Origin of the sequence: Dactylosporangium sp. McL0621, from assembly GCF_049995355.1 — a bacterium.
In the GTDB taxonomy this organism is placed as follows: Bacteria; Actinomycetota; Actinomycetes; order Mycobacteriales; family Micromonosporaceae; genus Dactylosporangium.
This window is the reverse complement of record NZ_CP188259.1, coordinates 12,636,364-12,693,432: the sequence shown is the minus strand read 5'-3', so window position 1 is coordinate 12,693,432 and position 57,069 is coordinate 12,636,364. Positions and strand designations below refer to the sequence as shown.

General features: G+C 71.6%; 50 protein-coding genes and 1 pseudogene (2 of these 51 cut by a window edge). 25 read left to right on the top strand and 26 right to left on the bottom strand.

The window, feature by feature from the left end:
* Positions 1-97 carry the 3' end of a hypothetical protein gene (locus ACPPVO_RS60285; RefSeq protein ID WP_426508991.1) on the top strand. It extends 689 nt beyond the left edge of the window, so 97 of the gene's 786 nt are visible here — the last part of the coding sequence; the start codon falls outside the window, past its left edge; it ends in the stop codon at positions 95-97.
* 374 nt (positions 98-471) lie between these two features.
* Entirely contained in the window at positions 472-1,152 is a 681-nt protein-coding gene (locus tag ACPPVO_RS60280) for a GNAT family N-acetyltransferase (protein WP_360368115.1), read from the top strand.
* A 36-nt stretch (positions 1,153-1,188) separates the two neighbouring features.
* Here the strand turns inward: ACPPVO_RS60280 and ACPPVO_RS60275 are convergent, their stop codons facing one another.
* From ACPPVO_RS60275 to murJ, 7 genes are all read right to left on the bottom strand, one after another.
* Entirely contained in the window at positions 1,189-2,367 is a 1,179-nt protein-coding gene (locus ACPPVO_RS60275) for an N-acetylmuramoyl-L-alanine amidase (RefSeq protein WP_426508989.1), read from the bottom strand.
* A gap of 265 nt (positions 2,368-2,632) precedes the next feature.
* Positions 2,633-2,968, bottom strand: coding sequence for a thioredoxin (trxA, locus tag ACPPVO_RS60270; protein WP_360368121.1), 336 nt, complete (start codon positions 2,966-2,968; stop codon positions 2,633-2,635).
* A 31-nt stretch (positions 2,969-2,999) separates the two neighbouring features.
* Positions 3,000-3,926, bottom strand: coding sequence for a thioredoxin-disulfide reductase (gene trxB / locus ACPPVO_RS60265; protein ID WP_426508987.1), 927 nt, complete (start codon positions 3,924-3,926; stop codon positions 3,000-3,002).
* Positions 3,927-4,018: 92 nt separating this feature from the next.
* Positions 4,019-4,927: a hypothetical protein gene (locus ACPPVO_RS60260; protein ID WP_426508985.1), complete on the bottom strand. Its 909-nt coding sequence runs from the start codon at positions 4,925-4,927 to the stop codon at positions 4,019-4,021.
* Positions 4,924-5,520: an RNA polymerase sigma factor SigM gene (gene sigM, locus ACPPVO_RS60255; protein ID WP_426514923.1), complete on the bottom strand. Its 597-nt coding sequence runs from the start codon at positions 5,518-5,520 to the stop codon at positions 4,924-4,926. Before sigM ends, ACPPVO_RS60260 begins: the two co-directional genes overlap by 4 nt.
* 66 nt (positions 5,521-5,586) lie before the next feature.
* Entirely contained in the window at positions 5,587-7,104 is a 1,518-nt protein-coding gene (locus ACPPVO_RS60250; RefSeq protein ID WP_426508984.1) for a protein kinase family protein, read from the bottom strand.
* 494 nt (positions 7,105-7,598) lie between these two features.
* Positions 7,599-9,578, bottom strand: a complete 1,980-nt coding sequence (gene murJ, locus ACPPVO_RS60245) for a murein biosynthesis integral membrane protein MurJ (protein ID WP_426508983.1) — start codon at positions 9,576-9,578, stop codon at positions 7,599-7,601.
* 562 nt (positions 9,579-10,140) lie between these two features.
* Here murJ and ACPPVO_RS60240 point away from each other — a divergent pair.
* Positions 10,141-11,592 (top strand): CCA tRNA nucleotidyltransferase, encoded by a 1,452-nt coding sequence (locus ACPPVO_RS60240; RefSeq protein ID WP_426508981.1) that lies wholly within the window; start codon positions 10,141-10,143, stop codon positions 11,590-11,592.
* Here the strand turns inward: ACPPVO_RS60240 and ACPPVO_RS60235 are convergent.
* A complete protein-coding gene (locus tag ACPPVO_RS60235) occupies positions 11,570-11,752 on the bottom strand; it encodes a peptidylprolyl isomerase (protein WP_426508979.1) in 183 nt (60 codons plus the stop codon). The genes ACPPVO_RS60240 and ACPPVO_RS60235 overlap by 23 nt on opposite strands.
* A 61-nt stretch (positions 11,753-11,813) precedes the next feature.
* Positions 11,814-12,029 (bottom strand): annotated as a pseudogene (locus ACPPVO_RS60230) (peptidylprolyl isomerase); the annotation flags it as partial.
* 350 nt (positions 12,030-12,379) lie between these two features.
* Here ACPPVO_RS60230 and ACPPVO_RS60225 point away from each other — a divergent pair.
* Complete coding sequence (locus ACPPVO_RS60225) at positions 12,380-13,246, top strand: hypothetical protein (RefSeq protein WP_426508977.1); 867 nt, start codon at positions 12,380-12,382, stop codon at positions 13,244-13,246.
* On the opposite strand, the gene ACPPVO_RS60220 is transcribed toward ACPPVO_RS60225, so the two are convergent.
* From ACPPVO_RS60220 to ACPPVO_RS60210, 3 genes are all read right to left on the bottom strand, one after another.
* On the bottom strand, positions 13,240-14,607 hold the full coding sequence (locus ACPPVO_RS60220) for an MFS transporter (RefSeq protein ID WP_426508975.1): 1,368 nt from the start codon (positions 14,605-14,607) through the stop codon (positions 13,240-13,242). The two genes, ACPPVO_RS60225 and ACPPVO_RS60220, sit on opposite strands and share 7 nt — an antisense overlap.
* Positions 14,608-14,701: 94 nt before the next feature.
* Positions 14,702-16,228 carry a flotillin family protein gene (locus ACPPVO_RS60215; RefSeq protein WP_426508973.1) on the bottom strand — a complete coding sequence of 509 codons (1,527 nt, stop codon included), beginning with the start codon at positions 16,226-16,228 and terminating at the stop codon, positions 14,702-14,704.
* A 23-nt stretch (positions 16,229-16,251) separates the two neighbouring features.
* Positions 16,252-16,752 (bottom strand): NfeD family protein, encoded by a 501-nt coding sequence (locus ACPPVO_RS60210; protein WP_426508972.1) that lies wholly within the window; start codon positions 16,750-16,752, stop codon positions 16,252-16,254.
* Positions 16,753-16,835: 83 nt separating this feature from the next.
* Between ACPPVO_RS60210 and ACPPVO_RS60205 the strand changes: the two genes are divergently transcribed.
* Positions 16,836-17,321, top strand: a complete 486-nt coding sequence (locus ACPPVO_RS60205; protein WP_426508970.1) for a methylated-DNA--[protein]-cysteine S-methyltransferase — start codon at positions 16,836-16,838, stop codon at positions 17,319-17,321.
* A 46-nt stretch (positions 17,322-17,367) separates the two neighbouring features.
* Here the strand turns inward: ACPPVO_RS60205 and ACPPVO_RS60200 are convergent, their stop codons facing one another.
* Complete coding sequence (locus ACPPVO_RS60200; RefSeq protein ID WP_426514922.1) at positions 17,368-18,447, bottom strand: inositol-3-phosphate synthase; 1,080 nt, start codon at positions 18,445-18,447, stop codon at positions 17,368-17,370.
* A gap of 23 nt (positions 18,448-18,470) precedes the next feature.
* The gene (locus ACPPVO_RS60195; protein ID WP_426508968.1) at positions 18,471-19,073 is read right to left on the bottom strand and encodes a PadR family transcriptional regulator; all 603 of its coding nucleotides are present in this window, start codon (positions 19,071-19,073) and stop codon (positions 18,471-18,473) included.
* A gap of 184 nt (positions 19,074-19,257) precedes the next feature.
* Between ACPPVO_RS60195 and ACPPVO_RS60190 the strand changes: the two genes are divergently transcribed.
* From ACPPVO_RS60190 to ACPPVO_RS60175, 4 genes are all read left to right on the top strand, one after another.
* Complete coding sequence (locus ACPPVO_RS60190; protein ID WP_426508966.1) at positions 19,258-19,677, top strand: DUF5318 domain-containing protein; 420 nt, start codon at positions 19,258-19,260, stop codon at positions 19,675-19,677.
* A gap of 133 nt (positions 19,678-19,810) precedes the next feature.
* Entirely contained in the window at positions 19,811-22,612 is a 2,802-nt protein-coding gene (locus tag ACPPVO_RS60185; protein WP_426508964.1) for a transglycosylase domain-containing protein, read from the top strand.
* Positions 22,613-22,730: 118 nt separating this feature from the next.
* Positions 22,731-23,903 carry a glycosyltransferase 87 family protein gene (locus tag ACPPVO_RS60180; RefSeq protein ID WP_426508962.1) on the top strand — a complete coding sequence of 391 codons (1,173 nt, stop codon included), beginning with the start codon at positions 22,731-22,733 and terminating at the stop codon, positions 23,901-23,903.
* A gap of 4 nt (positions 23,904-23,907) precedes the next feature.
* Positions 23,908-25,392 (top strand): glycosyltransferase family 87 protein, encoded by a 1,485-nt coding sequence (locus ACPPVO_RS60175; protein WP_426508960.1) that lies wholly within the window; start codon positions 23,908-23,910, stop codon positions 25,390-25,392.
* Between the two features lie 117 nt (positions 25,393-25,509).
* Here the strand turns inward: ACPPVO_RS60175 and ACPPVO_RS60170 are convergent, their stop codons facing one another.
* The gene (locus tag ACPPVO_RS60170) at positions 25,510-26,973 is read right to left on the bottom strand and encodes an MFS transporter (RefSeq protein ID WP_426508958.1); all 1,464 of its coding nucleotides are present in this window, start codon (positions 26,971-26,973) and stop codon (positions 25,510-25,512) included.
* A 61-nt stretch (positions 26,974-27,034) separates the two neighbouring features.
* Here ACPPVO_RS60170 and ACPPVO_RS60165 point away from each other — a divergent pair, with 61 nt between their 5' ends.
* On the top strand, positions 27,035-27,724 hold the full coding sequence (locus ACPPVO_RS60165; protein WP_426508957.1) for a TetR family transcriptional regulator: 690 nt from the start codon (positions 27,035-27,037) through the stop codon (positions 27,722-27,724).
* Between the two features lie 243 nt (positions 27,725-27,967).
* On the opposite strand, the gene ACPPVO_RS60160 is transcribed toward ACPPVO_RS60165, so the two are convergent.
* Complete coding sequence (locus tag ACPPVO_RS60160) at positions 27,968-30,100, bottom strand: hypothetical protein (protein WP_426508955.1); 2,133 nt, start codon at positions 30,098-30,100, stop codon at positions 27,968-27,970.
* A 23-nt stretch (positions 30,101-30,123) separates the two neighbouring features.
* Positions 30,124-30,897 carry a deoxyribonuclease IV gene (locus tag ACPPVO_RS60155; protein ID WP_426508953.1) on the bottom strand — a complete coding sequence of 258 codons (774 nt, stop codon included), beginning with the start codon at positions 30,895-30,897 and terminating at the stop codon, positions 30,124-30,126.
* A 202-nt stretch (positions 30,898-31,099) separates the two neighbouring features.
* Between ACPPVO_RS60155 and ACPPVO_RS60150 the strand changes: the two genes are divergently transcribed.
* The 5 genes from ACPPVO_RS60150 (at position 31,100) to rplI (ending at position 33,852) form a co-directional block, all read left to right on the top strand.
* A complete protein-coding gene (locus tag ACPPVO_RS60150) occupies positions 31,100-31,954 on the top strand; it encodes a hypothetical protein (RefSeq protein ID WP_426508951.1) in 855 nt (284 codons plus the stop codon).
* A 228-nt stretch (positions 31,955-32,182) separates the two neighbouring features.
* Positions 32,183-32,473 carry a 30S ribosomal protein S6 gene (gene rpsF, locus ACPPVO_RS60145; RefSeq protein WP_426508949.1) on the top strand — a complete coding sequence of 97 codons (291 nt, stop codon included), beginning with the start codon at positions 32,183-32,185 and terminating at the stop codon, positions 32,471-32,473.
* Between the two features lie 119 nt (positions 32,474-32,592).
* On the top strand, positions 32,593-33,129 hold the full coding sequence (locus tag ACPPVO_RS60140) for a single-stranded DNA-binding protein (RefSeq protein ID WP_360368180.1): 537 nt from the start codon (positions 32,593-32,595) through the stop codon (positions 33,127-33,129).
* Between the two features lie 20 nt (positions 33,130-33,149).
* Positions 33,150-33,389: a 30S ribosomal protein S18 gene (gene rpsR / locus ACPPVO_RS60135; RefSeq protein WP_223100246.1), complete on the top strand. Its 240-nt coding sequence runs from the start codon at positions 33,150-33,152 to the stop codon at positions 33,387-33,389.
* Positions 33,390-33,402: 13 nt separating this feature from the next.
* Positions 33,403-33,852: a 50S ribosomal protein L9 gene (gene rplI, locus ACPPVO_RS60130; protein WP_360368183.1), complete on the top strand. Its 450-nt coding sequence runs from the start codon at positions 33,403-33,405 to the stop codon at positions 33,850-33,852.
* Between the two features lie 52 nt (positions 33,853-33,904).
* Here rplI and ACPPVO_RS60125 read toward each other — a convergent pair whose 3' ends face one another.
* Together ACPPVO_RS60125 and ACPPVO_RS60120 are read right to left on the bottom strand one after the other, a co-directional pair.
* On the bottom strand, positions 33,905-35,458 hold the full coding sequence (locus tag ACPPVO_RS60125) for a YfbK domain-containing protein (RefSeq protein WP_426508947.1): 1,554 nt from the start codon (positions 35,456-35,458) through the stop codon (positions 33,905-33,907).
* 99 nt (positions 35,459-35,557) lie between these two features.
* Complete coding sequence (locus ACPPVO_RS60120) at positions 35,558-36,214, bottom strand: hypothetical protein (protein WP_426508945.1); 657 nt, start codon at positions 36,212-36,214, stop codon at positions 35,558-35,560.
* 334 nt (positions 36,215-36,548) lie between these two features.
* Between ACPPVO_RS60120 and dnaB the strand changes: the two genes are divergently transcribed.
* Positions 36,549-37,979 (top strand): replicative DNA helicase, encoded by a 1,431-nt coding sequence (dnaB, locus tag ACPPVO_RS60115; RefSeq protein WP_360368191.1) that lies wholly within the window; start codon positions 36,549-36,551, stop codon positions 37,977-37,979.
* Here the strand turns inward: dnaB and ACPPVO_RS60110 are convergent.
* The 3 genes from ACPPVO_RS60110 to ACPPVO_RS60100 are packed head-to-tail and all read right to left on the bottom strand — an operon-like array spanning position 37,976 to position 42,342.
* A complete protein-coding gene (locus tag ACPPVO_RS60110) occupies positions 37,976-38,608 on the bottom strand; it encodes a phosphoribosyltransferase (RefSeq protein WP_426508944.1) in 633 nt (210 codons plus the stop codon). The two genes, dnaB and ACPPVO_RS60110, sit on opposite strands and share 4 nt — an antisense overlap.
* A gap of 9 nt (positions 38,609-38,617) precedes the next feature.
* The gene (locus ACPPVO_RS60105; protein WP_426508943.1) at positions 38,618-39,799 is read right to left on the bottom strand and encodes a glycosyltransferase 87 family protein; all 1,182 of its coding nucleotides are present in this window, start codon (positions 39,797-39,799) and stop codon (positions 38,618-38,620) included.
* A gap of 11 nt (positions 39,800-39,810) precedes the next feature.
* Complete coding sequence (locus ACPPVO_RS60100; RefSeq protein WP_426508941.1) at positions 39,811-42,342, bottom strand: putative bifunctional diguanylate cyclase/phosphodiesterase; 2,532 nt, start codon at positions 42,340-42,342, stop codon at positions 39,811-39,813.
* A gap of 398 nt (positions 42,343-42,740) precedes the next feature.
* Between ACPPVO_RS60100 and moaC the strand changes: the two genes are divergently transcribed.
* Genes moaC through ACPPVO_RS60080 form a run of 4 tightly spaced genes read left to right on the top strand, consistent with a single transcriptional unit; the run spans position 42,741 to position 45,285 of the window.
* Complete coding sequence (gene moaC / locus ACPPVO_RS60095; RefSeq protein ID WP_426514921.1) at positions 42,741-43,172, top strand: cyclic pyranopterin monophosphate synthase MoaC; 432 nt, start codon at positions 42,741-42,743, stop codon at positions 43,170-43,172.
* Entirely contained in the window at positions 43,169-43,636 is a 468-nt protein-coding gene (locus ACPPVO_RS60090) for a MogA/MoaB family molybdenum cofactor biosynthesis protein (protein WP_360368202.1), read from the top strand. The genes moaC and ACPPVO_RS60090 overlap by 4 nt, the downstream gene beginning before the upstream one ends.
* Before the next feature lie 51 nt (positions 43,637-43,687).
* Positions 43,688-44,875 carry a molybdopterin molybdotransferase MoeA gene (locus tag ACPPVO_RS60085; RefSeq protein ID WP_426508939.1) on the top strand — a complete coding sequence of 396 codons (1,188 nt, stop codon included), beginning with the start codon at positions 43,688-43,690 and terminating at the stop codon, positions 44,873-44,875.
* Entirely contained in the window at positions 44,872-45,285 is a 414-nt protein-coding gene (locus tag ACPPVO_RS60080) for a molybdenum cofactor biosynthesis protein MoaE (RefSeq protein ID WP_360368208.1), read from the top strand. The genes ACPPVO_RS60085 and ACPPVO_RS60080 overlap by 4 nt, the downstream gene beginning before the upstream one ends.
* Here ACPPVO_RS60080 and ACPPVO_RS60075 read toward each other — a convergent pair.
* Complete coding sequence (locus tag ACPPVO_RS60075; protein ID WP_426508937.1) at positions 45,248-45,757, bottom strand: DoxX family protein; 510 nt, start codon at positions 45,755-45,757, stop codon at positions 45,248-45,250. The two genes, ACPPVO_RS60080 and ACPPVO_RS60075, sit on opposite strands and share 38 nt — an antisense overlap.
* Before the next feature lie 54 nt (positions 45,758-45,811).
* On the opposite strand from ACPPVO_RS60075, the gene ACPPVO_RS60070 reads away from it, so the two are divergent.
* From ACPPVO_RS60070 to ACPPVO_RS60050, 5 genes are read left to right on the top strand one after another with little or no spacing between them, the layout of a single operon-like run.
* Positions 45,812-47,164: an SWIM zinc finger family protein gene (locus tag ACPPVO_RS60070; protein WP_426508935.1), complete on the top strand. Its 1,353-nt coding sequence runs from the start codon at positions 45,812-45,814 to the stop codon at positions 47,162-47,164.
* Positions 47,161-48,708, top strand: coding sequence for a DUF5691 domain-containing protein (locus ACPPVO_RS60065; RefSeq protein ID WP_426508934.1), 1,548 nt, complete (start codon positions 47,161-47,163; stop codon positions 48,706-48,708). Before ACPPVO_RS60070 ends, ACPPVO_RS60065 begins: the two co-directional genes overlap by 4 nt.
* A gap of 35 nt (positions 48,709-48,743) precedes the next feature.
* The gene (locus ACPPVO_RS60060; protein ID WP_426508932.1) at positions 48,744-49,874 is read left to right on the top strand and encodes an ATP-binding protein; all 1,131 of its coding nucleotides are present in this window, start codon (positions 48,744-48,746) and stop codon (positions 49,872-49,874) included.
* Positions 49,864-52,086: a DUF5682 family protein gene (locus tag ACPPVO_RS60055; RefSeq protein WP_426508930.1), complete on the top strand. Its 2,223-nt coding sequence runs from the start codon at positions 49,864-49,866 to the stop codon at positions 52,084-52,086. The genes ACPPVO_RS60060 and ACPPVO_RS60055 overlap by 11 nt, the downstream gene beginning before the upstream one ends.
* Positions 52,079-53,266 (top strand): VWA domain-containing protein, encoded by a 1,188-nt coding sequence (locus ACPPVO_RS60050; RefSeq protein WP_426508928.1) that lies wholly within the window; start codon positions 52,079-52,081, stop codon positions 53,264-53,266. Before ACPPVO_RS60055 ends, ACPPVO_RS60050 begins: the two co-directional genes overlap by 8 nt.
* Before the next feature lie 15 nt (positions 53,267-53,281).
* Here the strand turns inward: ACPPVO_RS60050 and ACPPVO_RS60045 are convergent, their stop codons facing one another.
* The 3 genes from ACPPVO_RS60045 to ACPPVO_RS60035 form a co-directional block, all read right to left on the bottom strand.
* A complete protein-coding gene (locus tag ACPPVO_RS60045; RefSeq protein ID WP_426508926.1) occupies positions 53,282-54,490 on the bottom strand; it encodes an ATP-binding protein in 1,209 nt (402 codons plus the stop codon).
* A gap of 258 nt (positions 54,491-54,748) precedes the next feature.
* On the bottom strand, positions 54,749-55,675 hold the full coding sequence (locus ACPPVO_RS60040) for an LppU/SCO3897 family protein (RefSeq protein WP_426508924.1): 927 nt from the start codon (positions 55,673-55,675) through the stop codon (positions 54,749-54,751).
* Positions 55,676-55,791: 116 nt separating this feature from the next.
* A protein-coding gene (locus tag ACPPVO_RS60035) for a UvrD-helicase domain-containing protein (RefSeq protein ID WP_426508922.1) crosses the window boundary here: on the bottom strand, positions 55,792-57,069 show its end. The gene runs 1,932 nt beyond the window's last position; only the last 1,278 of its 3,210 coding nucleotides appear in the window; its start codon lies beyond the right edge, outside the window; the stop codon is at positions 55,792-55,794.

Sequence of the window (57,069 nt, the reverse complement as noted above, 5' to 3'; positions counted from 1 at the left end):
CGTACCCGAGCCGGCTGAAGGCAACGGCGACGCACCCGACGACGAGCCGAGTGCCGCCGGGCAGAAGGAGACCGAGCCCCCGACGCGCGCCAACTGAGGGGCACAGGTCCGAGGCGGCACCGACACGGCACAGGACCGCGGGGGACAAGACCGCGGACGAGAAACAGGACCGCGGGACGAGGGACAAGACCGTGGCGGCGGCGGGCTCGGGTGACCGCCCGGGCGGCCGCCGAACTCGGCCACCCGGGCGGTCAGCGCTGTTGACTACCCCGGACGTCGGGTCATCGAACCCGGCCCGCCCGTGAACCTGAGGTCATCGAACCCCGGGGCCAGGGGGTAACCACCCGACCGGGTGGAATGAGGTCCGGCGCAGCGGGCCGGGCGAGGAACTGTCCTCGGATGGGTCCCGCGGCGTGTCGCGAGTGCGTACCATCATGACCGAGCTAATCCCGGGTGCGTGGAGATGGGCCAATGTCGCGACGTCTCGTCAGTTTGACGCTGGACACCCTCGAGGATCTTCCTCGATCGTGCCGTGACTGCGTGTTCTGGGAACTCGATCCCGTGGCCGCCGATCGGGCCTGCGCCAACGGCGATCCGGGGCTCGAGAAGGAAGCCTGGGTCTCGCAGACGCTGCTCGAGTGGGGCTCCTGCGGGAAGCTGGTGTACGTCGACGGGATGCCGGCCGGGTTCGTGATGTTCGCGCCGCCCGCGTATGTGCCCCGGAGCATGGCGTTCCCGACCTCGCCGGTGTCGGCCGACGCGGTGCTGCTCATGACCGCGCACGTCGTACAGCCGTTCGCCGACGGCGGGCTCGGGCGCATGCTCGTCCAGGGCGTCGCGCGCGATCTGACCAAGCGCGGCGTCAAGGCGATCGAGGCGTTCGGCGACGCGAAGTTCGGCGAGGTGGACGAGGCCGGGCGCAACGAGCGCGGCTGCCTGGCGCCGGCGGACTTCTTCCTGTCGATCGGCTTCAAGACGGTACGACCGCATCCGCGCTATCCCCGTCTGCGTCTCGAGCTGCGGACCGCGCTGTCCTGGAAGTCGGACGTCGAGTACGCGCTGGAGAAGCTCCTCGGGTCGATGAGCCCGGAGTCGCTACTACGTCCGGTGCTCCCGGTCCGCCCGGCGACCCGGGAGATGACCTCCGGCTGAGAATCCGGCCATAAGGTAGCCGATCCGGACAAAGGCCTACGCGGTCGGAGCGCTCGTTCCCGTCAGCGCGCGCAGCAGGCTCACGTCGATCGAGCCCGTCGGGACGTCGGACTCGACGGGCAGGTACATGCGCTGGACCGCGGCCATGATGGCCTCCACGACACGATCGCGGAACGCGGGGTCGATGAGCTGCCGGCGGTCCCCCGGCGACGTCAGGTAGCCCACGTCGACCCGGACGGCGGGCATCTTGGTGAGCCGGAGCAGCTCCCACGTCTTCGGGTGGGTGTGGCAGTCGCGCAGCCCGGTGCGGACCACGATCTCGCGCTGCACGAGGCCGGCCAGCCGCTCCCCCACGACCGAGGTGGGGCCGGAGGCGGAGCCGTAGTGGTAGGTGGCCACGCCGTCGGCGAGGGGCGTCGGGTGCCCGTCGAGGTGGATCGAGATGAGGAGGTCGGCGCCGAGCTCGTTGGCGAGGTGGACCCGGTCACGATCGCTCAGGACGCCCGTCGGCTGCGGACCCCTGGTGAGGTTCACCCGCATTCCCGCGGCCGCCAGACGGCCCTCCAGGCGGGCCGCAAGGTCATACACGAGGTCCGCCTCCACCCACCGCAGCGGCCCGTCGGGCACCACGTGCCCCGTGTCGGGGCCGCCGTGGCCGGGGTCGATCACGATGCGCTTGCCGAGCAGGGTCGGGCCCGACTCGCGGAACGCCTCGGCCTCGCGCAGGAGCTGGGGCCGGCCGCCGATGACCTTGCGGCCGAGGCGGCGCAGGGAGCCGACCGTGGCGGGGCCGCACTCGCCGTCGGGGCGCAGGCCGACCTCGCGCTGGAACTGGGCGACGGCGTGGGCGGTGAGCCCGCCGTAGATGCCGTCGGCGCGGCCCGGGTTGTACCCCATCTCGAGCAGCCGCTCCTGCAGCTGGCGTACGTCATCGCCGACATACGGGTCGCCGACGGTGTGGAACAGTGCGCGCTGGCCGAGCCGCCAGCGGGCCGCGTCCAGGGCGCGCCAGGTCTCGTCGCCGACCTCGCCGTCGACGGTCAGGCCGCGGCTCTGCTGGAACGCGCGCACGGCGTGCTCGACGTCGGCGTCGTACTCGGGATCGTCCCGCGACGGATCCGACGGCAGCAGGTCCTCCAGCAGCTCCAGCACGACCAGAATGCCGCGGATCTCGGCGACCGCCGCGCCCCGCGCCCCGCGCCGGATAGCCCGCATATATTCCTCCTGAAGTGCCTGTACCCCGCGTCGGAATCGTACGTGCCCACCAGAGCGCGCCGTTATGGGGCGATTTACCCGCGCGGTGCCGCATCCGCGAGGCAGCGTACTCCCACCGCCCCGGTGCCGCTCTCTACCCGGCGCCGCATCACGAAGAAAGCACCCTGCGCCACGAACTAAGCGTCGCGGGCCGGTGCGGTGTTACAGAGAGGCCCCGCCTCCGCGAAGCACGGAGACGGGGCATCGGAATGCCGGGAGAGCCCGATCAGGCCGGGTCGAGCGCCGACTCGATCAGCCGGACCAGCGCACTCTTCGGGTTCGCGCCCACGACCGACCGGAACGGCTCGCCGTCCTTGAACACGGTCAGCGTCGGCACCGAGAGGACCTGGTAGGCCCGCGCGGTCTCGGGGTTGCTGTCGATGTCGACCTTCACGATCTTGACCTTGTCGGCGAGCTCGCCCACGGCGATCTCGTTCAGCATGGTCTCGATCTTGCGGCACGGCTGGCACCATTCCGCCCAGAAGTCCACCAGAACCGGAATATCCGATTTGAGGACGTCGACCTCGAAGGTCTTGTCGCTGACGGGCTGGATGGCTCCCATGCGCTCTCCTTCTCTCAAAGCTCTTCTGGCTCTACAGGGCCGCGATGTACCGCTCGGCGTCGAGGGCCGCGGCGCAGCCGGTGCCGGAGGCGGTGATGGCCTGCCGGTAGGTGTGGTCGACGACGTCGCCGGCGGCGAACACGCCCTCGATGTTGGTGCGGGTGCTCGGCGCGGCCACCTTCACGTAGCCCTCGTCGTCGAGGTCGACCTGGCCGCGGAACAGCTCGCTGCGCGGGTCGTGGCCGATCGCGACGAACACGCCGGCCACCGGCAGGTCCCGCTCCTCGCCGCTGGAGGTGTTCTTGATGCGCACGGCGCTGACGCGGCCGCCGCCGTCCAGGACCTCCGTCACGACGCTGTTCCAGAGGACCTCGATCTTCTCGTTGGCCAGGGCCCGCTCCGCCATGATCTTGCTGGCGCGGAACGAGTCGCGGCGGTGGATGATCGTGACCTTGGTGGCGAAGCGGGTGAGGAAGGTCGCCTCCTCCATCGCGGAGTCACCGCCGCCCACGACGACGATGTTCTCGTTGCGGAAGAAGAACCCGTCACAGGTGGCACAGGACGACACGCCGCGGCCGAGCAGCTCCTGCTCGCCCGGGACGTTCAGCGGGCGCCAGGCGGAGCCGGTGGCCAGGATGATGGCCTTGGCCTGGTACTCCGTCTCACCGACCCACACACTCTTCACCGGGCCGTCCAGGGCTACCCGGGTGGCGTCGTCGGTGATGAACTCGGCCCCGAAGTGCTCGGCCTGCTTGCGCATGTTGTCCATGAGCTCGGGCCCGTTGATGCCGTCCGGGAAGCCCGGGAAGTTCTCTACCTCGGTGGTGGTCACCAGCGCGCCGCCGGACGTGACCCCCTCGATCACCAGCGGCTTGAGGTTGGCCCGGGCCGCATAGACGGCAGCCGTGTACCCGGCGGGACCGGACCCCACGATGATCAGGTTGCGGACCTCATCCACGGTCGACTCCTCGATTTCAGCCTGTGCCAGCAAAACGCCATCCTACGAACCGGCCATTCCCGGTGGAGGGTGACTCGTGTGCCACATCACCGCTACGGGGCGGTGGCACGGTACCGTTCGTCGGCGATCGCGCCGCCGATGCCGCAGTTGGGCCCGACGACGATCACGAGCCGCTTGCCCACCGCGGTCCGCGAACCCTCGACCACCACGACCAGCGCCGGCTGTCCCTCGAACGAGGCGTAGTCGACCAGCGCCACCTGACCACCGTATTCCCTCGTGATGGCGGCGAGGCACGCGGCCCGGGCGGCCGGCTCGGCGAGCCGTGCGAGGGGTCCGGGCACGTTCGCGGGCGCCTTGGCGCCGTTGTCGGCCGTGCTCGCCCCGCCGTCGCCCTGCAGGGCGTTGCGGGACTGCGTCTTGGTCACGGTGCCGGTGACGTCGCCCAGCGTCCCCGGCGCGTAGTCGCGGCCGCTGGAGATGATCGGCGAGTCGCCGGACGCCCCGGCGGCCGAGTCGCCGGCGGCGGTGGCGGTGCTGCGCTCGGGGCCGCCCGCGGCGACGTTGGGCACGGCGGACGAGGGCCGGTCCTCCCGGTCGGCGCTGTTCTGCCGGAGGACCTGCGCGCCAACGCCGGCGCACACGATCATGGCGGCGGCCGCGGCGAGCCCGGCGGTCCAGCGCATCCGGCGCCGCTTGCGCGCCTCGCGTGCGCGGGCCAGGTCGACCACGGAGGCGTCCGCCGGGGGTGCGGCCACGGCCGACGCCAGTGCGGCATCCAGGCGTTGCTGCACATTCAGCGGTACCGGCAGAGCCTCCGCCCCCAGCGCGTGCAGCTCGTCACGCATGGCGGCGTCGGCCGACACGAGCATCGTGTAGGCCTCGGCCCAGCTCGCCTCCGTCGTCACCAGGTGGCGCACGTCGTCCGCCTCCGGGGTGCCGTCCAGCGCCCCGCCGACGAAGTCGGCGAGCCGGTCGAGATCGGCTTCGGAGAAGGCCGTCACGCGCCACTCTCCTTTCCGGACGCGGATGGGACGTCTGATGCCACCTCGGATGGGACGCGGCCACCGTCGACGGGGTTCCGCAGGTGGCCGAGGAGCAGCGCGAGCCGGGCCCGGCCGCGCGCGCACCTGCTCTTGATGGTGCCCTCCGCGACGCCGAGGATCACGGCGGCCTCGGCGACGGGGTAGCCCTGCACGTCCACGAGCACGAGCGCGGCCCGCTGCTCGGCGGGCAGCTGCTGCAGCGCCTGGCGCACGTCCATGGCGGTGTCGCGGTCGCTGGCCGGGGCCGGTGTGACGTCCGTCTCGGGCAGCGGCACAGTCGGGCGGGCCTGGCGGCGGCGGACCCGGTCGAGGCAGGCGTTCACCACGATCCGGTGCAGCCAGGTGGTGACGGCCGAGTCGCCGCGGAAGTTGCCGGCCGCGCGGAACGCCGAGAGCAGCGCGTCCTGGAGCGCGTCGGCGGCCTCCTCGCGGTCGCCCAGGGTGCGCAGCGCGACCGCCCAGAGACGGTCGCGGTGGCGCCGGACGAGCTCGCTGAACGCGTTGGGGTCGCCAGCGGAGTGGGCGCGCAGCAGCGACGCATCGTCGCGCATCTCGCGCGCGCCCGGCTCCGCAGCGTCCACGGGTGGCACCCTATCGACCGCGGACGGTTCGTGGGGTCACTGCACCCGGACGGTTATCTCTCCGATAGCCACGCGGTACCCACTGTTGCTCTCCTTGGGCAGCTTCGTGATCCACACCATCAGGTAGCGGGTCTTCTGCTCGGGCCCGTTGAAGATCGTCGTGCTGCCCATGTTCTGGCGGGGCGTGCCGGCCACGGTGGCGTACTGCTGCATCGTCGCCTGGTCCTGCGCCTGGCCGCTGCCGAGGTCCTGGCTGCCGGCCCGCAGCTCGCCGTCGGCGCCGGGGGTCTGGAACACGACCTGCACGGAGGAGACCTGCTTCTCCTCGCCGAGGTCGATCCACACGCCCATGCCGGGCTTCTTGCCGCCGAACTCGGCCTTGTTGTACCGCTCGGTCTTCCACACCGTGTTGGGGTCGCCGTCGACGGTCTTGTCGGCGTCCTTGACCTCGGAGCGGGTGCCCGCCGGGTCGATGATGCGGACCTTCGAGGAGTCGATCTTGAACACGACCGGCTGCCCGGCCGGCTTGGCCTGCTGCGACGCGCTCGTGCCGGGCGGCGCGCTGCCGGGCGTGGCGTCGGGCGTGGCCGGGTCGCCGAGCACGCGGGCCGCGGCCAGCGTGCCGGCCAGGGCCAGCACCAGCAGACCGACGACGCCGACGGCGAGCTTGCGCCCGGCGGGCCGTGGCGGGGCGGTGGACTGCGCGGCGGAGTCGAACGCGGCGAAGTCGACGCGCCCGCCGTCCTCGGCCGCCAGGTCCTCCTCGTCGAGGCCGCCGAACGAGGCGAGCTCGCCGGCGAGCGACTCGGCCGAGGGCAGCGGGAGGTCGGGGTTGAGCAGGTCGGCGACGAGCGAGTCGAGGGCGGCGGGGACGCCGGCGCGCACCTGGCGCGGGGTCTGCAGCGCGCCGCTGGAGTCGCGAACGCCGTCGGGCACGGAGTAGGTGCCGGCCTCGGCGTGCGGCCAGTAGCCGGTCAGTGCGCAGTAGAGGATGGCGCCGATCGAGCGGATGTCCGTCTCGGGGGTGGCGCCGTCGTCGGCCCGCGCGTCCGTGAGCACCACGCGGCCGTCGTGGGCCACGAGGACGGTGCCGGGGTGCACGTTGCCGTGCGCCATCCCGGTGCCGTGCAGCGCCGCGACGGCGTCGGTGACGGCCCAGGCGATCGCGACCGAGCGGCCGGCGTCGAGCGGGCCCTGCGCCACGATGTCGCGCAGAGCGATGCCGTCCACCCACTCGCGCACCACGTAGGCGCGCTCGCCCTCGTCGATTGCGTCGTAGACGCCGACGAGGTGCGGGTGCACGATCCGGCTCATGGCCACGGCCGCGGCCAGCATCTCCTTCGCGCTGTCCCCGCCGGGGTAGCGCGTGACCACCGCGACGGGGCGGCGCAGGATGACGTCGATGCCGCGGTACAGCTGGCGGCCCAGCGAGTCGTTGCCGATGTGCTCTTCGAGCTGGTAGCGCTCGGCAAGGATTTCACCGACGGATGGGGTGCCGAAGGTCAGGACCTGGGGAACGCCCCCAGCCTCCAGCCCTTCGTCGAGCTCAGCCACCCGTCCTCCCTTCCGATCCGTGTGCCGACCTGTGGCGTCTGACGTAACGCGAGTCGCAGTCACTAAGCCTAAGCGCTTCGGCGGGGCGCCGGGGTTGACCTTACCTGTCGGCTCTTCGGTCGCCGACACGTCATCATCTCTGGACCACCCCGTGCGAGGCCAATTGATCACCCATGTCAGGACACGGCCGTCATTTCCCCTTCACCCACTTTTCACCGAATCGTCCCAGGCGGTCACGCGGGGCGGAGTGGGCCGCACCCGGGACGGTCCGGACGGCATTCGACAAATGTCACAAATTGCCGCGCCGCCCGCGTGTCGCGGCCGAGCCGGCGCACGCGTCACGCCCACCACATCGGTGTCACGTATTCGGACCCCGTTCGGTTCAACCGCACCGGCAAGTGAGACGCCGATCTCCGATCATTTGTCGGCGTGCAACCTGCCGAATCGCTACCAGGCACCCGCGACCGTCAATCTTCGCAATCCGCGCGAATGAATCAGCGGCCGAGGCGGCGGCGGATCATCGAGGCGAACTGGTTGACCTCGGGGACCTTCAGGAAGACGGCGCCGGCCGCGTACACGGCCAGCAGCACCGCGCTGCCGAAGATCAGCTGCACGACGCCCTGCAGCTTGCCCGGGTCGATGACCATGCCGATCAGCCAGGTCACGCCGAGGGCCAGCAGGCCGCCCGCGACCGCCGCGGCGGTCAGGCGGATGAGCGTGTCCAGCAGCTTACGCAGGCCCAGGCGGCCCAGGCGCTTGCGCAGCAGCACGTAACCGACGATCAGGGCCACGATGTAGGAGAGCGCGGTGCCCACCATCAGCGAGGTCGTGACCACCGCGACCGGCAGGACGAGGTAGAAGCCCACGTCGAGCACCAGGCGCACGGCGACGCCGCCGATGTTGACCAGCGCCGGGGTCTTGGTGTCGCGCATGGCGTAGAAGACGCTCGTCTGCATCTGACTCAGCGCGAACGGGACCAGGCCGAGGCCGGCCGCGGCGACGACCGAGCCGGTGGCGAGGGACTGGTTGTAGTCGTAGCTGCCCCAGTTGAACAGCGTGACCGCGAGCGGGCGGCCGAGCACGAGGTAGACGGCCGCGGCCGGGATCAGGATCACCGAGGCCAGGCGGCTGCCCTGGGCGAGCTGCTCGGTCACGTCGGAGAAGCGGCCGTCGGCGGCGGCGGCCGAGATGCGCGGCATGATCGCCGTGATGACGGAGACGGCGACGATGCCGTGGGCCATCATGAAGATCAGGAAGGCGTTGTTGAACACGGCCGGCCCCTCGCCGCCGCGGAGCTGGTTGTTCTTGGCCAGCGCCATGACGACGGTGATGCCCAGCTGGTAGACGCCGACGTACAACAGCATCCACGCGCCAAGCTTCGCCAGCTCGCGCAGGTGCAGCTTGCGGAAGTCGAAGCGCCACTTCCAGCGGAACCCGGTCTTGCGCATCGCGGGCCACAGCCCGGCCGCCTGCACGATGATGCCCAGCGTGGTGCCGATGCCGAGGACGAGCACCTGGGTGAGCGTGATCGTGTCGGGGGTCGGCAGCCCGCCGCCGCGGACCAGCATGAACACGCCGGCCGTGACGATGATGACGACGTTGTTGAGGATCGGCGTCCACATCGGCGCCGCGAAGTGCCCGCGCACGTTGAGGATCGCGGCCGAGATGCCGGCGAGGCCATAGAAGAAGATCTCGGGCAGCAGCAGGTACGCGAGCAGCGTGATCAGGTCGCGGTCGTGCTGGGTGACCTTGTCGTTGCCCAGCGTGTAGATGGCCGTGATGAGCGGCGCGGCGACGACCACGATCAGCGTGGCGATGCCGAGCGCGACGGCGGCCAGGGTCAGCAGGCGCTGGGCGTGCGCCTCGCCGCGGTCGGGCTCCTCCTTGCGGGCCCGCACCAGCGTGGGGATGAGCACGCTGGCCAGGACGCCGCCGAGCAGCAGCTCGTACACCTGGTTGGGCAGGTTGTTCGCCAGCGTGTAGTCGTCGCCGACCACGGCGCCGCCGATGGCCGCCGCGATGGCCGCGGCCCGGATGAAGCCGGTGGCCCGGCTGACCAGGCTCAGGATGGCCATCGTGCCGCTGTTGCGCACGACGGTGCCGGTGCTGTCGTCGTCGGCCGCGCTCGGCGGGGCGGACTCCTCCACGACCGGCGCGTCGGCCACGACCTGCGGCCGCGGGGTGATCAGGGGCAGGGCGACGGTCGGCGCGTTGGCGGGGTCGACGGGCATGCCATCGGGACGCCGCCCGACGTGGAGCCGGACGGTCTGGCCGGGGTCGACGGGCCCCGGCGGCGGCCGCAGCACCTGCGTCGGGCCGGAGAGGAACTCGTTTCCGCCAGTCGGCTGGGCCGGCGGCGGCACGATCTGGATCGGCTCAGCGGGTGGCGTGGCACTCCAGCCGGGCGGTGCCACCGGCGGCGCGATCTGGGTCGGCCCCGCGGGAGGCGTGGCACTCCAGCCGGGCGGTGCCACCGGCGGCACGATCTGCGTCGGCCCCGCGGGAGGCGTGGCACTCCAGCCGGGCGGTGCCACCGGCGGCACGATCTGCGTCGGCCCGCCGTCCCCGCTGCCCTCTCCCCAGGCCTGCGGGGACGGCGGCAGAACCTCGGTGGCCCCGGCCGGCGAGGCCTCCGCCCAAACCGGAGGAGCGGACGAAGGCGGCAAAGGCGGCAAAGGCGACACCGGTGGCGTCGGTGGCACGATCTGGGTCGGCTCCTCGGGCGCCCGGTGCGCGCCCCGGCGGCGAGGCGCCTCCGAGGCGGGGTCCGGCCAACCCTCGTCATCCGCGGACGGCGCGTCCGAGCCCGGCCGCATGGAAACGGTCGGGTCACTGCTCCAGCGCCCGCGCTGTGCCGGGTCCTGCCCCGGATCCATTCGCCACATCCCAACTCGGCCGTACGTTCACGCTCGCCGCACCGACCATAGTGGCACCCCCCGACACTTCCGAGGGGCTGCCGATTATCGGGCGACCGGACGCACACACGGCGGCTACCCTCGGTGCCTGCTTTCCCCGTCGCGATAGGCTGACCGACCGATGCCCGAGACCACACGCGCCCTCAACGAGGCCCAGCGCCGCGCCGTGCACGAGCTGCTGCGCGTCTCCCCCGTCGCCGACGAGCTCGGCCGCCGTTTCGCCCAGGCGGGCCGCGAGCTGCACCTGGTGGGCGGCTCCGTCCGCGACGCGCTGCTCGGGCGCCTCGGCGACGACCTCGACTTCACCACCGACGCGCGGCCCGAGGAGACGCTGCGGCTGATCGACGGCTGGGCGGAGGCCGTGTGGACCACCGGCCAGGAGTTCGGCACGATCGGCCTGGCCCGGCGCGGGCTGCGCATCGAGATCACCACCTTCCGCGCGGACGCGTACGACCGTGTGAGCCGCAACCCGATCGTCCGCTACGGCGACAACCTCGCCGACGACCTGCGCCGGCGCGACTTCACCGTCAACGCGATGGCGGTCTCGGTGCCCGGGCACGAGTTCACCGACCCGTACGGCGGCCTCAACGACCTGGCCGAGGGCGTCCTGCGCACCCCGGGCCGGCCGGAGGAGTCCTTCGCCGACGACCCGCTGCGCATGCTGCGGGCCGCGCGGTTCGTGAGCAAGCTCGGCTTCGCGGTCGCGCCCGAGGTGCTGGCCGCGGTGATCGCGATGGCGCCCGACCTGGCGCGCATCACGGCCGAGCGGATCCGCGACGAGTTCGTGAAGCTGATGTGCGGCGAAGACCCCATCGCCGGCCTGCGGCTGCTGGTCGACACCGGCCTGGCCGAGCAGTTCCTGCCGGAGCTGGCCGGGCTCAAGCTGGAGATCGACGAGCACGCCCAGCACAAGGACGTCTACGAGCACACGCTGATCGTCGTGCGCAACGCGATCACCCACGAGCGCGAGGGCGCCGACTTCACGCTGCGCATGGCGGCGCTGATGCACGACATCGGCAAGCCGGCCACGAAGGCGGTCGGCCCCGACGGCGGGGTGAGCTTCCACCACCACGAGATCGTCGGGGCCCGGCTGACCAAGCAGCGGATGCGGGCGCTGAAGTTCCCGAAGGACGTGATCTCCGACGTCGCCGAGCTGGTGGCGCTGCACCTGCGCTTCTACGGGTACGGCCGCGGCGAGTGGACCGACTCGGCCGTGCGCCGCTACGTGACCGACGCGGGCCCGCTGCTGTCCCGGCTGCACGCGCTGACCCGCTCGGACGTGACCACCCGCAACAAGCGCAAGGCGGCGCAGCTCGCGGCCGACTACGACGCGCTGGAGGAGCGGATCACGCGCATCGCCGCCGAGGAGGACCTGGCCCGCGTCCGGCCCGACCTCGACGGCAACGCGATCATGGAGCTGCTCGGGGTGCCCCCGGGCCCCCTCGTGGGCCGCGCCTGGCGCCACCTCAAGGAGCTGCGCCTCGAGCGCGGGCCGCTCGAGCACGACGAGGCGATCGCCGAGCTGCACAAGTGGGCCGAGGCCGAGGGCATCACGCCACCCGGATCTCGGTGATCTGCACGGCGAGCTTGGGCGGGCCGTCCGGCTCGCCCGTCGTGGTCCCGGCGGCGGCGATCCGGTCGAGCAGGTCCATCCCGCTGGTCACGGTGCCGAAGACGGTGTAATCGGGCGGGATGTCGCTGTCCTTGTACGCCACGAAGAACTGCGACCCCATTGGTCCCCGGCCCCGCGTTGGCCATGGCGATCGTGCCCCGCGGGTACGGGGGCACGGTCGTGGGCAGGTTCTCCTCGCCGTACTGGTATCCCGGCGTCCCGGTCCCGGTACCGCTCGGATCGCCGCACTGCAGGACGTACAACCCCTCCGTGGTGAGCCGGTGGCACGGTGTGTCGCTGTAGAAGTCGTCCCGCGCGAGGTGCACGAAGGAGTTCACGGTGCAGGGGGCGCGGTCGGCGTACAGCTGGATCCCGATCGGTCCCAGGTTGATCTGCATCGTCGCGGCGACCCGCCCGGTCAGGGTGGACCGGGGCGCCGGCGTGGCGATCAGGCGCGTGTCGCCCTCGCCGCGGTCGGCCGACGTGTAGGCGCACGGCACTGCGGCCGCGGCCGGCTGGCTCCGTGGTGTTGACATTCCGTAATTCTACGACTACCTAAAGCAACGGCCCGTGAGCCGGTTGCCGGAGGTCGTCAGGTTGTCGGAACCCCGACCCCGTAAGCGTCGTGCATGTGGCGATTCGGCCGGTTCTGCGCGTAGACCCGGTGGGCTACCGTCGCTAGCACGCAAACCCCCGGAAAGTACTGAACCTGGAGGCAGACATGCAGCCGTGTCCAACCTGCGGCGGCATGGGCATTGATGCGAACGGCTACTGCACGCAGTGCCGCACCTATCGAGGCGTCCCGCAGGCGCCCCAGCAGCCGACGAGCGGCACGCCGTACACCGGCGCACCGTACGGCGGACAGCAGCCCTATGCCGGATACCCCACCAGCTCCGGACCGCAATATTCGGCTCCACCCTCATATTCCGACCCCGTCTCGGCCCCTCCCACCGCTTACGGTGCGACGTACGGCGGCGCCGGCTCGCCGTCGGTCGGCGGCCGCAACAAGTACCTGATGCCGATCCTCGCGCTGTCGGGCGTCCTCGTCGTCCTGGTCGTCGCGATCGTGGTGGTCGCGGCGCTCAAGAGCGGCGATGACAAGAAGACCGACCCGCAGGCGAACAACCCGACCGGTGCACCGAGCGCGACCGGCAAGGCCGCCGAGAAGGCCGTGATCGACGAGTGCCTGGTCGGCACGTGGACCACGCAGACGTACACCGAGCAGGTCGCGATGGACGGCGTCGGCAACGTGCCGATCAACCTGACCAAGAACGGCTCGGTCCTCAAGTTCACGCCGGACGGCAAGCTGACCGAGACGTACAAGGACAGCACCTTCACCGGCAACCCGACCATCTCGGGTCAGGCGGTCGCGATCACGCTGACGGTCAACGCCACGGTCACCTCGAACGTGTCGACGACGAGCGGCAGCATCGCGTACCAGAACGTGCAGGCGACGGGCACCATCAACACCAAGGCGCCGTCGATCAACTTCGACCAGACCGAGCCGTTCCAGACGGACGACAACCCGGCGAAGTACACCTGCAGCGGCAACAACCTGACGATGAGCACCTCGCAGATCAACAGCACCGCGACGAAGACGTCGTCGAGCTACTGATCCGCCCGTCGTAGCGCCCCGCCGGGGCCGGCGATGTCGTCGCCGACCCGGCGGGCCCAGCGCCCGCCCAGGGCCGCGTATCCCGCCGCCGCCAGCACGTAGCCGGCCGCGACCACGCACAGCACGGCCGCCGAGCGCCCGGTGTCGGGCAGCGTGAGCGCGCCCACGTACATCCCGGCGACAAGCGTCAGATTGAACGCGGTGTCGTTGATGCTGAAAACCCGGCCCCGGTACTCGTCCGCGCACTCGTGCTGCAGCGAGGTATCGGTCACGATCTTGATGCCCTGCGCGGCGAGGTTCGTGATGAACACGGCCCCGAGCAGCAGCACCGGGTCGAACGGCAGCCCGAAGCCCAGGATCCCCACCCCGGTGCCGGCCAGCACGATCGCCACCCAGCGCCAGCCGCCGATCCGGCGCGCGACCGGGGGCGTGACGAACGAGGCGAGCAGCATGCCGAGGCCGCCCGCGAGGAACGCGTTGGCGATGGTGCCGAACGAGCCGGTGACGTCGTCGCCGTGGTTGAAGCCGGTGCGGAACAGCAGCAGGCAGGCGAGCAGGACCACGCCGTACAGCAGCCGGAACGTCCCCTGCGCGAGCATCAGGTAGGCGGCCCCGCGCTTGGCGGCCAGGTGGCGGACCCCGGCGACCGTGCCGCGGCTGGTCTCCACGAGCGCGGCGAGGATCGAGCCGCCCCGCCGGTCGGTGGCGTCCGGCCCCAGCTCGTCCGGGCCGAACGAGGCACGCCCGATGAGCGCCGAGGCGAGATAGAAGGCCGCGGCGAGGGCGGCGACGAGCGCGTACCCGTGGAACGACGTGGCCAGCACGGTCTTGATGAGCGTCGCGCCCGCCCCGATGCCCAGCGAATAGCTCAGCGAGCCCAGCGTGCCGGCGACGGAGTTGGCGGTCACCAGCGTCGCGTCGGCCACCACGTGCGGGGTCGCCGCGGACAGCCCGGCCAGGAAGAACCGGTTGAGGCCGATGACCACGAGGGCGAGCAGGAACGGGATCGGCGACTTCTCACCGCCCCAGATGTACAGCGCGATCGGCAGCACCAGCAGCGCCCGTGCGATGTTGGCGACGCTGACGATCGAGCGGCGCCGCCAGCGGTCCAGGAACACGCCGACGTACGGGCCGACCAGCGAGTACGGCAGCAGCAGGATCGCGAACCCGGCCGCGATGGCCATGCCGCCCGCCCGCTGCTGCGGGTTGAACAGCACGCTGCCGGCCAGCGCACCCTGGAACAGCCCGTCGCCGATCTGCGCGATCACGCGCACCGAGACCAGCCGCCGGAAGCTTCGCTGGCGGAGCACGGCGCGGACGTAGTGCTTCTGCTGGCGGGGGGCGATGGTGCTGGCGGACACCGCCAAAGCCTACGGCGAACCGTGCCCGCACGACCCGGCACGAACAGAGAAGGGCCCTCACCATCCGGTGAGGGCCCACTCCGAAAGGTCACGGCTACGACTTGGGCGCCTCGACGGCGGGCCGGCCGTTGACCGGCTCGACGACGTCGTCCCCCGCGATGCTGCCGAGCTTGCTCAGCAGCTTCTGCAGGTCGATGCCGGTGAGGTCGGTGCCGAGCTGGAGGCCCTGGGCGACGTTGCTCGCCACCGAACGGGTAAGCGACGAGGCCCCGTCGGTGGAGATCACCGTCATCTTGTCGATGTTGCCCATCGGGTCGCTGGCCGCCTTGACGACGTCGGGCATGACGCGGACCAGCAGGTCGAGGATCGCCGCCTCGCCGTACGTGGCGAACGCGTCGGCCTTGAGCTTCATCGCCTCGGCCTCGGCCTGGCCGCGGGCCAGGATCGCCGACGCCTCGGCCGTACCCTCGCGCTCCAGCGCCTCGGCGATGGCGACACGGCGACGCTGCTCCGCCTCGCCTTCCTTGGCACCCTCGATGGCGTTGGCCTCGGCGAGCGCGGCGCGGCGGGACCGCTCGCCCTCACCGGTGAGGCGGGCCTGCTCGGCGGCGCCCTGCGCGGCCGCGATGACCGCCTGCCGCTGCGCCTCGGCCTTGAAGATCGCGGCGTTCTTGGCCGCCTCGGCCTCCTGCTCGACCTTGTACCGCTCCGCGTCCGCCGGCTTGCGCACCTCGGTGTCGAGCTGGCGCTGCTTGAGCTCGGCGTTGCGCTCGGCCACCTTCTGCTGCTCGGCCAGGATGACCTGCTCGCGCTCGGCCTGGGCCAGCGGGCCGGCCGCGGCCGACTTCGCCTTGGCCGCGTCGATCTCGGCCTGGATGCCGGCCTGCTTGAGCGAGAGGTTCCGGTTCGCCTCGGCGATCGCCTCCTCCGAGCGCAGGCGTTCGGACTCGGCGGCCTGCCGGGCCTGCGCCTCGGCGATCGCCGCGTCGCGCAGCACGCGGGCGGCCTCTGGCCGGCCCAGGTCGGCGAGGTAGGAGCCCTCGGCGAAGATGTCCTGCAGCTGGAAGGTGTCCAGCACCAGGCCCTGGTTGGTCAGCGAGTGCTCGGCCTCCTCGGCGACCGCGCTGGCGAACGCGGTGCGGTCCCGGATGATCTCCTCGATGGTGAGCCGGCCGACGATCGAGCGCAGCGCGCCGGCCAGGACCTCGCTGGTGAACAGGTCGATGCCCTGCTGCTGGTTGAGGAAGCGCTGGGCGGCGGCGCGGATGGCGTCCTCGGTGCCGCCGACCTTGACGATCGCCACGCCCTGGAGGTTGGCGCGGATGCCCTGCTTGCTCACCGCGCCGGTGATCTCGACGTGGATGCGGCGGCTGGACAGGTCGAGCACCTGGAGGCGCTGCACGATCGGCACCACGAAGACCGAGGCGCCCATGACGACCTTCTGGCCGGACAGGTCGGTCGAGCGGCTGCCGTCGACGCCCTGCACCGACTTGCCCTTGCGGCCGGTGATGATGAACGCCTCGTTGGGGCCGGCCACCTTGATGCGCGAAACGATGAAGAACACGATCAGCAAGATCAACAGCAGGCCGCCGCCGATGGCGACGAGCAGGACAGAGTCCATCCGCTCCTTCTTCCGGGGAATGTCTAGAGGGGGGTTTCTTCCACGATCACGCTGGTGGGGCTCGTCGCCTCCACCACGAAGACCCGGGCGCCGAGCGCGATGGGCCGGTCGGCGCGGGCGCTGACCTTGAGGGGCTGGCCGGCCAGGGAGATGCGGACCTCGCCGAAGCCGCTGCCGGTGATGGGCGTGACGACAACGCCGGTGGTGCCGATCATGTCGCGCTGGGTCGGGGTGGCGTCGGTGCGCATGTTGAGCGCGAGCCGGGCCAGGCGGGTGGCGAGCCAGGCGGTCGGCACCGCGGCGACGACGCCGCCGGCGACGGGCAGGAGCAGCCCGTCGGCGCCGGTGATCGCCCCGACGGCGGCGCCGGCGAAGCCGAAGGCGCCGATGAACCCGGCGACGGCGGGCACCGAGAACGGGCCGGCCGCGTCGGGATGGCCGAAGTGGAAGAGGTCGCCGATGAGCACGGACAGGGCGAGGATCACCACACCCACGCTGCCGATCACCAGGAACGTCGTCTCCACCCGTCCCCTCCCCTCCAGGACACCTGGAGGGTAGCCCCACCGCGCCAGCGGAAGCGTCCGGCGAAAGGAGCAGAATTGACGACGTGCGGTGGGTTGAGGTGCAGGCGCCGATCGATGCGCTGGGCGTGGCGGTGGACGAGTCGGGAATCTGCCGGGTGCGCTTCGGCGGGCTGCCGGAGAATGCGACGGCCGCGGAGCCCGACGAGGTGCTCGAGCGCGCGCGCGACGAACTCAAGCGCTATTTCGCCGGGGAGGAGGTCGCATTCGCGGTGCCCCTGTCGGTGCGCGGGGGCTCGGACTTCGAGCGCGCCGTCTGGCGGCAGCTCTACGCCATTCCGTACGGCGAGATGCGCACGTACGGCCAGATCGCGGCCGCGGTCGGCGATCCGGACGCGGCCCGCGCCGTCGGCACCGCCTGCAACCGGAATCCGATTCCGGTCATCATTCCCTGCCATCGCGTCGTGGGCGCCGACGGCAAGATGGTCGGCTTCGGCGGCGGCGTGTGGCGCAAGAAGATTCTGCTCGAGCTCGAGGCGCGGGTGCGCATCGAACGCGAATTCGGCCTGTAGACGACGAAAAGGCCGGCCCGTGCGGGCCGGCCCTCTCCGTGGCGGGTCAGCGCTCGACTTCGCCCTTGATGAACTTCTCGACCGACTCGTGCGCGTCGTGGTCGTTGTACTGCACCGGCGGCGACTTCATGAAGTAGCTCGACGCCGACAGGATCGGGCCGCCGATACCGCGGTCCTTGGCGATCTTCGCGGCCCGCAGCGCGTCGATGATGACGCCGGCCGAGTTCGGCGAGTCCCACACCTCGAGCTTGAGCTCGGCGTTGAGCGGGGTGTCGCCGAAGGACTTGCCCTCGAGGCGGATGTACGCCCACTTGCGGTCGTCCAGCCACGGCACGTGGTCGGACGGGCCGATGTGCACGTCGGACTTCACCATCTCGTGCGGGATCTGGGACGTCACCGACTGGGTCTTCGAGATCTTCTTCGAGACCAGGCGGGTGCGCTCCAGCATGTTCATGAAGTCCATGTTGCCGCCGAAGTTGAGCTGATAGGTGCGCAGCAGCTCGACCCCGCGGTCCTCGAACAGCTTGGCCAGCGCGCGGTGCACGATCGTGGCACCGACCTGGCTCTTGATGTCGTCGCCGACGATCGGCAGCCCGGCGTCCTCGAACTTCTTCGCCCAGGCCGGGTCGGAGGCGATGAAGACCGGCAGGGCGTTGACGAAGGCGCAGCCCGCGTCGATCGCGGCCTGGGCGTAGAACTTGTCCGCGTCGTCGGAGCCGACCGGCAGGTACGAGACGACCACGTCGACCCGCGCTTCGCGCAGGGCGGCGGCCACGTCGACCGGCTGCTCGTCGGACTCCTCGATGATCTCGCGGTAGTACTGCCCCATACCGTCGAGCGTCGGGCCGCGCTGCACGGTCACGCCGGTCGGCGGTACGTCGCAGAACTGGATGGTGTTGTTCTCGCTCGCACCGATGGCGGCGGCCAGGTCCTGGCCGACCTTCTTCGCGTCGACGTCGAACGCCGCCACGAACTCCACGTCGCCGACGTGGTAGTCGCCGAACTTGACGTGCATAAGACCCGGTACTCGGTCATTCGGGTCGGCGTTGCGGTAGTACTCCACGCCCTGGATCAGGGACGAAGCACAGTTGCCGACACCGACGATGGCAACGCGGACGGAGCCCATCGCGGATGCCTCCTTCTTGTTGTTCACGATGACCGCTCCGGATCTTCTGCCGAAGGCGGCTGAGGGGTGGTGCCATTGCGCTCGTTCGCAATGAGCTCTTCTAGCCAGCGGACCTCGCGCTCGCACGCGTCCAAGCCGTGCCGCTGGAGCTCGAGCGTGTATGCGTCGAGCCGCTCGGCGGCCCGGCCGAGCACGTCGCGCATGCCTTCACGGCGCTCCTCCACACGTCGGCGGCGGCCCTCGAGGATCCGCAGCCGGGTAGCAGGGTCGGTGCGCGCGAAGAACGCGAAGTGCACCCCGAAACCGGCCTCACTGTCATAGGTCTCGGGGCCGGCGGCGCTGAGCAGCTCCTGGAAGCGCTCCTTGCCCTCCGCGGTGATCGTGTAGACCACGCGGCCCCGCTTGCCGGTCAGCAGGGGTACGTCTTCAGGGTTGGCCGGGGCGTCGGCCGGAGGAGCACCCTCGGTGATCCAGCCGTCCGCCTGCAACCGGCGCAGCGTCGGGTACAGCGAGCCGTAGCTGATCGCGAACCGGAAGGCCCCCAGCTTGGTCGTCAGCTGCTTGCGCAGCTCGTACCCGTGCATCGGAGATTCGTGCAGAAGGCCCAGGATCGCCAATTCGAGCACTCCCGGCCTCCTTCCCGTAACCCGCCCGATGTATCGGGCCGATACATCGAACGGTAGATCGGGATTCGGACGGGCGCAACAAATCCGACCAAGTGCGCTGGGACACACCGCTGGTCGTCGATCGGACCGTTACCGATGGTGACGGGAGTCGCAGTGCGGCGCGGGACCGCGTACCCTCGGGCCCATGCGTACCCAGCGTCAGGTTGTCGACTTCTCTCTGAGAAGACGCGCCCTGCTGCGTGAGGTGCAATCCGGGCGCGTCGGCACCTACGAGGTGTGCGACGCGTCGCCTTACCTGAAGAGTGCAGCGAAATTTCACGGCGAGCCGACCGACGAGCTGTGCCCGGTCTGCCGTCATGAGAACCTCACCCTCGTGCACTACATCTACGGGGATGAGTTGCGGCAGTCCTCCGGGCAGGCGCGCCGGCTCGCCGAGCTGCCGATCCTCGCGATGACGCTGAGTGAGTTCCACGTGTACGTGGTGGAGGTATGCCGCGCCTGCGGCTGGAACCACCTCGTCGAGCAGTACCTCCTGGGCCGGGACGGCCTCGCGGCCGACGGCGGCGACTCTCCCTCGCGGATGCGCGAAGGGGCGGTCGAGTGAACCTGTTGCACGTGACGAAGCGTTGTCACGGGTGTGGGGTCGCGCCGCTCCGGTCGCACCAGCGAGTGGTGCACCTCACAGTCATGACGGCGACGGAGCATGCGTCGACGATGCAACCGGCAAGGTGGGACGAATGAACTACGGTGACCCGAGCAACCCCCAATCGGGCCGCGCGCAGGTTCCTGGAAGCCAGCCGGAACCACCCTCCCCCAACCCATCCGCCCCGCCGGCCGGCCGGGCGCAGGTCGGGCGCGCGAGCGTCGGTGGCAGCCCCACCGGCTCGGCCCGCGTCGGCGGCTCCGCCGGCGTCGGCTCGGCCCGGGTCTCGCCCCCGACGGGTTCGGCGAGCGTCGGCTCCGCGCGGGTCGGTGGCTCCGCGAGCGTCGGCTCGGCCCGGGTCTCGCCGCCCGAGGGCCCGACCGGACGTGCCTCGGTGACGGGCGCGGCGTCCGTGCCGGGTGCCGCGGGCCGTGCCACCGTCGGGCGCGCCGTCGTCGGCTCGGCCTCGGTCGGCGCCCCGTTCGGCGGCGACCTCATGGACGGACCCGGCGGTCCGGGCGGCCCGGGTGACCTTCCCCCGGGCAAGGGCGGCGCCGGCGGCAAGGACGGCCGCAGCACCACCGCCAAGGCCAAGAAGCGCCGCCGGCGCAACATCCTCATCGCCTCGATCGCCGCGTTCATCATGATCGCCGGCATCGGCATGGTCGCCGGCACGTACTACTTCGACCAGGTCGCGCTGCCCGACGACATCTCCCTGGACCAGTCCACGACGATCTACTACTCCGACGGCGTGACCCCGATGGGCCGCATCGGCGAGAACCGCACGGTGCTGGCGTTCAAGGACATCCCGGTCGACATGCAGCACGCGGTGGTCGCGGCCGAGGACAACAGCTTCTACACGAACGACGGCGTGGACTACAAGGGCGTCGTGCGGGCGGCGTGGAACAACGTCAGCGGCGGCGACCGGCAGGGTGCCTCGACGATCAGCCAGCAGTACGCGCGGCGCTGGGCCGACCTCGAGGGCGTCACCTACGCCCGTAAGGTCCGCGAGGCGGTCATCGCGCTGAAGCTCAACCAGCAGTACTCCAAGGACGAGATCATGACGATGTACCTCAACGTCGTCTACTTCGGCCGCGGCGCCTACGGCGTGGAGGCCGCCGCCCAGGCCTACTTCGGCAAGCCCGCCAAGGACCTGCAGACGAGCGAGGCCATGCTGCTGGCCGGCCTGATCAAGAACCCGGAGGGCAGCGGCAAGGGCTCGCCCTTCGACCCGAACATCGACAAGGCCCAGGCGCAGGACCGGTTCAACTACATCAAGGGCCAGATGGTCAAGCTCAACTTCGTCAAGGCGGAGGAAGCCGAGGCGAAGATGAAGTTCCCGGAGAACGTCATCACGCCGGCCGACTCCCGCAAGCGCTCGGTGGCGGCGCAGAACCTCGACAAGCCCGAGGGCCTGATCATCCACCACGTGCTCGGCGAGGTCTCGCAGCTCAAGGACCCGCGCACCGGGCAGCTGCTCTACGAGGACACCGACGCGGACGGCAAGAAGAACTTCGACAAGATCCGCAACGGCGGCATGAAGATCGTGACCACGATCGACAAGGACATCCAGCCGATCGCGGTGCGCGAGGCCAGCCGCAACAAAGACTCGAACATGAACAAGCAGCCCGAGAACCTGCAGGCCGCGCTCGTCGCGGTCGAGCCGGGGACCGGGGCGGTGAAGGCGTACTACGGCGGCGACAAGGGCAGCGGCAACGACTACGCCGGCTACTACAACGACCCGGTGCTCGGCACGGGCGAGGACAGCTGCTGCGGCGGCCACCCGCCGGGCTCGACGTTCAAGGTGTACACGCTCGCGACCGGGCTGATGGCCGGCTATCGCATCGACTCGATGTGGGACGGCAACTCCCCCGGCGACTTCCCCAACAGCGGCCGGTCGATCAAGAGCGGCAACCCGGTCAAGAACGCCGGTGAGAACCCGGTCTCGCACCCGAAGTGCGCGTCGGGCGCCAGCAGCTGGTGCACCCTCGAAGAGGTCACCGTGATGTCGCTCAACGTGCCGTTCTTCGCGCTCGCCGAGAAGGTCGGCCCGGACAAGGTCATCGACACGGCCCGCGCGGCCGGCATCACCGACATGTGGGCCACGGTCAACGGCAAGTCCACGAAGATCGACCTGACCCAGAAGACCGGCAAGGACGTCTTCCCGAACAACTTCAACACCGAGGTCGCGTTCGGGCAGTACCCGATCACGGTCCTCGAGCACGCCGGCGGCATCGCGACCATCGCCGCCCGCGGCTACGCGGCCAAGACGCACTTCCTCAAGGAGGTGTGGACCGACGGGAAGAAGACCTACAACGAGGTCATCAACCCGAAGCGGATCCCGGGCTTCACCGACGGCATGTCCGACGACATCAACACGGTGCTGCAGGGCGTGCCGAAGCACTACAACCTCAAGATGAAGGACGGCCGCCAGATCGCCGGCAAGACGGGCACCTGGCAGTACGGCCAGAACCAGAGCGGCAACGCGCACGCCTGGATGGTCGGGTACGCCGCCTACGACCCGGTGAAGAAGACCCCCGACCTCGCGGTCGCGGTCTGGGTCGGCAACAGTGGCAACGAGCAGCCGATCAAGGACTCGTCGGGCAAGTCGATCATCGGTGGTTCGCTGCCGGGCCCGATCTGGCGCGACTTCCTCAACGACGCGCTGACCCAGATCAAGGCGCCCAAGGTCAACTTCCGGCCGCCGGCGAACACGGGCCGCCTGGACGTCGGCACGGGCATCTCGCCGCAGCCGAGCGCACCGGTGGTCGATCCGAACAACCCGGGCGGCGGGCAGACGCAGGACCCGAACAACCCGGGCAACGGCCAGAGCCAGGGCGCCGGCGGGAACGGCGGCGGCGCCGTGCCGACCACCGAGACGACGCGAAGGCGCTGACATCTGCAGGGTCTGATGTGTGCGGCCACGGCACCGGCGGTATGTTCGCCGGGACCGTGGCCGCATTCTTTTGTGGGGGTATGCGTTGGACTCGGGCACGCGCAGGGTCGTTCGGTGGGTGCTGCTCGGGCTCTTCGCGGCGCTGGTCGTCTACGGCCACATCTGGTACCGCAACCGCCACGACTGGTTCGACCTCGGCATCTACCGCCAGGCCGTGAACTGGTGGCTCGACGGCCACCCGCTCTACGACTACGTCAAGCCCGACGACACCCAGGGGCAGCTCGGCTTCACCTATCCCCCGTTCGGCGCGCTCGTCCTGGTGCCGTTCGCGGTACTGCCCTGGACCGGGGCCGTGGTGCTCTACAGCATCATCACGATCGCGGCGACCCTGGTCACCACCTACTGGCTGGTCGCCCCCGAGGCCCGGCGCAAGGGCTGGGAGCTGCTGTTCGCGTTCGTCCTCGCGCTCGTCGTGATCAGCGCGCTCGAGCCGATCCGTGAGAATTACACGTTCGGCCAGATCAACATGGTGCTCGTCGTGCTGGTCCTGGCCGACCTGCTCGTGCTCGTGCCGCGCAACAGCCGCTGGGCCGGGGTGCTCATCGGGCTCGCCGCCGCGATCAAGCTGACGCCGGCCATCTTCATCGTGTACCTGCTGATCAGCCGCCGGTACCGAGCCGGGCTCACGGCGATCGCGAGCGCCGCGGCCGCAAGCCTGCTGGCGTTCGCCGTCATGCCCAGGGGCTCGATCGACTTCTGGACGGACGCGTTGTGGCAGGGCGAAGGGATCGGCAACGCGGCGTACACCTTCAACCAGTCCTTCTACGGGATGCTCGCCCGGCTCTCCGCGCCCCACGACGCCAACCGCCTGGTCTGGGCGGTCCTGGTGCTGGCGGCGCTCGGGTTCGGGCTGTGGCGGGCGCGCAAGGCGGCGCTGGCCGGCGACGAGGTGGTCGGTCTGACCATCACCGGGATCGTGGGCTGCCTGGTCAGCCCGATCACCTGGGTGCACCACATCTACTGGTTCGTGCCCGCGCTGATCGTGCTCGCCGCGGCCGTCCGGCGGGCCTGGCTCGCCGTGGTCATCGCGGTCACCGTCGGCCTCGGCCTGGTCTCCTGGTTCGAGCAGGGGCTGCCGCTGGACCCCTGGAGCCACGGCATCCAGGGATTCATCATCAAGAATTGGTACCTGCTGCTGATGGTCGCCCTCCTCTTTGCCCTGCCGATCCGGAAGGATGCCCGCGTCGAGCCAGGCCTTGCATCGACTTCCGAGCCGGCGACGGTACGGTGACACGATGCCGATGAGTACGGGCCAGCCAACCGCGCGCCCCGAGCATCCAGTCGACGAGCCCGCCAACTCCGACCGCTTCATCGGTGGCCTGTCCGAGTCGATCGGCGGCCCCATCGGCAACCACGCCGTGCGGTCTCGCAGCGGTGGCCGCTTTTGGACCCCCGCTCGCGTAGTCCTGCTGCTGATCTGCGCCATGCTGAGCTTCCACTGGATGCAGAAGTCCCCCTGCCGCGACGCCGCGTGGGTGGACATGAAGCAGTACAAGTACTTCTGCTACACCGACGTCCTCGCGCTGTACTACGCCGAGGGCCTCAACGAGGGCCAGGTCCCCTACGCCGACCACCAGGTCGAGTACCCGGTGCTGACCGGCGCCTTCATGGGCGTCCTCGGCCTGCCGGTGCACGACCTGCACGAGCGCGGCATCGTGCAGAACGACGGCCAGACGTTCTACGACGTCAACGCGGTCGTGCTCGGCGCCTTCGGCATCGCGGCGGTCGTCGCGACCCTGGCGGTGCGCCGCCGCCGACCCTGGGATGCGGCCCTGTTGGCCGCCGCCCCCGCGCTCTTCGTGTCCGCGACCGTCAACTGGGACCTCTTCACGGTCGGGCTGACCGCTGTCGCAATGGCCTACTGGGCCAAACGAAAACCGGTCCTCGCCGGGGTGTTCCTCGGCCTCGCGACCGCGGCGAAGCTCTATCCGGTGCTGATACTCGGCGCCCTACTGGTGCTGAGCATACGAACAGGCAAGTGGAGAGACTTCTTCATAGCCGTGGGCACCGGCGTGGCCACCTGGCTGGTGGTGAACCTGCCGGTGGCGATCTTCTTCTACGACGCCTGGTCCAAGTTCTGGCAGTTCAACCAGCTGCGCGGGATCGACTGGGGCACGCTGTGGTACATCGGCGCGCACTTCCCCAGGGGCAACGGGCAGTACGGCTTCCCGTTCTTCCAGAATCTCGACCTGGACCCCGAGCATGCGACGCTCAACATCCTCTACCTCGGCCTGTTCCTGATCTGCTGCGCGGGCATCCTCATCCTCGGGCTCACGTCGGCCAAGGAGCCGCGCCTGGCCCAGCTGGCTTTCCTGATCGTGGCCGCGTTCCTGATCACGGGGAAGGTGTGGTCGCAGCAGTACGTGCTGTGGCTGGTCCCGCTCGCCGTGCTCGCCCGGCCTCGATGGGGTGCGTTCCTGGCCTGGCAGGCGGCGGAGGTCATCTACTTCGTCTCCTTCTACGGGGAGCTCATGGGGGCGTCCGGGCGCCAGGTGTTCCCTGAGGGCGTCTTCGTGCTGGCGTCGATCCTGCGCCTGGTGACGCTCGCGATCCTGTGCGGCTACGTCATCCACGACATCCGGAAGCCGGAGGATGACGTGGTGCGCCAGACGTACGAGGGCGAGGACCCCGACGGCGGCAGCTACAACGAGGATCCGCTGGAGGAACACGTCCTGCTGGAGCCGCCACCGCCACCATCGCCGGCGCTGGCGAGGGGTTAGCGGCCCGACTGTCCGTTTCACGTGAATCCATGATCGGCCCGGCTCGATGCCTTACCGGCTCGAGCCGGGCCGTTTCTTTTCGATAAGTCGGGCGCTTCGCGCGACTTATCGGCCATTTCACGATATTGCGTGATCGAGCGTCTTGATCGACTCGGGCTCGCGGCCTCGTTCAACCGGGTGCAGGCGGGCCACCACCAGCAGGGCCAGCAGGACGACCGCGCCGGCGACCGCGAAGACGACCTCGATGCCGGTCACGAAGCCGTCGAGGGCGCCCGGTTGCGCGGCGATGGCGGCCGTCGACATCTGCGTGCCGGTCCGGCTTTCGTACACCCGGCTGAGCACGGAGCCGAGGGCCGCGGCGCCGACCGCGGTACCCAGGGACTGGAAGAACCGGATGCCCGTCGTGGCCACGCCGAGCTGGTGGGTGGGTGCGGCGTCCTGGACGACCGTGATCAGGCGCCCGATGAGCTGGCCGAAGCCGACGCCGAGCAGCACGAGCGCGCCGCGGATCGCCCACAGCGACGTGCCGAGGTGCACGAACAGCACGATCGCGCCCAGGGCGGCGGCCGCGGAGCCCGTGCCGAGGAACAGGGCGGTGCGGACGGTGAGCCGCAGCCGGGCCGCCGCCATGCCGGAGGCGGTCAGGCCCAGGGCCATGAACGCGAGGTACAGGCCGGAGTCGGAGGCGCTGACACCGCGGGCGACCTGGAGGTACAGCATCAGGTGCACCATCGCCCCGATCATCGCCGCGCCGATGAGCAGTTGGATCGCGTAGCTGCCGCGGATGGTGCGGTCGCGCAGCAGTGACGGCGGGAGCACGGGGTGGGCCGCGACCGACTCCCGCCATCCGAAGAGCGCCAGGCTCACGAGGGTGGCCGCGATGAGCGCGAGGATGGTCGGGGACGTCCAGGGGTACCGCTGACCGCCCCACTCGCAGATCAGCAGCAGGCCGGCCGCGAACGCGCCCGCCAGCGCGGCGCCGGGCAGGTCGAGGTCGGTGCGGCGGGTGACGCGGGGGATGCGGATCGCGAACAGGCCGCCGGCGATCACGACCAGGCCGAGCGGGACGTTGATGTAGAAGATGCCGCGCCAGTTGCCGTGGTCGGCGAAGAGGCCGCCGATGAACGGTCCGATCGCCATGCCCACCCCGGCGAACAGGCCGCCGATGCCGGCGCTCTTGCCGCGGTCGGTGCCGGGCTCGGCCAGGTTGGCGAGCACCACCATGGTGACGCTCATCAGGCCGCCGGCGCCGATGCCCTGGACCGCGCGGAACGCGATGAGCTGGCCCATGCTCTGGGCCGCGCCGCAGAGGACCGAGCCGAGCAGGAAGACGCCGATCGCCGAGAGCCAGACGGGCTTGGCGCCGAAGGCGTCGGTGAGGCGGCCGTACAGCGGGAGGACGACGGTGGACGCCAGCGCGAAGGCCGCGACCAGCCAGGCGACGTGCTCGACGCCGTGCACCGGGTCGAGGTCGCGCACGATCGGCACGATCGCCGACGAAACGATGTTCTGGTCGAGGATCGCCAGCACGATCGTGAACATGCAGAGCAGGACGCCGACTAGCCGTTGGTACTTCGTCATGCTCAATAGACTAAGCACAACTTTAGACTCGGTACAAGTTTAATCCTGGTACAGTGTTGGCATGGCTCTGAACCCCCGGCACGCCGACGGGCGGCGTGAGTTGCTGCGTGAGGTGCTCGCGGACCCGGCGCGGGCGGCCGCGATCGCGCCGCTGCGGGAGACGCTGCGGGAGCGCAAGAAGGCGCAGACGCGGTTGGCGCTGTGGAACGCGGCGATCGAGCTGTTCGTCGAGCACGGGTTCGACAACGTTTCGGTGGCCCAGATCGCGGCGGCGGCCGACGTCTCGAAAATGACCTTCTTCAACTACTACCCGAGCAAGGAAGACCTGGTCGTGGGGCCGATGTCGGAGCACATCGGCGAGCCGGCCCTGATCGTGCGCACGCGGGCGCCGGGCTCCTCGCCGGTGGACGCGCTGCACCGGCACTTCCTGGAGGGCCTGGCGCGGCGCGACCCGAACACCGGCCTGTGCGACAAGCCCAACGTCCTGGCCGTACTGCAGCTGATCTTCTCGACGCCGAGCCTGACCCAGCGCGCACTGGCGATGCTCGCCGAGTCGGCGAACGAACTGGCCGCCGAGCTGGGCCCGGACTTCCGCCACCGGGCCGCGGCGTCGATGATCGCGGGCGTGCGCAACGCCCTGGTCATGGAGAACACGAACCGCCTGCTGGCGGGGGAGAGCGCCGATGCCGTGTACCCGTCCGCGGTCGCCAACGCGGATGAGGCCTTCGCCCTGCTGCGCTCCGGCCTCTGAGGATCCCGGCCCTGACCCTTCCACTTCTCAGAGGCGCCGCCATCGGGCTTCCGGATCCGCGGCGGTCTCTCATCCGGCCCGGGCGACCACCCGATCCCACTGGCACTGGTCACGTCCACCGGCGAGGGATCAGCCACGCAGCGCCGGCCGGGGATCAGCCGCGATGCCGTGGCCGCATGCGGCCACGGCGGTCCCGGCCCGCGCCGGGCGGTGGTGCGGTCCCGGCCCGCGCCGGGACCTCGGTCAGCCGTCGATCTTGTACAGGATGACGTCGCCCTGCTCGGTGCGCGTTATGCCCAGGCCGTCGATGGGGGCGTCGATGGCCTTCGCGTACTCGGTGCCCTGGGCCCGGTCGCGCAGGACCACGACCGTGCGGATCTTCAGTTCGCGGAGCTGGTCGACCGTGGCCTGGTCCGGGAACTGCTGCATGTTGAGGCGCAGGATCTGCTGGTCGTCGGGCGTGAAGCCGGAGCCACCGTTGACCATCTTCGGCAGGCCGTCGGTGCTCCAGAGCATGGTGTTCATGTCCTGCAACTCGCCGGTCGGCAGCACCATCAGGGGCGCCTCGAGCGTGCTCATCGCGACCGGCGACGGCGGCACCTCGGGGTTGGGCTGCCACTTGTGTACGCCCTCAGCCAGCACGAGCACGAGCGGTATCAGCGTGATCAGGCGCCAGGCGCCCGCTCGATCGCCGACGTCGGACTGGGTCTGGTCGGCGAAGAGCTCGACCGCGCGGTCCGCGAACGCGCTCACCGCCCCCGCGGCGAGCAGCGCGAGGAACAGCGTCACCCAGACCATCAGCCGGCCCGACGTGCGGATGCCCTCGAAGCCGGGCAGCACGCGGTAGAGCGCCATGTAGCCGAAGTCGCCGTGCCCCGGGCCGTTGCTGCCCATCGCCAGCATGGCCGTGATCACCACGCCGACGCCGAGCAGGATGCGGTGCTGGAGCTTCCACACCGACACGAACAGGCCGGCGAACGCGAGCCCGTAGAGGAAGAAGCCCGGCAGCAGCGCCATCTCCGGCGCCCAGCCCAGCGTCGAGCGCGCGTTGGCGTAGGCGTCGCCCCACAGCCACGACTCCGGCGGCGAGATGAAGAAGCCCTTCAGCGGCGGCGAGAACAGACTGATGATCTCCGCGCTGCGCTTGGCCTCCTTGTGCTGCTTCAGTACCTGCAGATAGGGGTAGGCCATCATTGCGCTCACGCCGGCGAAGAGGAGCCCGCCGCCGAGGTTGGCCAGCAGCAGCTTCCAGCCGAACGGCCGGCGCTCCTTCCAGCGGAACGCCTGCCGGTAGCCCCACGTGATCGCGGCCGCCAGCACGACGAACAGCAGCGCATAGGCGAACGGGATGCCGATGCCGAAGCCGAGGCTGATCTGCCACGCGGCGACGGCCCAGCCGCCGACGACCCAGCCCCAGCGGCGCTTCTCCGGCTCGTACCCGTTGCGCAGCGAGAACCCGTGCCCGCGCGCCAGCATCGCCAGCGACAGCGCGATCCCGCCGATCGACAGCACGTGCAGGTGGCCGGCCTGGCCGAGCCGCCACGGCGCATAGGCGAACGCCGCGCCGGCGACCGCGGCCCCCGTCCGACCGGCCCCGAGTTGGCGGACGAGCGCGTAGGCCCCGAAGAACGCGAAGGCAAAGATGAAGATGAAGACGAAGTTGTACCGCACGATGGCGGCCTCGGGCCCCGTGCCGATCATGCCCGCCGGGGCGTAGCCGAGCAGGGTGTCGGAGAACGCGTAGCTGTACTGGTCCGGGTAGAACGCGTTGGCGTGCCACAGTTGCAGCGGGTCGGTCGTGAGGATGTGCCCGGCCCACGCCATCTGCCAGGCCTGCAGCGTCGGGTCCCAGATGTCCTGGGGGATCGTCGTGGCCGGGTGCCTGATCGCGGGCCAGGTCATGGCGATGGCGAGCAGGACCGACCCGATAGCGGCGAGCGTCCACTCGTGCGCGAAGAACCGCATGAGGGCCGAGCCGCTCGTCCGGGAGATCCGGCCCACGCGCCCGGGGACGAACTCGGGCTCGGGCGCGAACGCGGTGAACGGGTCGGAGGGCTCGTCGCTCTTCGCCTTCTCGCCGTCCTCGTCCGCCGCGGTGTCGGACTTCTCGACGGGTTCGGCACCCGCGCTCGCGTCCGCGGCGTCGGGCTCCTCCACCGGCGGGGTCCCGGTGGAGGACTCGTCGTCGCCGGCCGAATTCGCCTTATCGGACGAAACGGATATATCCGATTCATCCGTGTCGGCGGTATCCGAAGTCGACGCGGTCTCGGCGCCGGCGTCCGAAACTTTCCCGTCGGCGCCCTCGGACGCGCCCGAGTCGGTGGTGCCGGGTGGGTGGCGGCCGTCCGGCTCGCTCGGATCTTGCTCCTCGGACACTGTCGGCTCCGACGAAACGTTGCTCACGCCAGCCGCTCCCGCAGGTAGTTGATGTCGGCGCCCTGGCCCTCGGCGCCACCCGGAGTTTCGACGAGAGCGGGGGCGCCGGCCGCGCGGATGACCGCGACGATCAGCTCCGGATCGATCTCGCCGGAGGTCATGTTGTCGTGCCGGTCTCGGCCGGAGTCGAAGCCGTCGCGCGAGTTGTTGGCGTGGATCAGGTCGATGCGGCCGGTGATCGCCTTGACCCGGTCGACGATGTCGAGCAGGTCCTCGCCGCCCGCGTGGGCGTGGCACGTGTCGAGGCAGAAGCCGACCTCGTAGTCGCCGATCGCGTCCCACAGCCGGGCGAGGTTGTCGAACCGGCGCGCGCAGGCGTTGTCGCCGCCGGCCGTGTTCTCGATCAGCACCGGCGTGGCGAATCCGCCCTGCTCCGCGGCGTAGGCGAAGGTCTTGCGCCAGTTGTCGAAGCCCGCGTCGAGCCCGTCGGCCTTTTCCACGTGACCACCGTGGACGATGAGGCCCTTGGCGCCCACCTGGGCCGCGCCCGCCGCGTGGCTGAACAGCAGCTTGCGGCTCGGAATCCGGATCCGGTTGTTGGACGAGGCCACATTGATCCGGTACGGCGCGTGGACATAGACGTCGATCTCGGCGGCGCGGATCGCCTCGGCGTCGGCGCGGTCCTTGGGATCCGTCCAGGCCTGCGGGTCGGTCAGAAAGAACTGGATGAGGTCGGCACCGCGGGCGGCGGCCTCGGCCAGCGGCTCAGCGGGGTCGACGTGAGCACCGATTCGCATGCCGCAGAGCCTACGACGTGGGTGTGACACTTCGCGCGACCCGGTTCGGCCGAGGGGGGCGAAGCGTCCGGTATGCCGGTCTTCCGTCACCGTGGCGCCGATCGCGTCGTTACGCACGTAGCCGCCTCGTGATCGTGCCGGCGCTGGCATGGCTCGATGGAACGGCCCCCCATTCGATCCCCCAACCCTGGATGGCTACTGGATGGCTACCTTGTCTGGACACCGATCGGCAGTCCGCCTGGCGGCTACCGCGGCGATCGCCACCGCGGCCCTGACCGTGGGCGCCAGCCCGGTGAGTGCCGCTCCCTCCGCGCCGACCGTCGAGTTCTCCGGCGGCAGTGTGCTGAGCCTGCTCGTCTGCAAGTCGGAACCGAACACCGGCGACCTTTCGGTGCCGGCCGACTCGCGGATCAACTTCGTCAACCGTCTCGGCCAGAACGCGGCCCTGAAGGTGGACGGGAAGAGCGTGGCGACGGTACAGCCGAATCAGCAGGTCCCTGTGCTCTTCAAGAAGGGGCCCGTGGAAGTCGCGATGACCTTCGACTGCGGAGTCGGCGTCGTGCAGCAGTTCAAGCCGGTCTCGGTCGGCGTGACCGCGCCGCCGCCCGCGCCCGTCGCGACCGCACAGGCCGCGCAGGGCCAGGCCAAGGCGGCGCCGGGCGCGACGAAGACCGCGGCGGCGAACGGGCCCGCGGGCGCGGCCGCCGGCGCGGCGAACGGCGTGATCAGCAACCGCTCGGGCGGCGCCGCGCGCTCGACCAGGACGCCCCAGGCGCAGGACGGCTCGGCGGCCGCGGCGGACGAGATGGGTACCGAACCCATCGACCCGTCGTTGCTGGACCCCAGCGCGGCGCCGGCCCCGGCGATGGGCGTGGACCCGAGCGCACCCGTGGACGACCGCGTCACCGTCGAGGAGCCCGTGGCCGCGAGCGGCCCGGCGAGCAACGGGCCGGTCGGCCTGCTCGCATTGGTCGCGACGGTGTGCGTCGTGGGTGTGGGAATCGCCGCAATTCGGGCTATTATTGCGGAGCGGGCATCACGCGCTAGCTTCGCATAAGGTACTATTTCCATAGCTCCGCGGGGCGCCGTCATCCAACGCACCGGTGTGGTCGTTCCTCCCCAGGTCCCACCCAACGAAGCGGATGACGCGCCCCGCGGTCTTTTTCTGTCTGGACCCCCCAGCGTGTACTCTGGTTCGGTCCGTCGGCCTCAGGCCGATTGACGACGCACGACCTCCTGCCGCGGATGGACCGCGGCCGCTTAGCCCGTAGGAGGTGAGAAAGTCTTGCGTCATTACGAGATCATGGTGATCCTCGACGGAAGTCTCGAGGAGCGCACCGTCGCACCGTCGCTCGATCAGTATCTGAATGTGATCAGGACGTCGGGTGGCTCGGTGGAGAAGCTCGACGTGTGGGGCCGTCGGCGCCTCTCGTACGAGATCCACAAGAAGACCGAGGGTATCTACGCCGTCATCGACCTCCAGGCCTCGCCGGAGTCCGTTGCCGAGCTGGACCGTCAGCTGCGACTCAACGAGTCCGTGCTGCGCACCAAGGTCATCCGGCCCGAAGTCCGCTAAGCGGATTCGGGCGAGATCGATCTGCTTCGCCCGGCCCCAGACCACGAGGCGTGACGGGAAACTGTCGTACCCCTGTGACATGGTGGCCATACACCAGCGCGCGAGGAGTTGACTCAAATATGGCAGCGGGAGACACCACGATCACGGTCATAGGCAATCTGACCGATGATCCTGAGTTGCGTTTCACTCCGTCGGGAGCGGCGGTCGCCAAGTTCCGGGTGGCAAGCACCCCCCGGTTCATGGACCGCACCACCAACGAGTGGAAGGACGGCGAGCCGCTGTTCCTGGCCTGCACGGTGTGGCGGCAGGCGGCGGAGAACGTCGCCGAGTCGCTGACCCGCGGGTCGCGGGTGATCGTCTCCGGCCGGCTCAAGCAGCGGTCGTACGAGACGCGCGAGGGCGAGAAGCGCACCGTCATCGAGCTGGAGGTCGATGAGATCGGCCCCTCGCTGCGCTACGCGACTGCCAAGGTGCAGAAGATGTCGCGCAGTTCCGGTGGTGGCGGTGGCGGCGGGTTCGGCTCCGGCGGCAACGGCGGGGGCGGTGGTGGCGGCGGCGGCTTCAACGAAGACCCGTGGGCCAGCGCGACCCCGGCCGGTGGCGGCGGAGGCGGCGGCAGGTCGAACTCTTCCTTCGACGACGAGCCCCCGTTCTAATGGCATCAGGAGCAAGAGCAATGGCGAAGGCTGCGGCCCTGCGCAAACCGAAGAAGAAGGTGAACCCTCTCGACAAGGAGGGCATCGCCTACATCGACTACAAGGACACCGCGCTGCTGCGGAAGTTCATCTCCGACCGCGGCAAGATCCGCGCTCGGCGGGTGACCGGCGTGACCGCCCAGCAGCAGCGTCAGATCGCGCGTGCCGTCAAGAACGCGCGCGAGATGGCGCTGCTCCCCTACACCGCGACCACGCGCTAAGGGGGCCGGTGACATGAAGATCATCCTCACCCAGGAAGTCTCGGGCCTCGGGACCCCCGGCGACATCGTCGAGGTCAAGGACGGATACGGGCGCAACTACCTGCTGCCGCAGGGGTTCGCGATTCCGTGGTCCAAGGGTGCCGAGAAGCAGATCGTGACGATCAAGCGGGCCCGCGGGGCCCGTGAGATCCGCGACCTCGGGCACGCCAACGAGGTCAAGGCCCAGCTCGAGAACCTCAAGGTGCAGCTGGCCGTTCGCGCCGGCCGCGAGGGGCGTCTCTACGGCTCGGTCACGCCGGCCGAGGTCGTCGAGGCCGTGCAGAAGGCGGGCGGGCCCGAGCTCGACCGCCGGCGGCTCGAGCTGCCGGGCCACGTGAAGTCGGTGGGCGACTACAAGGTGCAGATCAAGCTGCACCCCGAGGTCGCGGCCAGCTTCACGCTGAAGGTCACGGCGGCCAAGTAAAGCCAACGCAATGGGCCCCGGAGCGAAACCGCTCCGGGGCCCTTTGGCTTGGTCAGCTGTAGAGCGGGATCGCGTCACCGATCATGTTGGTCAGGTCCCGGACCTGGGTCGAGTCGCCGGCGCTCTGGGCGATCGTGCGCAGGTCGGGGAGGCGGACCTCCTCGGCGTACCGGCTGGCCCGCAGCACCTCGGCCAGGTAGGCGGCGACGTAGGAGATCCGCAGCGGGCGCGGGGACTCCGCGAAGTCCGCGGTCAGGGCGCTCGCCGTGATCGGCTGGGAGAGCTCGCTCGCCTCGCGCGTCTTCGGGTCCTGCCAGCGGACCCGCACGTCGGCGAGGTGGCCGGCGGCACCGGGGCGCAGGTGCAGGGCATACAGGGCGGTCACCGCGTGGCCGGGGCCGACCTCGCCACCGTCCACCCGGTCGTTGCGGAACTGCGAGGCCGAGAGCGCGCGGTTGTCGTAGCCGATCAGGCGGTACGACAAAACGGTCTTCGGGTCGAACTCGACCTGGGCCTTGGCGTCCAGCGCGCGCAGGGCGACCGTCGCGGGGAGCTGCTGCACGAAGACGTGGTCGGCCTCGGCCTGGTCGCTGACGTACACGACATAGCCGTCGCCCTTGTCGGCGAGCTGCTCCATGAACCGGTCGCCGTAGTCGCTGCCCACACCGACGCCCAGCAGCGTGATCTGCTTGGCCGCGGCCTCCTGGATCTCGCGGACCAGCGGCGTCGCGTCCGTCGTGCCGACGTTGGGCAGGCCGTCGGAGAGCAGGATGACGCGGTTGGTGGCCGAGTTGCGGAAGCCCTTGCGGGCCGTGTCGTAGCCGAGGCGCAGGCCCGCCTCGAGGTTCGTGCTCCCGGCGACCTTGAGACGGTCGATCGCCCGGTTCAGGCCGTCACGGTCGCGCACCTGGGTCATCGGGCGCAGCACCTCGGCCTCGTCGGAGTACGAGACCAGGGCCACCGAGTCCGTCGGGCGCAACTGATCGACGAGCGTGCGCAGGCCGTGCTGCACCAGGTCGAGCTTGCCCGGCTCCGACATCGAGCCCGACACGTCCACCACGAAGGTCAGCGCCGCGTCCGGGCGCTCGGCGTCGGACTCGCCGCGGGTCTGCAGGCCGATACGCAGCAGGCGGGCGTTGTCCTCGGCGCCCCGGTGCGTGGACGGCAGCCGGGTGCCGTCGGTGTTGATCGAGAAGCCGTTGCCCTGCGGCTCGCGGTACTGCTGATCGAAGGAGTTCACGAACTCCTCCGGGCGGATCGCGCTCGCCGCGGGGCGCCGGCCCGACTCGAGGGTGCGCTTCGCGAAGCCGTACGAGGCCGTGTCGACGTCCACCGCAAACGTCGACACGGGCTCGTCGGACGCGGACACCTCGCCGGCCGCGGCGCGCCCGGCCGCGGCCTCGCCGGTCGTCTCGGGCGTCGCGAGTCCCTGAGGTTTGTCCGGCGCCCCACCGGTGAGGCCCGGGGCCGCCTTGTTGCCGCTTTCGCTGCCGCTGCCGCTGTCGCTGCTGGGAGAGTCTGCCGCGCCGCAGGCCGCCAGCAGCGTGGCGGCGATTGCCACCAGCGCGGCGACCTGCAGGCGTCGTACCGAGTGCCGACCGGCCATCGAAGCCTCCTCGAGAGGTGTTTGGCCGGTCAGACGGCGGCGATCGGCGAGCGGCTCCCGGCGTGACCCGACGGTGACCGAACGGTGATCGACGAGTTGTCAAAAAGGAAGGTGCTGCGTCGCCAGTACCGCGAACCCGACCGTCGCAATGCCCGCGCCCAGCACCGCGCTCGCGAAGCCGATCGCGAACGGCCGCCAGCCCGTTGTCACCTTGCCGAGCAGCATGGCGACCACGATGCTGATCGCCATCGAAACCGCGAGCTGGGGTACCAGATGGCCGATGTTCGCCATTGCCTCGTCGTGCTGCGACGGGCAGGGCAGGCCGAAGGCGTTGGTGCAGCCCGGGCGCGGGTCGTCCGGCAGGGTCATCGACCAGCCGGCGTACGCGGCGAAGGGAATCAGGTACCAGCAGGCCGTCGAGATGAACGACCCGATGTAGACGCTGCGCTGGTCCGGCTCCTCCTCGTCGTCCTCGTCCTCGTCGTCGACATCCTCCCGGTCCTCCGGCGGGGGCGCCGGCGGCAGGGGCAGACGCCGGCGGGGACGCCGCGTGGCCCACTCGTCGTGGTCGAGCACCCGGCCCTGGCCGGGGCGGCGGTACGGATCCGAGCGCGCCGGGAACGGCTCGATGCCGTAGTCGTCGTCCTCGGGCGCACGCTGCTGCGGAATCCAGCGCTCCTGGCGCGGATCCCAGCGGCCCGTCTCCGGCGCCTGCCGCTCTCGACCACGCGGCCGATCCCAATCCGGGTACCCCACCGCCGGAGCGTCACCCTTTCGTGACCTTTCCGCAATCGGTCGTCCAGACGAAAATCCGCGAGCTTCTTTTTGCCGCACACAGGCTGTGGACGCCGTACGTGCAGCTCAGAGCCCGGTTGAGCAGCCTGTTCGCCGGGTTTTCCACAGGGCTGTACACAGGCTTTCCCAAGGTCTGGGGCCTCGGTCCACAGGTTGTCCGCAGGCTTGTCCACCGGCTAACTTTCATCGAACGCCAGTCGCCCCATACGGTTGCGCGGGCGCATCGCGCGCCGGCGGTTTTTTGTCATACCCCCGAGGTCTAATGACCTGGCGGGTGTGGCGTTGAGGGGCGGATATGTCGATCACCGAAGACAAGCGCGGCGGCGACCACAACTGGGACGAGGAGCCGCCGCCGGAGCCCGGTGAGCGCAAGTCCTCCCGGCCCGGCCCCGCCGAGACGTTCGAGCGCACGCCGCCCCAGGACGTCGCCGCCGAGCAGAGCGTCCTCGGCGGCATGCTCCTGAGCAAGGACGCGGTCGCCGACGTCGTCGAGATCCTCAAGACCACCGACTTCTACAAGCCGGCGCACAGCGTCATCTTCGACGCGATCCTGGATCTGTACGGCCGCGGCGAGCCGGCCGACGCCGTCACTGTCGCCGCGACGCTCGCCGACACCGGCAACATCGCGAAGATCGGCGGCGCGCCGTATCTGCACACGCTGATGACCACGGTCCCGACCGCCGCGAACGCGAGCTACTACGCCCGCATCGTCGCCGAGCGCGCCGTCCTGCGCCGCGTGATCGAGGCCGGCACGCGGATCGTCCAGCTCGGGTACGGCTCGGGCGGCCCGGGCGGCCGCGACGTCGACGACGTCGTGGACCTCGCGCAGCAGGCCATCTACGACGTGACCGAGAAGCGCGTGAGCGAGGACTTCGCCATCCTCGCCGAAATGCTGCAGCCGACGCTTGACGAAATCGAGGCGGTCGGCGCCACGGGCGGCATGATGACCGGCGTGCCGACGGGCTTCAGCGACCTGGACCGCCTGCTGAACGGCCTGCATGCGGGCCAGTTGATCATCGTTGCCGGCCGGCCTGGGCTGGGCAAGTCGACTGCCGCCATGGACTTCAGCCGGGCGGCCTCGGTCAAGCACAACATGGCCTCGGCGATCTTCAGCCTGGAAATGTCCAAGGTCGAGATCGTCATGCGACTGCTCTCGGCCGAGGCTCGGGTGCCGCTGCATGTGCTGCGGTCCGGGCAGCTGTCCGACGACGACTGGACCAAGCTCGCGCGGCGCATGGGCGAGATCAGCGAGGCGCCGCTGTTCGTGGACGACACGCCCAGCATGAACCTCATGGAGATCCGGGCCAAGGCGCGGCGGCTCAAGCAGCGCCACGATCTCAAGCTCATCATCGTCGACTACCTGCAGCTCATGACCAGCCCGAAGCGCACCGAGAGCCGGCAGCAGGAGGTCGCCGACCTGTCGCGTGGCCTGAAGCTGCTGGCCAAGGAGGTCGAGTGCCCGGTGGTGGCGGTGAGCCAGCTGAACCGTGGCCCCGAGCAGCGCACCGACAAGCGCCCACAGCTGTCCGACCTGCGCGAGAGTGGGTCAATTGAGCAGGATGCCGACGTTGTGATCCTGCTCCACCGCGACGACTACTACGACAAGGAGTCGCCGCGGGCCGGCGAGGCCGACTTCATCGTGGCCAAGCACCGTAACGGGCCGACCGACACGATCACGGTGGCGGCGCAGCTGCACCTGTCGCGGTTCGTGGACATGGCGATCTAGGACGGCGGTCGGGTCAGCAGGGCGGTCACGTCGGCGTCGGTCAGCTGGTGGAAGTCGTCGTAGTAGCGGCTCACGGCGCCGAAGTAGGGTTCGGCCAGCGGGCAGATGACCTCGTCGGCGGCGCGCCGCAGGCGGGTCACCGCGGCCGTTGCGCCGACCGGAACGGCGAGGACGACGCGGCTCGCGGACAGGTGGCGGGCGACCGTGACGGCGGCGTCGGCCGTTGCGCCAGTGGCGAGGCCGTCGTCGATGACCAGGGCGACGCGGCCGGTGAGGTCCAGTGGGCCGCGCGAGCGGCGGAAGAGGCGTTCGCGGCGGTGGAGCTCGGCGGACTCGTGGCGTACGACGGCCGCGATCTCCTCGTCGTCCAGGTGCAGGGCGATCTCGTCGTTGAGAACCCGGACGCCGCCCGGGCCGACCGCGCCGAAGGCCACCTCGGGGGCCCAGGGCACGCCGAGCTTGCGTACCACCAGGACTTCCAGCGGGATGCGCAGGCGGCGGGAGACCTCGGCGGCCACCGGTACGCCGCCGCGGACCAGGCCCAGGGCCACGGCGTCCTCCCGGTCGGCGTAGTCGCGGAGCAGTACGGCGAGGGCGGCGCCGGCCTCCTCGCGGTTGCGGAAGCCCATGCCTCCTGTCTACGCCGGGTCGGGGTCGGCCGTCTTGCGCAGGGACCACCAGAAGGCCAGGAAGGCGACCGGGTACAGCAGGTAGCCGAAGCGGGTCGCCGGCGTGAGCATGATGGCGGCGGTGAGGCCGGCGGCGATGTACGCGGCGGCGACGCCCGCGGTCCTGGGCGGCCGGCGGAACAGCATCAGGGCGATGACCGCGCCGGCCAGGAGCAGCAGGGCCAGGGCGATCGTGCGGCCCGCCGGGAGTGCGGTGGCGATCAGGTGGCCGGGCAGGGGTGACTGGGCGGGGCTGGTCACGAGGCCGTGGCCGCTGGGGAAGCGGACGGCGTTCTCGATGTAGGCGTCGGCGTTGACCAGCAGGGCGGGGAGCAGGGCGAGGAGCGGGATGCCCAGGGCGGTCGCGGCGAAGCCGATGGCGCGCCGGGAGGCGGTGGCGAGGATCAGGACCAGCAGGACCAGGGCCACCGGGAGGGCGAAGAGCTTCAGGGCGCCGGCCAGGCCGACCGCCACGCCGGCCGCGGTGTAGCGGTTCCGGGCGGACAGGGCGAGCGCCAGCAGGCAGAGGGTCAGGACCGGGAGGTCGTCGCCGCCGGTGGCGAGGGTCAGGGTGCACAGCGGCAGGACCGCCACCGCCTGGGCCAGGCGCAGGGGGTCGGCGTGAGGACGGAGCAGGTTCAGGCAGTACACCAGGCAGAACGTCGTCACGACCGCGAACCACACGCGGGCGTCCGTCCACCAGGCATCGCCGAACGCGGCGCGCGGTAGGCCGAAGACCGACATCCCGGGCTGATAGGGGGCGTACCCGAGGAGGCGGTCGGGCTCGGGGAGGGCGGCGATGGCCTCGCGCGCGAGGTACGGGGTGCCGGTGTGGGCCAGGCGGTCGCCCATCTGCTCGACGACCAGAACCTCTTCCTGCGCCCGGTCGGTGCGGCCGGATGCGCGCTGGACCGCCTCCACCAGGAGCGGGAGCAGGGCGGTGGTGACGAAGAGGAGGGGTACCACGCGGTGGCGGCCGATGAGGAGGACCAGCGCCGCGCCCGCCGCGTAGGCGATCCAGGCGATCGTGCCCCAGGCCCGGTGTGGCAGCAGGGTCGAGGTCAGGGCGGTCACCGCGGCGAAGGCGGCGCAGAGGGCGTAGAAGGCGGCGTCCAGGAGGCGGGCGCGCAGGTCGGTAGCGATGCCGACCATTGTGCCGATGTCTAGGTGGACTTCTCGCGCCCGGGGGGTTCGGCGGAGCCGAGGCTCATGCGGCGGGCCCGCCGGCTTCTCGACATCCGGATCACCGCGCCGGTGTCGTGCAGCGGGTCGGCCAGGTGGCCCTCGCCGCGGTGGAGGTGGGCGAGCAGTCGGTCGGCCGGCATGGCGCGGGCGAAGAGGTGGCCCTGGCCCGCGGGGCAGCCGAGCTCCCACAGCTGCTGGCGCTGGTCCTCGCGCTCCACGCCCTCGGCGACCACGAGGAGGTCGAGGCTGCGGCCGAGGTCGATGGTGGAGCGCACGACGGCGCCGGGGGCGGACGCGTTCATGGCCGAGACGAAGCTGCGGTCGATCTTCAGCTCGTCGACGGGTACGCGGGCCAGGGTGGCCAGGGACGAGAAGCCGGTGCCGAAGTCGTCCAGGGCCAGGCGGATGCCCTGGTCGCGCAGGGCGGCGAGGACCTCGTCGACGACCTCGAGCTTGCTCAGCGTCACGGACTCGGTGAGCTCGATGACGAGAGAGGAGGAGGGGACGCCGCGGGCGCCGAGGCGGCGGGCGACCGCGTCCGGGAAGGAGGGGTCCAGGAGGCTGCGCGGGGAGACGTTGACGGCGACGGGGATGGGGTACCCGGCGTCGGCCCATTCCGTCACGGCGATCAGGGCCTGGTCCAGTACGGCGTCGGCGAAGGCGGCGAGCTGGCCGGAGCGTTCGATGGCGCCGAGGAAGCGGTCGGGCGAGAGGGGGCCGCGGTCGGGGTGGTGCCAGCGGGTCAGGGCCTCGGCGGCGATCACGCGGCCGCTGGCGAGGTCGACGATGGGCTGGAAGTGCACGGTGAACTGGTGCTCGGCCACGGCGCGGGCGAGGTCGCCGCCGAGGGTGAGGCTGCCGACGTCGGCGGTGTCGCGGGCCTGGGCGTAGACGACTACTCGCTGGCCTTCCTGTTTGGCCTGGTACAGCGCGATGTCGGCGCGGCGCAGGAGTTCTCCGACGCTGCCGGCGGTGCCGGTGGTCACGCCGCAGGTGGCCTCGACGCTGATGCGCATGTCGTCGAGCTCGATGGGCGGGGCGAGCGCGTCGAGCATGGCGTGGGCGCGCAGCTCGGCGATGGCCGGCGCGCTGAGGCCGGACAGGAGGATCGCGAACTCGTCGCCGCCGAAGCGGGCGACCAGGTCGCCGGGGCGGGCCGCGGCGGTGAGGCGGTCGGCGACGGCGACGAGCACCCGGTCGCCCTCGGCGTGGCCGAGGGTGTCGTTCACCTCTTTGAAGTGGTTGAGGTCGATCAGCAGGACGCCCACGACGCCCGCCTGGCCGGCGAGGATCTCATTGCCGTACTGCTGCAGCCGCCTCCGGTTCGCCAGCCGGGTGAGCGGGTCCTGCGCCGCGGCGCGGGCGTGGCTGTCGGCGAGGCGCTGGGTCTCGGCGAAGGTCGCGGCGTTGCGGATCGCGGTGCACAGGGCGGCGGTGAAGGTGCGCAGGGTGTACTGCTCCCGCTCGGTGAACTTGACCGGCCCGCTGCCGCGGAAGCGCAGCCGCAGCTGGCCGAGGTCGCCGTCGCCGCGGTAGCTCTCGAGGGCGACGGGGATCAGGTAGCCCTCGGCGGCCGGGGCGTCGGCGGGCGGCCCGTCGTAGAGGATCTCCTGGCCGTTGCTGCGGACCAGGCGCGAGTCGCCGCCCGGCGAGCGGATCTCGACCTCGGCCTGGTCGGTGGAGAAGATGTCGGTGGCCCGGCGCACGGCGGCGTAGAGCACGTCGGTCTGGTCGACCGAGTTGAACTCGTCGGTGGCCTCGGCGAGGCGCTGCCAGGCCTCGTTGCCGGCGCGGGTGCGGGTCTTGTTGGCGAACGCGAGATGGATCGCCACGGCGAGCGGTGGAAGAACGAGCAGGAGCCATTGGCTGATGTGGTACGCCACGACAGTGAGCAGCGCGACGCCGAGGAGCCCGAGCCGGGTCATGATCCGGACGTCGACGTGTGCGAACAGCAGCTGGCGGAAGGGCTTGTGCGTGATTATCGAGAACAGTCCGTGGGCCACAAGTTCGTCGATCAGCATGTAGGCCAGAAATGCGGCGAAAAGCCCGGGTATCGCGGCGAATGGGTTGGATGCCGGATTTTGCAGGATCGGTTGAGTTCCGGCAAGAGTCGCGGCGCCGACGGCGGCGGCCGCGCCAATTGTGTCTTTTCCGACATTGAACCCGATCTTGGTCGGATCGGTCGCCCGGCGGGCCAGGTGGGACAGGAATGTGCCGCACGCCGTGCCGAGGATCATCTCCGGCGCCGGCAGGAAAACCGCGGCGAGCGTGATCACGGCGGTGGTCGGTGTGATCACGTCCGACACGGACCGGATGCGGATCTCCATCGTCACGAAGCCCCGGCCGACCAGCACCAATGTCAGCACGGCCAGGCCGGCGAACTCGGCCGGACGGCTGGCGACGCCCCAGAGACCCCAGAGCGCGGCGAGCGCCCCGCCGACGACGACGGGACCAACGAGACGCCACAGGCGCCGGTTGGTCGCGTCGTCGACTCGCGGTGTTTTCTGCATCGGCCACCTCATCGTGACCGATATCGCTACGTGCTTGTCAACCCGGGATCGGGTCAGCCCCAGTCGTGGTCTCTCAACATTTTTCGCCCCTAAAGGTCGCGTCGCGGATACGACCCCCGTTCAGCACCAGATATCGATGTTCATCGACCTCTGAAGTGCTGAACGCAGCCTAGGGTGCAAAACGCAAGATGCCCTAAGCGAATTGTCCGTCGAATCATAGTTTGCGAACTATAACGGCCTTTGTCACGATTCAGCAACCCGAAAGTGACGCTCCGTATAGCGAAATCGACGCGGCTAGCCCTAGCGTGCACGACTACCCCCACCGCGCGCCTCAGATGCATAAGCTCTTTTGCGTGCCAAACGAGCTGACACACGTGGACGACTCTGGAGCCGCCCGGATGGTCGATGTGGCCGCCAAGGAGGTCACCGTCCGGCGGGCCGTCGCCGCGGGATTCGTACGCACCACAAGCGAAGTCGTCGCGCTGCTGCGTGACGGAGCGCTGCCGAAGGGTGACGCTCTGGCCGTTGCGCGCATCGCCGGGATCATGGGCGCCAAGCGGACGCCCGACCTGGTGCCGCTGTGCCATCCGATCGCCCTGCACGGCGTGACCGTGGAGTTGACGCTGCGTGACGAGACGATCGAGATTGAGGTGGCGGCCAAGACGGCCGACCGGACCGGGGTCGAGATGGAGGCGCTGACCGCGGTGGCGACCGCGGGGCTGGCGCTCATCGACATGGTCAAGGCGGTCGACCCGGCGGCGTCCATCGAGAACGTGCGGGTGCTGCGCAAAGAGGGCGGGAAGACCGGGCTGTGGGAGCGGGACCGATGAGGGCCGTCGTGGTCGTGGCGTCCAACCGGGCCGCGGCGGGGATCTACGCGGACACCAGCGGGCCGTTCCTCGTCGAGGGGCTGCGCTCGCTGGGCTTCGAGGTGGACGAGCCCGTCGTGGTGCCCGACGGGGAGCCGGTCGAGGCCGCCCTGCGGGACGCGGTCGCCGGGAACGCCGATGTCGTACTCACGAGTGGCGGGACCGGGATAACGCCGACCGACCGCACGCCGGAGATGACCCGCCGGGTGCTCGACTACGAGGTGCCGGGGATCGCCGAGGCGGTTCGGGCGGCCGGGCTGGGGAAGGTGCCGACCGCGATGCTGTCGCGCGGCCTCGCCGGGGTCGCGGGGCGGACGCTCGTCGTCAACCTTCCGGGGTCGCGGGGCGGGGCCAAGGATGGTCTGGCCGTGCTCGGCCCGGTGCTGCGCCACGCGGTGGAGCAGCTCCGGGGCGGGGATCACTGATTGGAAGCGACGGTCTGCAAGCGACGCGGACCTGAGCATTAGGCTTCGAACGTGACGTTACCGATCGCGTGGACGGCCGCCCGCGAGGCGGTTCGCGCCGCTGGTTCGGCGCTTGCGCCGGAACCCGTGGCGGTGCCCCTCGCCGACTCCGACGGCCTCACGCTCGCCGCCGACCTGGTGACCCTGACCGACCTGCCGGCCTTCGCCACCTCCAGCGTCGACGGCTGGGCCGCGCGCGGGCCGGCGCCGTGGCGGATCGTCGGGCGGGTGCTCGCCGGGGACACCGCCGGGCCGCTCACCGCCGACGGCACCTGCGTCGAGATCGCCACCGGCGGCATGGTCCCCGAGGGCACGACCGCCGTGGTCCGCGTCGAGGAGTCCCGGACCGACGACGGGCTGGTCACCGGCCAGGCCCGCAAGCTGCCCGACTGGCGCCGCCAGGGCGAGGAGGCCGCGGCCGGCGAGGTGCTGCTGCCCGCGGGTACCCCGATCACGCCGGGGGTCATCGGGCTGGCGGCGTCGTGCGGGTACGACACGCTGCCCTGCCGCCCCGCCCCGAAGACGGCGGTGCTGGTCTTCGGCGACGAGCTGCTCACCGCCGGCGCCCCCGGGCACGGGCGGGTCCGCGACGCGCTCGGCCCGGCCCTGCCCTCCTGGCTGCGCCGCGCCGGCACCGACGTCGTGCACGTGCGCGGGCCGGTCGCCGACACGCTCGAGGACCACGTGGCCGCGCTGCGCGGCGCGGTCGACGCCGGCGCGCAGGTCATCTGCACCACCGGCGGCACCATGCACGGGCCGGTCGACCACCTGCACCCCGCGCTGGCCGAGCTCGGCGCCCGCTACGTCGTCAACACCGTGGCCGTGCGCCCCGGCTTCCCGATGCTCGTCGCGCAGCTGCCCGGCGGGCAGTTCGTCGCGGGTCTGCCGGGCAACCCGCAGTCCACGTTCGTCGCGTTGGTTTCGCTGGTACTTCCCCTGCTCACCGGCCTCACCGGCCGATCGGTTCCCGAGCCGGCGACCGTCACCCTCGGCGCCGACGTCGCCGGCCGCGGCGACTTCACGCACCTCGCCCTGGTGACCCTCGCCGACGGTCGCGCGCACCCGGTCGCGCACGTCGGCTCGTCGATGCTGCGCGGCCTGGCCAACTCGGTCGGCTTCGCGGTCATCCCGCCCGGGACCGAGGGCCACGCGGGCACGGTCGCGCAGCTCGTGCCGCTGCTGGACGGGGACCGCGCATGATCCGCACCCAGGTCACCACCGAGCCCCTCGACGTGCAGGCGCACGAGCGGGCGGTCGCCGACCCGGCGGCGGGTGCGGTCGTGTCGTTCGCCGGCGTCGTGCGCGACCACGACGGCGGGCGGGGCGTGGTGGAGCTCGAGTACGAGGGCCACCCCAGCGCCGCCGACGTGCTCGCCGAGGTCGCGGCCGAGATCGCCGCCGACCCCGCGGTGCGCGGGCTCGCCGTCTCGCACCGCGTCGGCCGGCTCGAGATCGGCGACGTCGCGCTGGCCGCGGCCGTGTCGACCGCGCACCGGGCGGAGGCGTTCGCGCTCTGCGCCCGGCTCGTCGACGAGGTCAAGGCCCGGCTGCCGGTCTGGAAGCGTCAGGTGTTCACCGATGGTGAAGAGGAATGGGTGAACTGTCCCTGAGGTGGCGCCGCGCCCGCTTCAGGGTCTTGGCCGCGTGACCCGCGCGCCAGCGCAGGTCGGGGCGGCCCTCCCGGTCGAGCGCGGCCAGCAGCAGGCCGCCCATCAGGCCGATGTTCTTCATGAACTGGATCCGCTGCAGCTGGCGCTGCTGCGGGTCGTCGATCTCCCAGAACGCGTGCCCGGCCAGCGTGGTGGGCACCAGCGAGCCGGCCAGCAGCAGCGCGGCCGGCCGGGTGACGTGCCCGGTGGCCAGCAGCACGCCGCCCGCGACCTGGGCGGCGCCGTTGACCCGCACGAGCGTCTCGGCGTCGGTCGGCAGGCTCGGGTGCAGCGCCTTGATCGTCGGTTCGAGCTTGTCGGTGACGCCGCGGGCCTTGCCGGCCAGCCGGCCCGGGTTCGTGAACGCGGCCCAGCCCTGGACCACGAAGATCGCCGCGAGCATCGAACGGGCTGCGGTACGTACGGGTCTCATGACGGAAACATACCCAACCGCGAAATGTCGTACCCCCTCACTACGGTAAGCAGCATGGCGGAAACAACGACGGTCACCACGGTCTGGACGACCGACCAGGTGATGGCGCTGGCCCCCGACTCGTCCGCGCAGCGGGCGGCGCGCGGGCTCGCGGCCGACCGCGCCTGGCTGGAGACCGGGCTGAGCGCCGCCGACGACATCGACCCGACCCTGTGGGGGCTGTGCCAGGGCAGCGGGAGCACGCCGTATCAGACCGCCGTCGACCTCACCGAGCCCGCGTTCAAGTGCACCTGCCCGAGCCGCAAGTTCCCCTGCAAGCACGCGCTCGCCCTGCTGCTGCGGTGGTCGTCCGGGGCGGTACCGGAGGCGGTCGCGCCGTCGTGGGCCAGCGCCTGGCAGGCGGCCCGGGCCGCGCGGGCCAACCGGTCCGCCGCGGGGCCGGCCTCCCCCGCCGGCGAGAAGCCCGGCGGGGGCAGCTCGGGCCGGGCCCCCGTCAGCGAGAAGGCCCAGGCGCGCCGGGCCGACCGCATTGCCGCCGGGCTCGACGAGCTCGACCGCTGGCTCGCCGACCAGGTGCGCTCCGGCCTCGCCGGCTCGGGCAAGGGCGGCCCGGCCTGGGACACGATGATCGCCCGGCTCGTCGACGCCCAGGCGGCCAGCGCCGCCGGCATCCTGCGCCGCACCACCGCCGTGCTGGGCTCCCCCGAGCGGCTGCTCGGCGAGCTGGCCCGGCTGCACCTGCTGGTCGGGGGCTACCGGCGGCTGGAGGAACTGCCCGAGGAGCTCGCGGCCAGCGTCCGCATGCGCGTCGGGGTGCCCATCGCGACCGAGACGGTGCTCGCCGGCCCGGCGGTGCGCGATCGCTGGCAGGTGCACGGGGTGCGCGACGAGATCGAAGACCAGCTGACCGTGCGCCGGGCCTGGCTGCGCGGGGCCGGGTCCGCGGTGCCGCTCATCGTGCTGTCGTTCGCGGTGGCGGGCCAGTCGCTACCGATCGACCTGCTGCCCGGCACCGAGTTCGACGCGGACGTGTGCCTCTACCCGGGCGGGCAGCCGGCGCGGGCGCTCATCGCCAAGCGGCACGCGCCGCCGGAGCGCATGCACTTCGTCGCCGGAGGCGCCGGGGTCGAGGACAATCTGCAGGCGCACGCGGTCGCGCTGGCCGGAGACCCGTGGCTCGACTACTGGCCGATGGTGCTCGACGGGGTCTCCCCGGTGCGCGACGGGGGCGGATGGGCGCTGGTGGACGCCGACGGCGACGGGCTGCCGCTCGACCCGGCCGCGGGTGAGCCGTGGCGGCTGGTCGCGGTGACCGCGGGCCGGCCGGCGACCGTCACCGGAGAGTGGTCGGCGGGCGGGTTGCGGCCGCTGGGCGTCTGGGCCGACGAGCGGCTGGTGCGGCTGTGAACGCCGAGGAGAAGCCGGACTGGGGCGATGTGCTCGCCACCGCGCTCGTGGGGACGCAGCGGCGGACGCTGCCGGCCGGGGTCGGGCGGGTCGGGGAGGACCCGGCCGAGGCGCTGCTCGACGCGGCCGGGTCGCTGGCGCTGTACCGGCGCGCGGGGTTCCGGGCGCGCCGGGGGCTCGCGGTGCCGGAGGCCGCGCCCGACGACTCCGGAATCCCGCTGGTGTCGTGGGCGGCGGCCGCGCGGGCGGCGGACCTGCTCGCGGTCGACGCGGCCGGTTACGGGACGAGCAACGCCGTGCCGGTGCGCGACGCCGACGGGCGGCTGGAGCTGCTATCCGAGTGGCTGGGGGGCCTGGGGCCGCGGCGGGTCCCGGGCGATCTGCTGCCGGCGCTGCTGGACGTGGCCCGGCGGCACCGGGCGCTGCGGCCGCTCGTCGCCGCGGCGGGCGGTCCGCGGGCCGGCTGGCTGGCGCGGCAGCGGCCCGAATGGGGGTTCCTCGGCGCGACCGCGGTGGAGGCGCCGGCCGACGATCCGCAGGGGTGGGAGCTGGGCTCGATCGGCAAGCGGGTCGGCATCCTCACCGCGGTGCGGCGGGGCGGCGCCGCGGGGGAGCAGCGCGGGCGGGACATGCTCGCCGACGTCTGGCCGACCGAGACCCCGGACGACCGGGCCGCGCTGCTCGGGGCGTTCGCGACCGGGCTCTCCGCCGCCGACGAGCCGGTGCTGGAGAGCGCGCTCGACGACCGGCGCAAGGAGGTGCGGATCGTCGCCTTCGACCTGCTGGCGATGCTGCCCGGGAGCGGCTTCGCGCGGCGGATGACCGAGCGGAGCACGGCGTGCGTGCGGGTCGTGGGCGGCCGCATCCAGGTCGCGCCGCCGGCCGCGTGCGACCGGGCCATGCGCCGCGACGGGATCGTGCCCCGGCCGCCCGCCGGCGTCGGGGAGCGGGCCTGGTGGCTGGAGGAGCTGCTGACCCGCACGCCGCTGTCGGTCTGGGGCGAGCCGGAGGAGTTCCTGGCGCTGCCGGTGACCGACGAGTGGGCCGCCGTGCTGCGCCGCGGGCTGGCGCGGGCCGCGGCCGGGCAGCGGGACTCGCGCTGGGCCACGGCGCTGACCGGGCGGCTCACCGAGGAGGTCGCCGCGGGCGGCCGGCCCGACGACCGGCTGCTGCTCGAGGCGCTCTACGACGCGCTGCCCTCCGATGCCCTGGCCGCCCTCGCCGTCGGCGTCCTGCGCCGCGGGCTGGCCGGGGCCGCCGCGGTCGGGGTGGAGCACGTGCTGGAGCTGTGCCCGCGGCCGTGGCCGGAGCCGCTGGTCGAGGCGGTGTTCGCCGCGCTGGACGACCTCGGCGGGCGGCGCTCCGCGGGCTGGCGCCTGGCCGGGCTGTGTGAGCTGGCCGCCCTGCGGCTGCCCGCCGGCACCGCCGAGCGCGCGACCGCCATGGCCGCCGCCCTGCCCTCCGACGACCCGATGTCCTCGATCGTCGGCCGCTTCGCCGACACCCTGCGCTTCCGCCGCGACATGCTGCTCGAGCTGGCATGACCCCCGACGTCCCTCACCAACCCCCAGGAGTCCGCGTGACCAGCACAGTCGATGTCACCGCCGCCCACGTCGACGGGGCGCCCGTTGCCGAGACCGTGCAACGGCGACACGCCGAGGAGGAGTTCGCGGCCGAGCTCGTCGCGCTGGCGGCCGGCGACGAGCGGCCGCGGCCGCCGGGGTGGCGGCTCTCGCCGTTGGCCGTGGTCACCTACCTGCTCGGCGGCGCGGCGGCGGACGGGACGGTGATCACGCCGAAGTACGTCGGGCCGCGGCGGCTCATGGAGGTCGCCGTCGCCACGCTCGCCACCGATCGGGCGCTGCTGCTGCTCGGCGTGCCTGGCACCGCGAAGACCTGGGTGTCGGAGCACCTGTCGGCGGCGATCAGCGGCGACTCGACGCTGCTGGTGCAGGGGACCGCGGGCACGCCGGAGGAGGCGATCCGGTACGGCTGGAACTATGCCCGCCTGCTCGCCGAGGGGCCGAGCCGGGCCGCGCTGGTGTCCAGCCCGGTGCTGCGGGCGATGGCCGACGGGCGGATCGCGCGCATCGAGGAGCTGACCCGCGTGCCCTCCGACGTGCAGGACACCCTGATCACGATCCTGTCCGAGAAGACGCTGCCGGTGCCGGAGCTCGGGCAGGAGGTACAGGCGCGTAAGGGCTTCAACGTCATCGCGACCGCCAACGACCGCGACCGCGGCGTCAACGAGCTCTCGTCCGCGCTGCGGCGGCGGTTCAACACCGTGGTGCTGCCGGTGCCGTCGGGCGTCGAGGAGGAGGTCGACATCGTGGCCCGGCGGGTCGCGGCGCTCGGCAAGGCGCTGGAGCTGCCCGAGCTGCCGCCGGCCGTCGACGAGATCCGGCGCGTGGTCACCGTGTTCCGGGAGCTGCGCAACGGGGTCACCGAGGACGGGCGGACCAAGCTCAAGTCGCCCAGCGGCACCCTGTCCACCGCCGAGGCGATCTCGGTGGTCACCAACGGCATGGCGCTCGCCGCGCACTTCGGCGACGGGGTGCTGCGGGCCGGCGACGTGGCCGCGGGCATCCTCGGGGCCGTGGTCAAGGACCCGGTCTCGGACCAGGTGGTCTGGCAGGAGTACCTGGAGACGGTGGTCCGCGAGCGCGAGGGCTGGCGCGACTTCTACCGAGCGGCCCGCCGTGGCGAGTGAGCCGCTGCTGCTCGGAGTGCGCCACCACGGGCCGGGGTCGGCCCGGGCGGTGCGCCGGGCGCTGGCCGAGTTCCAGCCCGAGGTGGTGCTGATCGAGGGGCCGCCGGAGGCCGACGCGCTCGTGCCCTTCGCCGGCGACGAGGACATGCGGGCGCCGGTGGCGCTGCTGGCGTACCCGGCGGACAACCCCGACCCGAAGCTGCGCGCCTCGTTCTGGCCGCTGGCCGAGTTCTCGCCGGAGTGGCAGGCGATCCGGTGGGCGGTGGCGCGCGAGGTGCCGGTGCGGTTCATCGACATGCCCGCGGCGGTCCGGCTGGCGGCCCCGCAGGCGGCTTCGAAGCCCGGCGACGACGCGGTGCGGCTCGACCCGATCGGGGCGCTGGCCGAGGCGGCCGGGTACGACGATCCCGAGCGCTGGTGGGAGGACGTGGTCGAGCACCGGTTCGACGACTCGCCGTTCGCGGCCATCGCCGAGGCCATGACCGTCGTGCGCGCGCACGCCCCGGTGCCGGGCGAGGCCGAGCGGGTCGAGGAGGAGCGGCGCGAGGCGTACATGCGCATCGGGCTGCGCACGGCGCTGAAGGAGTTCGAGCGCGTGGCCGTCGTGTGCGGGGCCTGGCACGTGCCGGCGCTGACCGGGCCGCTGCCCACCGCCGCCGCCGACAACGCGGTCGTGCGCGGGCTGCCGAAGATCAAGGTCGCGATGACCTGGGTGCCGTGGACGCACGCGCGGCTGGCGTCGTGGCAGGGGTACGGCGCCGGGGTGCGCTCGCCCGGCTGGTACCACCACCTCTTCACCTCCGTCGACGCGCACGTGATCGAGCGCTGGCTGGTGCGGGCGGCGGGCGTGCTGCGCAAGGACGGCGTGCCGGTGTCCAGCGCGCACGTCATCGAGGCGACCCGGCTGGCCGACGCGCTCGCGACCATGCGCGGGCGGCCCCTGGCCGGGCTGGCCGAGGTCACCGACGCGGCCCACGCGGTGCTCTGCGACGGCGACGACCTGCGGCTCGCGCTCATCAACCGGCGGCTCGTGGTCGGCGACCGGCTCGGGCGGGTGCCGGACCGGACGCCCGGCGTGCCGATCGCGCGGGACGTGGCCGGCAGCCAGCGGCGGCTGCGGCTGCCGCCCCGGGTCGAGCGGCGGGAGCTGAAGCTCGACCTGCGCCAGGCCTTCGACCTGGACCGCAGCCGGCTGCTGCACCGGCTGCGGCTGCTCGGCGTCGAATGGGGCAAGGTGCTGGCCGCGGCCAAAGGCAAGGGCACCTTCCGCGAGGAGTGGGAGATCGCCTGGCAGCCGGAGTTCGCGGTGGACCTGGTGGAGGCGGGGGCGTACGGCACCACGGTGCTCGAGGCCGCCACCTCCCGCGTCGCCGAGCAGGCCGCGAGCGCGGCGACCCTGGCCGACGTGACCGCGCTGGTGGAGCGGTGCCTGCTGGCGGACCTGCCGGACGCGCTGCCCGGGGTGCTCGACGCGCTCGACGAGCGGATGGCCCTCGACGCCGACGTCGCCCACCTGATGGACGCGCTGCCGGCGCTGGCCCGGACGCTGCGGTACGGCGACGTGCGCGGCACCGACCTCTCCGCGCTGCGGGACGTCACGCTCGGGATGATCACTCGGATCTGCGTGGGGCTGCCGGCGGCGGTCGGCGGGCTCGACGACACCGCGGCGGCGGTCATGCGCGACCGGATCGACGGGGTGCAGGGCGCGCTCGCGCTGGTCGACGACGCCGAGGCGCACGCGCGCTGGCAGGCGGTGCTGGCCGGGCTGTCCACCCGGGACGACCTGCACGGCCTGCTCACCGGGCGGATGAACCGGCTGCTGCTGGACGCGGGCGCGGTCGACGTCGACGAGATCGGGGCGCGAATGGCGCTCGTGCTCACCGTCGGGGTGCCGGTGGCCCGCACGGCGGCCTGGATCGAGGGGTTCCTGGCCGGCGACGGGCTGCTGCTGGTGCACGACGAGCGGCTGCTGGCCCTGGTCGACGCCTGGCTGACGGGCATACCGGCCGACGCGTTCGTGGAGGTGCTGCCGCTGCTGCGGCGGACGTTCAGCGGCTACCCGGCGCCGCAGCGGCGCATGATCGGCGAGCGGGCGGCCAACATCGGCACGGGCCGGCCGGGGGCGGGCGCGGACGACGAGATCGACGCGGCCCGGGGCGCGCTGCTGCTGCCGGTGGCGGCGCGGCTGATGGGAAGGGAGCTGCATGTCTGACGACGACGCTGACAACGACGCTGACAACGACGGCGACGAGCGGCTCCGGCGGTGGCGGCTCGCCCTGGGCGGTGCGCCCGGGGCGGAGGGCACCGGCTACGGCCTGACCGGGACCGACGCGGCGGTCGACGCGGCGCTCGGCGCGCTCTACGACCACGGCGACGACGGGGCGCCCACCCAGCGCGGCGCGGGCCTGGGGGCCTCGGCGCCGCGGGTCGCGCGGTGGCTGGGCGACATCCGGCAGTACTTCCCGTCGACCGTCGTGCAGGTCATGCAGGCCGACGCGATCGAGCGGCTCAACCTGACCCGGCTGCTGCTGGAGCCCGAGATGCTCGACGCCGTCGAGCCCGACGTGCACCTGGTGGGCACGCTGCTCTCACTCAACCGGGTCATGCCGGACAAGAGCAAGCGGGCCGCCCGCAAGGTGGTGGCCAAGGTGGTGACCGAGCTGGAGCGGCGCATCGCGCAGCCGACGCGGACCGCGCTGAGCGGGGCGCTCAACCGGGCGGCGCGGATCAACCGGCCGCGGCACCACGACATCGACTGGAACCGCACGATCCGGGCGAACCTGAAGCACTACCAGGTCGACCGGCGCACGATCGTGCCGGAGCGGCTGATCGGGTACGGGCGGCGGGCCCAGGCGGTGCAGCGCGACGTCGTGCTCTGCGTGGACCAGTCGGGGTCGATGGCGGCGTCGGTGGTGTACTCGGGCGTCTTCGCGGCGGTGCTGGCCTCGATGCGCTCGCTGAAGACGTCGCTCGTCGTGTTCGACACCGCGGTGGTCGACCTGACCGACCGGCTCAGCGACCCCGTCGACGTGCTGTTCGGCACCCAGCTCGGCGGCGGCACCGACATCAACCGGGCCATCGCCTACGGCCAGCAGCTCATCAGCCGGCCCCGGGACACGATCTTCGTGCTGATCAGCGACCTGTACGAGGGTGGCGTGCGCGAGGAGATGCTGCGCCGGGTCGCGGCCATGACGGCGGCCGGGGTGCAGGTCATCACGCTGCTGGCGCTGTCCGACGAGGGCGCGCCCGACTACGACCGGGAGAACGCCGCGGCGCTGGCCGCGCTCGGCGTGCCGACGTTCGCCTGCACGCCGGACGTGTTCCCGGAGCTGATGGCGGCCGCGATCGAGCACCGGGACCTGCGGGGGATCATGGAGCGGGCGGGATCGTGAAGGGGCGGAAGCCCGTCACTCGGCGGGCTGAGTCCGCAGGTAGCGGGCGAAGTGCGGCACGGTGAAGGCGACCGTGCCCCGCTCGCCCGAGTAGATGAGGCCCTTCTTGATCAGGGCGTCCCGGGCGGGCGACAGGCTCGCCGGCTTGCGGCCCAAGGCACGGGCGATCTCGGCGGTCGGCACCGCCTCGGACACGTCCACGGCCGGCAGCAGGGTGGCCATCGTGCGCATGTACTCGCGCTCGGCCGGGGTCGCGCGCTCGTAGCGGGAGCCGAAGAACCCCACCGCGAGCTCCGCCTCGGCCTCGGGCGCGGCGACGCGCACGTCGGCGGCGGTAATCGGCGAGCGCGGCGCGTGGTCCCAGGTCGCCTTGCCGTAGGCCTGCACGAAGTACGGGTAGCCGCCGGAGGCCTCGTAGAGCGCGTCGAGGGCCTTGGCCTCGTACTCGACCTCCTCGCGCTCGGCCGGCGCGGTGAGCGCCAAGTCGGCCGCGATCCGGTCGAGGCGGTCGATGCGCTGGTAGCGGAAGAGGCGCTCGGAGTAGGACTTCGAGGCCGACAGCAGGGCCGGCACGTGCGGCAGCCCGGCCCCGACCACGATGAGCGGGGCGCCGGTCTGCGACAGCTCGTGGCAGGCCGCGCACAGGGCCGAGATGTCGTCGACGCCGAGGTCCTGCAGCTCGTCGATGAAGAGCGCGACCCCGGTGCCGACGTCGGTGGCCACGCTCGCCGCGTCGGTGAACAGCTCCACGAGGTCGATCTCGATGTCGCCGGAGTCGGCCCGGCCGACCGCGGCGGGCGCGTCGATGCCGGGCTGCCAGCGGTCGCGCAGCTTGGAGGGTGGCTTGCGCGGGTCCTCGCGCAGCGCGAAGGCCTTGAGCACGCCGAGGAACTCGTCGATCCGGTCGGGCGCCCGGTGGTGCGGGGCCAGCTCGCGGATGGCCATGTGCAGGGCGGCCGAGACGGGGCGGCGCAGCGACTGGTCGGGCCGCGCCTCGATCTTGCCGGTGCCCCACAGGTGTGAGATGGCCTCGGAGCGCAGGGTGTTGAGCAGTACCGTCTTGCCGACGCCGCGCAGCCCGGTGAGCATGAGCGACCGCTCGGGCCGCCCGCGCGCCACGCGCTCCAGCACGACCTCGAAGGCGTGCAGCTCACGGTCGCGGCCGGCGAGCTCGGGCGGGCGCTGACCGGCGCCGGGCGCATAGGGATTGCGAACCGGGTCCACGAATCGCACAGTATCGGGCTTTCTAGCGCGCAGGCTAGAACCGCGTAGAGGAACCTCTACGGCGTGTCGTCGTGGAACATCTACGGCTTTCTAGCGCGCACGCAAGAAAGCCTTATAAGGCACCATCGAAGCTTACCGAACACGCGTTCGATGGCTGGCTCGAACTAATGTACTACACCCGTTCGGGGCCTCGTCGCAAGGGGGCCCGAAAACGCCGAAGGCCCGGGCGAGGACCCGGGCCTTCGGTAAAACCGCAGCTCAGCTGCGCAATTTCAGGCAGAGCACGAAGTCGTTGGCGTCGACCGGGCTGTCGAAGAAGTAGTTGTGGGAGTAGCCCGGGGTGCCCTCGCACTTGTTCTTGTCGGTCGTGCCGGGGATGCGCTTGAGCACCTCGTAGGCGCCCGGCCCGCACTGGACCTTCTGCATCTGCGGCTTGTCGTTGCTCGTGCCGACGTTCTTGAGGCACTCGCCGACCTGGACCGAGGCCGCGTCGCCGGCCTGCACGCCGGGCTTGCTGGCCGACGGCGCCGCGCTCGGCGGCGTCGACTGCCCGCCGTTGCCGGCGGCCGGGGCGGAGGCGCCGGGCTTGCCCGAGGACTGGGCCGCCGGCGGGTTGCTCGTGTCGGTCTTCTTGTCCTTCAGGACGTAGTAGTACACGCCGACGCCGGCGCCACCGAGCAGCAGCAGCACCAGGATCGCGACCAGCGCGACCGTGCCGCCGGAGCGCTTCTTCTCCTCCGGCTCCGGGGGCGGGCCCCATTGCGGCTCGTCCCGGTAGCCGGGCTCGTTGCCGTAGGGCTGGTAGCCGCCGCCGGGCTGCTGGTAGGTGCGGTCGTCGTAGCCGCCGCGCCGGTCGTCGTAGCCCTGGTCGGGGTAGCCGCCCTGGTTGCCGTACCCCTGGTTGCCATAGCCCTGGTTGCCGTAGCCGGTGTTGGGCTCGCCGTAGCCGCGGTCACCGTAGCCACCGCCACCACCGCCGCCCTGGCCGTAGCCGCCACCTTGGCCGTAGCCGCCACCGCCGCCCTGGCGTCCGCCGCCCTGGCCGGGGTTCTGGTCCGGCGGCGGGCCCCACGAAGGCTGCTGGCCCTGGCCCTGGTCGCCATAGGGATCCGGCTGACCGCCCTGCCCCCATGGGTCCTGAGGTTGACCCTGGTACGGTCCGCCCGGCGGTCCGTAACCCGACATGATGTCCTCCTGGTCCTGCGGCCGGTGGTCGGCTTGGTGAGCCTATCGGCGTCAATGCAGCAACGGTAGCTCTCCCCCATGCCCCCTTGACCTCACGGATCCACGCCAAAAAGAGTTCAGATCAGGCGCAACTGTCGATCTTTGGGCCGGCGCGGAGCCGCCGGGCCACGCCGCTCCAGCAGGCCCGGGTCGATCGCGGCGAGGAACGGGGACGGCGCCATCTCGCGCTCGGATCCGTAGCGGAAACGGCTGCGGCTGTGCGACACGAACAGCCGGTCCTGGGCGCGGGTGAGCCCGACGAAGAACAGCCGGCGCTCCTCGGCGACGTCGTCGCCGGTCTGCTGGGCGCCCGCGAAGGGCCGCAGCGGCAGCAGGCCGTCCTCGACGCCGACCAGGAACACGACGGGGAACTCGAGCCCCTTCGAGGCGTGCAGGGTCAGCAGGTTCACCCGGTCGGCGCGCGGGTCCCAGCCGTCGACCTCGGCCCCGGTGGCCAGCGCGCGGAGGAACTCCTCGAGGTCGCTGCCGGCCCGCCGCGCGAGCGGGGTCATCAGGTCGACGGCGTTCCACACGTCGGCCTCGCCCAGGGCCATCAGGTCGCTGTCCAGCGTGCCGCAGCGACCGGCGACGACCTGGCCGGCCAGGCGGACGCGGGCCGCGATCGAGCCGCCGAGGCCGTCGGCGTAGCGCAGCTCGCGGGCGATGGCGGCGACCCCGGGGCGGTCCAGCAGGCGGTCGTGCGAGCGCTTCTGCACGGGTACACCGGCCCGGCTCAGCGCGTCGACGATCGGCGCGGCCTGGGCGTCGGTGCGGTACAGCACGGCGATGTCCGAGAACGACATCGCGCCGATGGCGGCGCGGGAGTCGACGCGGCCGTCGTGCGAGCGGTGCGACAGGCCGCCGACCAGCTCGTCGATGGTACGCACGACGAAGTCCGCCTCGTCGGCGACGGACGCGGCCGGGTACAGGCCGACGATCGGGGCCTCGAGGTCGAGCCGGGCCGGGTCGAGCCGCCGCCCCGGCACCAGCGTGGTCGGGGCGATCGCCTGCACCGCGGCGGCCAGGATCGGCGCCGACGAGCGGTAGTTGCGGGTCAGCCGGACGACCCGGGCGTCGACCTCGCGCGTGGAGAAGTCGGCGGCGAAGCGCAGGAAGAAAGAGACCTCGGCGCCGCGGAAGGAGTAGATCGCCTGGTCGGGGTCGCCGATCGCGCACAGGTTGCCGCCGGGCGGGCACAGCAGCCGCAGCAGCTCGTACTGCACCGGGTCGACGTCCTGGTACTCGTCCACGAAGATCCACCGCCAGCGCGCGCGGTACCGCTCCACCAGCGCCGGCGTCTCGCGCAGCAGCTCGACGGGCAGCGTGAGCAGCTCGTCCAGCGACACCAGGTCGCG

Excerpts from the sequence above, each read along its gene's own strand:
- ACPPVO_RS60280 (WP_360368115.1), top strand. The coding sequence starts at position 472 with ATGTCGCGACGTCTCGTCAGTTTGACGCTGGACACCCTCGAGGATCTT.
- ACPPVO_RS60275 (WP_426508989.1), bottom strand. The coding sequence starts at position 2,367 with ATGCGGGCTATCCGGCGCGGGGCGCGGGGCGCGGCGGTCGCCGAGATC.
- trxA (WP_360368121.1), bottom strand. The coding sequence starts at position 2,968 with ATGGGAGCCATCCAGCCCGTCAGCGACAAGACCTTCGAGGTCGACGTC.
- sigM (WP_426514923.1), bottom strand. The coding sequence starts at position 5,520 with ATGCGCGACGATGCGTCGCTGCTGCGCGCCCACTCCGCTGGCGACCCC.
- ACPPVO_RS60240 (WP_426508981.1), top strand. The coding sequence starts at position 10,141 with ATGCCCGAGACCACACGCGCCCTCAACGAGGCCCAGCGCCGCGCCGTG.
- ACPPVO_RS60235 (WP_426508979.1), bottom strand. The coding sequence starts at position 11,752 with ATGGGGTCGCAGTTCTTCGTGGCGTACAAGGACAGCGACATCCCGCCC.
- ACPPVO_RS60225 (WP_426508977.1), top strand. The coding sequence starts at position 12,380 with ATGGGCATTGATGCGAACGGCTACTGCACGCAGTGCCGCACCTATCGA.
- ACPPVO_RS60215 (WP_426508973.1), bottom strand. The coding sequence starts at position 16,228 with ATGGACTCTGTCCTGCTCGTCGCCATCGGCGGCGGCCTGCTGTTGATC.
- ACPPVO_RS60200 (WP_426514922.1), bottom strand. The coding sequence starts at position 18,447 with ATGGGCTCCGTCCGCGTTGCCATCGTCGGTGTCGGCAACTGTGCTTCG.
- ACPPVO_RS60190 (WP_426508966.1), top strand. The coding sequence starts at position 19,258 with ATGCGTACCCAGCGTCAGGTTGTCGACTTCTCTCTGAGAAGACGCGCC.
- ACPPVO_RS60185 (WP_426508964.1), top strand. The coding sequence starts at position 19,811 with ATGAACTACGGTGACCCGAGCAACCCCCAATCGGGCCGCGCGCAGGTT.
- ACPPVO_RS60175 (WP_426508960.1), top strand. The coding sequence starts at position 23,908 with ATGCCGATGAGTACGGGCCAGCCAACCGCGCGCCCCGAGCATCCAGTC.
- ACPPVO_RS60170 (WP_426508958.1), bottom strand. The coding sequence starts at position 26,973 with ATGACGAAGTACCAACGGCTAGTCGGCGTCCTGCTCTGCATGTTCACG.
- ACPPVO_RS60165 (WP_426508957.1), top strand. The coding sequence starts at position 27,035 with ATGGCTCTGAACCCCCGGCACGCCGACGGGCGGCGTGAGTTGCTGCGT.
- ACPPVO_RS60155 (WP_426508953.1), bottom strand. The coding sequence starts at position 30,897 with ATGCGAATCGGTGCTCACGTCGACCCCGCTGAGCCGCTGGCCGAGGCC.
- ACPPVO_RS60150 (WP_426508951.1), top strand. The coding sequence starts at position 31,100 with ATGGCTACCTTGTCTGGACACCGATCGGCAGTCCGCCTGGCGGCTACC.
- ACPPVO_RS60140 (WP_360368180.1), top strand. The coding sequence starts at position 32,593 with ATGGCAGCGGGAGACACCACGATCACGGTCATAGGCAATCTGACCGAT.
- rpsR (WP_223100246.1), top strand. The coding sequence starts at position 33,150 with ATGGCGAAGGCTGCGGCCCTGCGCAAACCGAAGAAGAAGGTGAACCCT.
- rplI (WP_360368183.1), top strand. The coding sequence starts at position 33,403 with ATGAAGATCATCCTCACCCAGGAAGTCTCGGGCCTCGGGACCCCCGGC.
- ACPPVO_RS60125 (WP_426508947.1), bottom strand. The coding sequence starts at position 35,458 with ATGGCCGGTCGGCACTCGGTACGACGCCTGCAGGTCGCCGCGCTGGTG.
- dnaB (WP_360368191.1), top strand. The coding sequence starts at position 36,549 with ATGTCGATCACCGAAGACAAGCGCGGCGGCGACCACAACTGGGACGAG.
- ACPPVO_RS60110 (WP_426508944.1), bottom strand. The coding sequence starts at position 38,608 with ATGGGCTTCCGCAACCGCGAGGAGGCCGGCGCCGCCCTCGCCGTACTG.
- ACPPVO_RS60105 (WP_426508943.1), bottom strand. The coding sequence starts at position 39,799 with ATGGTCGGCATCGCTACCGACCTGCGCGCCCGCCTCCTGGACGCCGCC.
- ACPPVO_RS60100 (WP_426508941.1), bottom strand. The coding sequence starts at position 42,342 with ATGCAGAAAACACCGCGAGTCGACGACGCGACCAACCGGCGCCTGTGG.
- moaC (WP_426514921.1), top strand. The coding sequence starts at position 42,741 with ATGGTCGATGTGGCCGCCAAGGAGGTCACCGTCCGGCGGGCCGTCGCC.
- ACPPVO_RS60090 (WP_360368202.1), top strand. The coding sequence starts at position 43,169 with ATGAGGGCCGTCGTGGTCGTGGCGTCCAACCGGGCCGCGGCGGGGATC.
- ACPPVO_RS60080 (WP_360368208.1), top strand. The coding sequence starts at position 44,872 with ATGATCCGCACCCAGGTCACCACCGAGCCCCTCGACGTGCAGGCGCAC.
- ACPPVO_RS60075 (WP_426508937.1), bottom strand. The coding sequence starts at position 45,757 with ATGAGACCCGTACGTACCGCAGCCCGTTCGATGCTCGCGGCGATCTTC.
- ACPPVO_RS60070 (WP_426508935.1), top strand. The coding sequence starts at position 45,812 with ATGGCGGAAACAACGACGGTCACCACGGTCTGGACGACCGACCAGGTG.
- ACPPVO_RS60050 (WP_426508928.1), top strand. The coding sequence starts at position 52,079 with ATGTCTGACGACGACGCTGACAACGACGCTGACAACGACGGCGACGAG.
- ACPPVO_RS60040 (WP_426508924.1), bottom strand. The coding sequence starts at position 55,675 with ATGTCGGGTTACGGACCGCCGGGCGGACCGTACCAGGGTCAACCTCAG.